Annotated in this window: 52 protein-coding genes, 2 tRNA genes and 1 pseudogene (2 of these 55 cut by a window edge); 28 read left to right on the plus strand and 27 right to left on the minus strand. The window is 57.8% G+C overall.

Going from position 1 to position 57,671, the window contains the following annotated elements; translation table 11 throughout:
* A protein-coding gene (locus QRN55_RS12045) for an MDR family MFS transporter (protein ID WP_284776869.1) crosses the window boundary here: on the minus strand, positions 1-1,241 show its 5' portion. The gene continues 286 nt to the left of window position 1, outside the view; the window shows 1,241 of its 1,527 coding nt (coding positions 1-1,241); its start codon is at positions 1,239-1,241; its stop codon lies beyond the left edge, outside the window.
* 187 nt (positions 1,242-1,428) lie between these two features.
* On the opposite strand from QRN55_RS12045, the gene QRN55_RS12050 reads away from it, so the two are divergent.
* Positions 1,429-1,890: a MarR family winged helix-turn-helix transcriptional regulator gene (locus tag QRN55_RS12050; protein ID WP_502871323.1), complete on the plus strand. Its 462-nt coding sequence runs from the start codon at positions 1,429-1,431 to the stop codon at positions 1,888-1,890.
* Positions 1,891-1,904: 14 nt separating this feature from the next.
* On the opposite strand, the gene QRN55_RS12055 is transcribed toward QRN55_RS12050, so the two are convergent.
* Entirely contained in the window at positions 1,905-3,374 is a 1,470-nt protein-coding gene (locus QRN55_RS12055; protein ID WP_284776871.1) for a sensor domain-containing protein, read from the minus strand.
* 326 nt (positions 3,375-3,700) lie between these two features.
* On the opposite strand from QRN55_RS12055, the gene QRN55_RS12060 reads away from it, so the two are divergent.
* Positions 3,701-4,360 carry a glutathione S-transferase family protein gene (locus QRN55_RS12060; protein ID WP_284776872.1) on the plus strand — a complete coding sequence of 220 codons (660 nt, stop codon included), beginning with the start codon at positions 3,701-3,703 and terminating at the stop codon, positions 4,358-4,360.
* Between the two features lie 3 nt (positions 4,361-4,363).
* Here the strand turns inward: QRN55_RS12060 and QRN55_RS12065 are convergent, their stop codons facing one another.
* A complete protein-coding gene (locus QRN55_RS12065; protein ID WP_284776873.1) occupies positions 4,364-5,368 on the minus strand; it encodes an asparaginase in 1,005 nt (334 codons plus the stop codon).
* A gap of 73 nt (positions 5,369-5,441) precedes the next feature.
* On the opposite strand from QRN55_RS12065, the gene QRN55_RS12070 reads away from it, so the two are divergent.
* Positions 5,442-6,221, plus strand: a complete 780-nt coding sequence (locus QRN55_RS12070; protein ID WP_284776874.1) for a DUF3750 domain-containing protein — start codon at positions 5,442-5,444, stop codon at positions 6,219-6,221.
* A gap of 12 nt (positions 6,222-6,233) precedes the next feature.
* On the opposite strand, the gene QRN55_RS12075 is transcribed toward QRN55_RS12070, so the two are convergent.
* Positions 6,234-7,577, minus strand: a complete 1,344-nt coding sequence (locus tag QRN55_RS12075) for a chloride channel protein (RefSeq protein WP_284776875.1) — start codon at positions 7,575-7,577, stop codon at positions 6,234-6,236.
* A gap of 150 nt (positions 7,578-7,727) precedes the next feature.
* Here QRN55_RS12075 and QRN55_RS12080 point away from each other — a divergent pair, with 150 nt between their 5' ends.
* A complete protein-coding gene (locus QRN55_RS12080; RefSeq protein ID WP_284776876.1) occupies positions 7,728-8,012 on the plus strand; it encodes a YlcI/YnfO family protein in 285 nt (94 codons plus the stop codon).
* The gene (locus QRN55_RS12085) at positions 8,009-8,308 is read left to right on the plus strand and encodes a type II toxin-antitoxin system RelE/ParE family toxin (protein ID WP_284776877.1); all 300 of its coding nucleotides are present in this window, start codon (positions 8,009-8,011) and stop codon (positions 8,306-8,308) included. The genes QRN55_RS12080 and QRN55_RS12085 overlap by 4 nt, the downstream gene beginning before the upstream one ends.
* Positions 8,309-8,311: 3 nt before the next feature.
* Here QRN55_RS12085 and betA read toward each other — a convergent pair whose 3' ends face one another.
* The 3 genes from betA to betI all read right to left on the minus strand — a co-directional run bounded on the left by betA (position 8,312) and on the right by betI (position 12,358).
* Positions 8,312-9,964: a choline dehydrogenase gene (gene betA, locus QRN55_RS12090; RefSeq protein WP_284776878.1), complete on the minus strand. Its 1,653-nt coding sequence runs from the start codon at positions 9,962-9,964 to the stop codon at positions 8,312-8,314.
* 287 nt (positions 9,965-10,251) lie between these two features.
* Positions 10,252-11,715 (minus strand): betaine-aldehyde dehydrogenase, encoded by a 1,464-nt coding sequence (betB, locus tag QRN55_RS12095; protein ID WP_284777170.1) that lies wholly within the window; start codon positions 11,713-11,715, stop codon positions 10,252-10,254.
* Positions 11,716-11,731: 16 nt separating this feature from the next.
* Positions 11,732-12,358, minus strand: a complete 627-nt coding sequence (betI, locus tag QRN55_RS12100) for a transcriptional regulator BetI (protein ID WP_284776879.1) — start codon at positions 12,356-12,358, stop codon at positions 11,732-11,734.
* 463 nt (positions 12,359-12,821) lie between these two features.
* On the opposite strand from betI, the gene QRN55_RS12105 reads away from it, so the two are divergent.
* From QRN55_RS12105 to QRN55_RS12115, 3 genes are all read left to right on the plus strand, one after another.
* A complete protein-coding gene (locus tag QRN55_RS12105; RefSeq protein WP_112498379.1) occupies positions 12,822-13,064 on the plus strand; it encodes a ribbon-helix-helix domain-containing protein in 243 nt (80 codons plus the stop codon).
* 166 nt (positions 13,065-13,230) lie between these two features.
* Positions 13,231-15,036 carry a GGDEF domain-containing protein gene (locus tag QRN55_RS12110; protein ID WP_284776880.1) on the plus strand — a complete coding sequence of 602 codons (1,806 nt, stop codon included), beginning with the start codon at positions 13,231-13,233 and terminating at the stop codon, positions 15,034-15,036.
* A gap of 146 nt (positions 15,037-15,182) precedes the next feature.
* Entirely contained in the window at positions 15,183-16,187 is a 1,005-nt protein-coding gene (locus QRN55_RS12115; protein WP_284776881.1) for an NAD(P)H-quinone oxidoreductase, read from the plus strand.
* 40 nt (positions 16,188-16,227) lie between these two features.
* Here the strand turns inward: QRN55_RS12115 and QRN55_RS12120 are convergent, their stop codons facing one another.
* From QRN55_RS12120 to QRN55_RS12145, 6 genes are all read right to left on the minus strand, one after another.
* A complete protein-coding gene (locus QRN55_RS12120) occupies positions 16,228-16,653 on the minus strand; it encodes a hypothetical protein (RefSeq protein WP_284776882.1) in 426 nt (141 codons plus the stop codon).
* Positions 16,650-16,904, minus strand: a complete 255-nt coding sequence (locus tag QRN55_RS12125; RefSeq protein ID WP_112498377.1) for a hypothetical protein — start codon at positions 16,902-16,904, stop codon at positions 16,650-16,652. Before QRN55_RS12125 ends, QRN55_RS12120 begins: the two co-directional genes overlap by 4 nt.
* A 333-nt stretch (positions 16,905-17,237) precedes the next feature.
* Positions 17,238-18,275, minus strand: coding sequence for a sulfate/molybdate ABC transporter ATP-binding protein (locus QRN55_RS12130; protein WP_284776883.1), 1,038 nt, complete (start codon positions 18,273-18,275; stop codon positions 17,238-17,240).
* An 11-nt stretch (positions 18,276-18,286) separates the two neighbouring features.
* Positions 18,287-19,162 (minus strand): sulfate ABC transporter permease subunit CysW, encoded by an 876-nt coding sequence (cysW, locus tag QRN55_RS12135; RefSeq protein ID WP_233122778.1) that lies wholly within the window; start codon positions 19,160-19,162, stop codon positions 18,287-18,289.
* A complete protein-coding gene (cysT, locus tag QRN55_RS12140) occupies positions 19,155-20,012 on the minus strand; it encodes a sulfate ABC transporter permease subunit CysT (RefSeq protein ID WP_112498374.1) in 858 nt (285 codons plus the stop codon). The genes cysW and cysT overlap by 8 nt, the downstream gene beginning before the upstream one ends.
* Positions 20,013-20,146: 134 nt before the next feature.
* Entirely contained in the window at positions 20,147-21,172 is a 1,026-nt protein-coding gene (locus QRN55_RS12145; protein ID WP_284776884.1) for a sulfate ABC transporter substrate-binding protein, read from the minus strand.
* Positions 21,173-21,717: 545 nt separating this feature from the next.
* Here QRN55_RS12145 and QRN55_RS12150 point away from each other — a divergent pair.
* The 5 genes from QRN55_RS12150 (at position 21,718) to QRN55_RS12170 (ending at position 27,184) form a co-directional block, all read left to right on the plus strand.
* Entirely contained in the window at positions 21,718-22,488 is a 771-nt protein-coding gene (locus tag QRN55_RS12150; protein ID WP_284776885.1) for a phosphoadenylyl-sulfate reductase, read from the plus strand.
* 30 nt (positions 22,489-22,518) lie between these two features.
* The gene (gene cysD / locus QRN55_RS12155; protein ID WP_284776886.1) at positions 22,519-23,472 is read left to right on the plus strand and encodes a sulfate adenylyltransferase subunit CysD; all 954 of its coding nucleotides are present in this window, start codon (positions 22,519-22,521) and stop codon (positions 23,470-23,472) included.
* Positions 23,472-24,947 carry a sulfate adenylyltransferase subunit CysN gene (cysN, locus tag QRN55_RS12160; RefSeq protein ID WP_284776887.1) on the plus strand — a complete coding sequence of 492 codons (1,476 nt, stop codon included), beginning with the start codon at positions 23,472-23,474 and terminating at the stop codon, positions 24,945-24,947. The genes cysD and cysN overlap by 1 nt, the downstream gene beginning before the upstream one ends.
* Positions 24,948-25,171: 224 nt before the next feature.
* Positions 25,172-26,689 (plus strand): CDP-glycerol glycerophosphotransferase family protein, encoded by a 1,518-nt coding sequence (locus tag QRN55_RS12165; protein ID WP_284776888.1) that lies wholly within the window; start codon positions 25,172-25,174, stop codon positions 26,687-26,689.
* A gap of 99 nt (positions 26,690-26,788) precedes the next feature.
* Complete coding sequence (locus tag QRN55_RS12170; protein ID WP_284776889.1) at positions 26,789-27,184, plus strand: FAD synthase family protein; 396 nt, start codon at positions 26,789-26,791, stop codon at positions 27,182-27,184.
* A 309-nt stretch (positions 27,185-27,493) separates the two neighbouring features.
* On the opposite strand, the gene QRN55_RS12175 is transcribed toward QRN55_RS12170, so the two are convergent.
* Positions 27,494-28,543 carry a LacI family DNA-binding transcriptional regulator gene (locus QRN55_RS12175; protein ID WP_284776890.1) on the minus strand — a complete coding sequence of 350 codons (1,050 nt, stop codon included), beginning with the start codon at positions 28,541-28,543 and terminating at the stop codon, positions 27,494-27,496.
* Positions 28,544-28,860: 317 nt separating this feature from the next.
* Positions 28,861-28,937, minus strand: a tRNA-Pro gene (locus QRN55_RS12180).
* Positions 28,938-29,174: 237 nt separating this feature from the next.
* Between QRN55_RS12180 and QRN55_RS12185 the strand changes: the two genes are divergently transcribed.
* From QRN55_RS12185 to QRN55_RS12195, 3 genes are all read left to right on the plus strand, one after another.
* A complete protein-coding gene (locus tag QRN55_RS12185) occupies positions 29,175-29,585 on the plus strand; it encodes a cupredoxin domain-containing protein (RefSeq protein WP_112498366.1) in 411 nt (136 codons plus the stop codon).
* Between the two features lie 464 nt (positions 29,586-30,049).
* Positions 30,050-31,699, plus strand: coding sequence for a malate dehydrogenase (quinone) (mqo, locus tag QRN55_RS12190; protein WP_284777171.1), 1,650 nt, complete (start codon positions 30,050-30,052; stop codon positions 31,697-31,699).
* 234 nt (positions 31,700-31,933) lie between these two features.
* Positions 31,934-32,542 carry a YcxB family protein gene (locus tag QRN55_RS12195; RefSeq protein WP_284776891.1) on the plus strand — a complete coding sequence of 203 codons (609 nt, stop codon included), beginning with the start codon at positions 31,934-31,936 and terminating at the stop codon, positions 32,540-32,542.
* A 78-nt stretch (positions 32,543-32,620) separates the two neighbouring features.
* On the opposite strand, the gene QRN55_RS12200 is transcribed toward QRN55_RS12195, so the two are convergent.
* A tRNA-Gln gene (locus tag QRN55_RS12200) sits at positions 32,621-32,695 on the minus strand.
* A 173-nt stretch (positions 32,696-32,868) separates the two neighbouring features.
* On the opposite strand from QRN55_RS12200, the gene QRN55_RS12205 reads away from it, so the two are divergent.
* The 3 genes from QRN55_RS12205 to QRN55_RS12215 are packed head-to-tail and all read left to right on the plus strand — an operon-like array spanning position 32,869 to position 34,541.
* The gene (locus QRN55_RS12205; protein ID WP_112498364.1) at positions 32,869-33,165 is read left to right on the plus strand and encodes a cupin domain-containing protein; all 297 of its coding nucleotides are present in this window, start codon (positions 32,869-32,871) and stop codon (positions 33,163-33,165) included.
* Positions 33,166-33,175: 10 nt separating this feature from the next.
* Positions 33,176-34,084 carry an MBL fold metallo-hydrolase gene (locus tag QRN55_RS12210; protein WP_284776892.1) on the plus strand — a complete coding sequence of 303 codons (909 nt, stop codon included), beginning with the start codon at positions 33,176-33,178 and terminating at the stop codon, positions 34,082-34,084.
* A gap of 10 nt (positions 34,085-34,094) precedes the next feature.
* Positions 34,095-34,541, plus strand: a complete 447-nt coding sequence (locus QRN55_RS12215) for a thiol-disulfide oxidoreductase DCC family protein (protein ID WP_284776893.1) — start codon at positions 34,095-34,097, stop codon at positions 34,539-34,541.
* 6 nt (positions 34,542-34,547) lie between these two features.
* Here the strand turns inward: QRN55_RS12215 and QRN55_RS12220 are convergent, their stop codons facing one another.
* Positions 34,548-35,468 carry a DUF1499 domain-containing protein gene (locus QRN55_RS12220; protein ID WP_284776894.1) on the minus strand — a complete coding sequence of 307 codons (921 nt, stop codon included), beginning with the start codon at positions 35,466-35,468 and terminating at the stop codon, positions 34,548-34,550.
* Positions 35,469-35,770: 302 nt separating this feature from the next.
* On the opposite strand from QRN55_RS12220, the gene QRN55_RS12225 reads away from it, so the two are divergent.
* A complete protein-coding gene (locus QRN55_RS12225) occupies positions 35,771-36,040 on the plus strand; it encodes a hypothetical protein (RefSeq protein ID WP_111840650.1) in 270 nt (89 codons plus the stop codon).
* Here QRN55_RS12225 and ppdK read toward each other — a convergent pair.
* From ppdK to QRN55_RS12250, 5 genes are all read right to left on the minus strand, one after another.
* A complete protein-coding gene (gene ppdK / locus QRN55_RS12230; RefSeq protein ID WP_284776895.1) occupies positions 36,037-38,763 on the minus strand; it encodes a pyruvate, phosphate dikinase in 2,727 nt (908 codons plus the stop codon). The two genes, QRN55_RS12225 and ppdK, sit on opposite strands and share 4 nt — an antisense overlap.
* 207 nt (positions 38,764-38,970) lie before the next feature.
* Positions 38,971-40,872, minus strand: coding sequence for a HAMP domain-containing methyl-accepting chemotaxis protein (locus tag QRN55_RS12235; protein ID WP_284776896.1), 1,902 nt, complete (start codon positions 40,870-40,872; stop codon positions 38,971-38,973).
* 365 nt (positions 40,873-41,237) lie between these two features.
* Entirely contained in the window at positions 41,238-44,702 is a 3,465-nt protein-coding gene (smc, locus tag QRN55_RS12240; RefSeq protein ID WP_284776897.1) for a chromosome segregation protein SMC, read from the minus strand.
* Between the two features lie 72 nt (positions 44,703-44,774).
* A complete protein-coding gene (locus QRN55_RS12245; RefSeq protein WP_284776898.1) occupies positions 44,775-45,455 on the minus strand; it encodes a DsbA family protein in 681 nt (226 codons plus the stop codon).
* Positions 45,456-45,592: 137 nt separating this feature from the next.
* A complete protein-coding gene (locus tag QRN55_RS12250) occupies positions 45,593-46,102 on the minus strand; it encodes a DUF721 domain-containing protein (RefSeq protein ID WP_284776899.1) in 510 nt (169 codons plus the stop codon).
* 80 nt (positions 46,103-46,182) lie between these two features.
* Here QRN55_RS12250 and mutY point away from each other — a divergent pair, with 80 nt between their 5' ends.
* Complete coding sequence (mutY, locus tag QRN55_RS12255; protein ID WP_284776900.1) at positions 46,183-47,283, plus strand: A/G-specific adenine glycosylase; 1,101 nt, start codon at positions 46,183-46,185, stop codon at positions 47,281-47,283.
* On the plus strand, positions 47,283-47,894 hold the full coding sequence (locus QRN55_RS12260; protein WP_284776901.1) for an HAD family hydrolase: 612 nt from the start codon (positions 47,283-47,285) through the stop codon (positions 47,892-47,894). The genes mutY and QRN55_RS12260 overlap by 1 nt, the downstream gene beginning before the upstream one ends.
* Before the next feature lie 409 nt (positions 47,895-48,303).
* Here QRN55_RS12260 and QRN55_RS12265 read toward each other — a convergent pair whose 3' ends face one another.
* Positions 48,304-49,449, minus strand: a complete 1,146-nt coding sequence (locus QRN55_RS12265; protein WP_111840642.1) for a site-specific DNA-methyltransferase — start codon at positions 49,447-49,449, stop codon at positions 48,304-48,306.
* Positions 49,450-49,781: 332 nt separating this feature from the next.
* On the opposite strand from QRN55_RS12265, the gene QRN55_RS12270 reads away from it, so the two are divergent.
* Positions 49,782-50,867, plus strand: coding sequence for a hypothetical protein (locus tag QRN55_RS12270; RefSeq protein ID WP_284776902.1), 1,086 nt, complete (start codon positions 49,782-49,784; stop codon positions 50,865-50,867).
* Here QRN55_RS12270 and QRN55_RS12275 read toward each other — a convergent pair.
* From QRN55_RS12275 to QRN55_RS12285, 3 genes are all read right to left on the minus strand, one after another.
* Complete coding sequence (locus tag QRN55_RS12275; RefSeq protein WP_284776903.1) at positions 50,857-51,291, minus strand: DUF1284 domain-containing protein; 435 nt, start codon at positions 51,289-51,291, stop codon at positions 50,857-50,859. The genes QRN55_RS12270 and QRN55_RS12275 overlap by 11 nt on opposite strands.
* On the minus strand, positions 51,288-51,866 hold the full coding sequence (locus QRN55_RS12280; protein ID WP_284776904.1) for a biotin transporter BioY: 579 nt from the start codon (positions 51,864-51,866) through the stop codon (positions 51,288-51,290). The genes QRN55_RS12275 and QRN55_RS12280 overlap by 4 nt, the downstream gene beginning before the upstream one ends.
* A gap of 182 nt (positions 51,867-52,048) precedes the next feature.
* On the minus strand, positions 52,049-52,729 hold the full coding sequence (locus tag QRN55_RS12285; RefSeq protein WP_284776905.1) for a GntR family transcriptional regulator: 681 nt from the start codon (positions 52,727-52,729) through the stop codon (positions 52,049-52,051).
* Positions 52,730-52,873: 144 nt separating this feature from the next.
* On the opposite strand from QRN55_RS12285, the gene QRN55_RS12290 reads away from it, so the two are divergent.
* The 3 genes and pseudogenes from QRN55_RS12290 to QRN55_RS12300 all read left to right on the plus strand — a co-directional run bounded on the left by QRN55_RS12290 (position 52,874) and on the right by QRN55_RS12300 (position 54,219).
* Positions 52,874-53,563 (plus strand): HAD-IA family hydrolase, encoded by a 690-nt coding sequence (locus tag QRN55_RS12290; protein WP_112498349.1) that lies wholly within the window; start codon positions 52,874-52,876, stop codon positions 53,561-53,563.
* Positions 53,564-53,634: 71 nt separating this feature from the next.
* Positions 53,635-53,926 (plus strand): annotated as a pseudogene (locus QRN55_RS12295) (BrnT family toxin).
* Positions 53,905-54,219, plus strand: coding sequence for a BrnA antitoxin family protein (locus tag QRN55_RS12300; protein ID WP_284776906.1), 315 nt, complete (start codon positions 53,905-53,907; stop codon positions 54,217-54,219). Before QRN55_RS12295 ends, QRN55_RS12300 begins: the two are co-directional and overlap by 22 nt.
* Before the next feature lie 23 nt (positions 54,220-54,242).
* On the opposite strand, the gene QRN55_RS12305 is transcribed toward QRN55_RS12300, so the two are convergent.
* On the minus strand, positions 54,243-54,785 hold the full coding sequence (locus tag QRN55_RS12305) for a PilZ domain-containing protein (RefSeq protein WP_350225188.1): 543 nt from the start codon (positions 54,783-54,785) through the stop codon (positions 54,243-54,245).
* Between the two features lie 258 nt (positions 54,786-55,043).
* Here QRN55_RS12305 and thrC point away from each other — a divergent pair, with 258 nt between their 5' ends.
* The gene (gene thrC, locus QRN55_RS12310) at positions 55,044-56,444 is read left to right on the plus strand and encodes a threonine synthase (RefSeq protein ID WP_284776909.1); all 1,401 of its coding nucleotides are present in this window, start codon (positions 55,044-55,046) and stop codon (positions 56,442-56,444) included.
* A gap of 16 nt (positions 56,445-56,460) precedes the next feature.
* Positions 56,461-57,671 carry the 5' portion of a M16 family metallopeptidase gene (locus QRN55_RS12315; protein WP_111840633.1) on the plus strand. The gene runs 88 nt beyond the window's last position, so the window shows 1,211 of its 1,299 coding nt (coding positions 1-1,211); the start codon lies at positions 56,461-56,463; its stop codon lies off the right edge, out of view.

Below are 57,671 nucleotides of genomic sequence, written 5' to 3' on the forward strand. Positions count from 1 at the left end.
GCGCCACCCATGCGGGTCAGCGACACCGCGCCGCTGGCCGCACCGATATCCGCCCTAGGCGCCGAGTTCTGCACCGCAATGATCGGTGCCTGCTGACCAAGACCAACACCGAGGCCCTGCGCAAACATGATGATGGCGATGATGAACAGTGGTGAGCCCGCATGCATCTGCGAAAGCGACAGCATGGCAACCACACCGATGCTGAGGCTGATGACGGAGAATATCTTGTAGCTACCGGTGATCGAGATCAGACGGCCTGCCGTCAAAGACCCCATGACGATGCCGCCGGTGATGGCGATGAAGAACAGACCCGCAGACGATGGAGAGAGGCCCGTCGTCGTTTGCAGGAACAGCGCGTAATAGTTGACCATGCCGATGCCAAGACCGCCGCTGACCAGCGAAATGACCATGAACAGCGGAAAGGTGCTGTCCTTGAACAGCCGCAGCGGCACCACGGGTTCCGGCGCACGGCGCTCCACCTGCACCCACAGATAGGCGGTAACAGTGGCAAAGGCGACGATGCAGAGACTTTTCCAGGCGAAGATCGAACCGAAGAGCTGGGAACTATCGGCCCACAGCACGACGCTGGAAATCGTCAGAGCCAGAAGCACGGCGCCGAGATAATCGATCTTCGGCTGACGTTCCGGGCGACGGTAAGGCAGAAGGAAAGCGAGGCCCGTCAGCACTATGACACCGATGGGCAGGTTGATGAGGAAGATCGAGCGCCAGCCGAAGAGATCGCTCATCGTGCCGCCGAGGATTGGCCCGACGCTGCCTGACGCCATGATGACGAGGCTAGAATAGCTCTGGTAACGCGCCCTCTCCCGTGCCTCGAACAGATCGGCGTTGACGGAGAAGATCGACACCATGATGCCGCCGCCGCCGAGACCTTGCAGAACGCGCGCGGCAATCAGAGAATCCATCGACCATGCCAGCCCGCAGGCCAGCGAGCCCAGCGTAAAGATGACGATCGCGGCCATCATGACGTATTTGCGCCCGAAGAGATCGCCCAATTTGCCATAGACAGGCATGACGGCGCTGGTCGCCAAGAGATAGGCAGAGCCGATCCAGCCGAATCGCTCCAGCGCGCCAAACTCACCCACGATCGTCGGCAAAGCCGTCGATACGATCTGGTTGTCGAGCGTCGCCATGAACATGGCCAACATCAGAAAAGAGAACACAACAAGCCTGCGACGGCGATCCGTTACGAGGGGCGCCACAGGCGTAACGGACATATCCATGGAAAGGTCTCACGCTTGATGGACAATTTATGTGCCTTTCGCATATATATGTCAATGGCACATTTCTGTGTCTGTGCTATGGTGCGTGAAAGTTTTCAGGGGAATTGCGGATATGAACGAGCACGCATCACTATCGAAAGAGTGTGAAAACACCGATCGCGATGACGTGCTGGATATCAGCCACACTATGACGCGTATGCGGCTGATGATCGGGCGGCGCGTGATTGGCCGCATGGCCATCGCCAAGCTTGCCCCCGGGCTGGAGCTTTCGCATATCGATGTGCTTGATATCGTCAACCGCGCCGAAGGCTCGTCCACAGTGGGTGCCATTGCCGATGCCATGCGTCTCGACCCGTCGCGCGGCAGCCGCGTGGTGACGGAAATGGTCAGCAGAGGGCTTTTGAAACGGGAGGCGTCCCAGGAAGACGGACGCCGCAGCGTCATCGACATCACGCCGCTCGGCCACAGCATTCTGGCGGAAATGCGCAGCGCCAAGATCAGTATCATCCGCGACGTCGTCAGCGACTGGCCGCAACAGGACGTTGCAGACTTCTCGCGTCTGTTCGACCGTTTCATCGGACGTTTCGAAAAACGCCTTGCGCCGGATGCAGTCGCGCTGATGTCGACACCTAAGCCGGACGACGCATAACGGCTGGTACGATCTCAGATGCCGCTGCCTGCGGACTGATCGGAAACGCGCACGCTGTTGCGCCCGTCTTTCTTCGCCGCATACATGGCGGCATCGGCTTTCGCCAGCAGCGCTTCCGGCGTATCGCCATCGCAGGGATAGAAGGCCGTGCCGGACGAGCAGGTGACGGAGAGACAGCCCTGCGTCAACTCAATCGGCTCTGCGGCGCGTTGGCGTATGGCTTCCAGACGCCGCAGGATGCCCTCTTCGTCATGCTTTGGGTTGCTGAAAATGATAGCGAACTCATCACCACCCAGACGCACCGCGATGTCTGACGCCCTGATGCAGCTTGAAATGCGGTCCGCCAGGTTGCGCAGGACCGCATCGCCCACGGCATGGCCGTGCGTATCGTTGATCTGCTTGAAATTATCGAGATCGATATAGGTGATCGCCACCAGCCGGTTTTCGCGCTTAGCCTCGTGGATGGCGCGGCTGAACTGGGTCCAGAACAGGTTTCTGTTGTAGAGCCCGGTCAGCGGGTCGTGATGCGCCATGAAGTGCGCGCGCTCTTCGGCACGGCGCTGGTCTATGGCAATACCCGCGATGTTGGTCGCCATGTCGATGATTTCGATTTCGAGTGGGGAAGGCTTGCGCACAGTGCCGGAATAGAGAGCGAAGGTGCCCAGCAACACACCGCCATTGCCGATGATGGGCGTGGACCAGCAGGAGCGCAGGCCGTGGCGCATTGCAGCTTCGGCGAAGTTTTTCCAAAGCGGATCGTGATAAGTGTCGCTGACATAGACCGCCTCGCGACGCCATGCCGCCGTGCCGCAGGAACCGACATCCGGGCCGATCTCCACCCCGTCGATCACCGACGTATAGGTCTTGTGCAAAGAGGGTGCCGATGCGGTGCGCAAGCGGTTCTGCTCCACGAAAAGAATGGAGCCGGACAGGTTGTCGAGAATATTTTCAACAGTGCCGACGATGGCGTCAAGAACGGTGCCGAGTGGCTCTCCGTGAACGATCATTTCCAGAAGCGAGGCATGGCTGCGCCGCAGCGTTTCCTGCCACTTGGCCGCCGTGATGTTTCGGGAAATCCCTGCGATACCAATGATTTCGCCCTGCTCGTTGCGCATGGGGATGCGTGTTCCCGAAAACCAGCGCACCTGCCCGTCCTGGGTGCCCACGCGCTCTTCGGCCTCATAGATCCCGACACCCGTCGTCAGGATACGCTGGTCGATCTCGTCCAGCCGCCGCGCCACATCGTAGGGCGCCATATCATAGATCGTCAGCCTGCGACCGCGAATGTGATCTGGAGGATGACCGAGTGACGCCAGCGCAGCTGCGTTCATATAGGTATAATATCCGGCGGCATCCTTCAGGAATACCATCTCCGGTATATTATCCAGCAGATAGGCCAGGCGTACGTCCAACAAGCCATTCGTGAGGAACGCATCCTTCACTTCCACCATGTCGAACGATCGAGCGCTATTTTCGTCCCGCATTACGCAAGAGCCTCATACTGCCGAGCTTTTCCATACCTTGTTGATCTTGCAACCGAAACCATACTTTTCGACCTGGTACAGCGGATATCACCATAGAGCATAATAACTTATGCTCAATTAATATAAGCTATAACACCCAATATATATCTTGAATATATTCACGAGTTAACAATAACAAAGCTACAGAGCTGATAAATTGAATTGATGGAAAATGCAATTCAAGGATGCGTTAGATAGTCAAAAAATATTGGCACTGTGACATTCCCGCTTTTGTTTTGCGCGCGGCGGCAATAGGCTCGCCACCAACACATCTGAGGGGACATGGAATGCTGACGATCTATGGGGTCTATCGCTCTCGCGCAACGCGCACATTGTGGCTGGCGGGCGAACTGGGACTGGAGTTCAAACATGTGCCGGTTATTCAGGCACGCCGTCTCAGCGATCCGCTCGCTGCCGATGCGCCTGTCAACACGCTGACGCCATCCTATCTTGCGGTCAATCCCATGGGCACCATTCCCTGCATCGATGATGACGGCATGGTCCTTTACGAATCCATGGCCATCAATCTCTATCTGGCGCGCAAGCATGGAACGGCGCTTGCGCCAGCGGATCTCAACGAAGACGCACAGATGATGCAATGGTCGTTCTTCGCCGCGACCGAAATTGAGACCAATGCGCTGAAGATTTCTTCGACCGCAGCGGAAGGACTTGCAAGCACTGACGCCGGTCAGGCCGTTATCGAGGTTGCAGCCCGCATGCTGCGCCGCCCGTTCAAGGTTCTCGAACAGCATCTGTCCGGCAGCGATTATCTGGTCGGCAACCGTTTCAGCGTGGCGGATATCAATGCCGCAGAAGTGGTGCGATACGCCCAGGCGCATGGGCCGCTGTTCGAAGCCAACCCCGCAGTCACCGCCTGGCTGGAACGCTGCCAGGCGCGATCGGCCTTCAAGGGCATGTGGGATGCGCGCACCGCCGAGCCCGCCTAACGCTTAAGCCACGGCTTCCGTCACCCTGATATCGCCGACATGGATGCCGTTCCAGTTTTTCATGGAACGGTTTGCCATGGCCAGAAGTGTTTGGCGCTCCGAGCTATCCTTGTCGAAGTGTCGCGCCAGCAGCGCTGCAATCATCGCTTCGGCAGCACGTGTGGTGCCATCTTCGCACTTCACCGCCATGGCGATGCCCTGTTGCGGCAAAGCTGCGACGAACACGCCTTCCGCTCCAGTCTTGGCGAAAATCTGGCCAGGTGCGAGTTCCATCAGCCGCGTGCAGGTGCGGCCCGTGCCGGCCACATAAAACGGCTCCGCCATGCAGGCGTCGATCAGACGGCGGGAGGCTTTGGCGCGGCCTGCATCCAACCCCTGCCCCGTCGCCATTCTGGCAAAGCCATGGGCCAGTCCCTTTAGCGGCACCGCATAGGTCGGGATGGAGCAGCCATCGACACCGCAATTGTCATGACCCAGCATGGCACCGGTGAGGCTTTCCATCGTCGCGCGTATCTCGACTTGGAGGGGATGGTCGTAACCGACATAGCCCTTCGTCTCCATGCCTGAATGGACGCAGGTGCAGACGAAGCCGGAATGTTTGCCGGAGCAATTGTTGTGAAGCGCCGTGGGCTTATCCATCGTGCGGGCCTGATGGATGATCGTCTTCTGGTCGGAAGACCAGTGCGCGCCGCATTCCAGTGTGTCGACGTCCCTGCCCGCCTTTGCCAGCATGGCGGCAGCAAGCTGCGCATTGGCGTCTTCACCCGAATGTGAGGCGCAGGCGAAGGCCAGTTCACGGTTGCCAAAACCATAGGCATCCGCAGCCCCGCTTTCGATGAGTGGCAGCGCCTGCATCGCCTTGCAGGCGGAGCGCGGAAACACACCACCTTCCACATCGCCAGCGGAAAACACGACGGAGCCGTCACCATCCACCACCACGGCCATGCCGCGATGGCGGCTTTCGACGAGATTTCCTCTGGTGACTTCGACGGTAACGGGGTTGTGCATGGGTCCGGCCTCAAAAAATACGAAATTGAGATTGTTCTATCCAACTTCTCTTATTGATGCACGAGGCCCATCGTTGAAAGTTGCCAAACGTTTGCTGCTTGCCATTCTCATCATCTATCTCTTGCCCGCACTGGCCTCGGCTGGCCTGTGGGCCATGAAGGAACATCCGACCGGCTATCGCAATGCGCGCTGGTCCTCCGCCGGTATTTTGCCGCAGGCACCCGCCGACAAGCCCGCCGCCATCTACGTCTATTCCGCCATGACCGGAGGCTTCAAAGGCTCGATCGCCAGCCACGCCTGGATCGTGATGAAGCCGCAGGGCGCGGACAGCTACGAGCGCTATGACAAGGTCGGTTGGGGCAACCCCATTCGCCGCAACGCCTATGCTCCTGATGCCTATTGGTACTCCAACATGCCGCGACTGGTGGTGGAACTGCATGGCGAAGAGGCCGAAAAGCTGATCCCGAAAGTGCAGCAGGCCATTGCCGACTATCCCTATGGCAAGGCGGGCGGATATCATATTTATCCCGGCCCCAACTCCAACACCTTCGTCGCCCACGTGCTGCGCAGCGTGCCGGAACTCGGCGTTGTTCTGCCGCCGGATGCCGTGGGTCGCGATTACCTGCCCAATGGCGAGTTCATGCACGTCGCCGACGACTGGAAGGATGTAAGCCTTTCGCTTGGCGGTTTCTTCGGTATCTCGGCAGGTGCCAGAAGCGGCTTCGAAGTCAACTTCTTAGGCCTCGTTGCGGGCATCGACGTGATGAACCCCGGCATCAAAATTCCCGGGCTCGGTTATTTCGGCGTCAACTCTTTCGAGCCTGCCCCCGAGAGACCGCCGACCAGCGCCTGACGCCAGTACTCGTCAATGGTCCGGCGCATGCTCCGCGCGCCGTGAGCGAATGACGTTGGCGACGAACACCCGCGCCATGCCGTGATAAAACTGTTCCGGCATAATGATGCGCGAAGCCAGATAGCCGATCATGGACGCTGCCATGATGGGGATCATGCAGCGGTGATTTCCCGTCATTTCGAGAATGATGACAAATGTCGTCATAGGTGCCTGCGTGACGCCGGAAAAATATCCAGCCATGCCGAGAATGGCACCGAGGCCAATGCTGGCGCCGATCATATCCGCAACCGTGCTGCCAAGCGCGGTGCCGACCGAGAGCGAAGGCGCGAAAAAACCGCCGGGGATGCCGGAGAGCATAGCGAGGAATGTGGCCAGCAGTTTTTCGATGAAGAAGATGGCAGGAGCAGCGTGGCCTTCAATGGCGGCGCGGGCCTGTTCGTAACCCGTACCATAGGTCGTGCCGCCCGAGACGATACCGATAATGGCGGACAGCAGGCCGCAGGTTGCGGCAACGATCAACAGGCGCTTCAGCGGCAGCACGTGGCTCCAGCGGCGAATGCGCGCCATGATTTTGACCGCTGTTGAACTGAACAGCGCACCCAGCACGCCTCCGAGAAGACCGCAAATCAACACCAGCAGCCAATCGATGGCAGAGGTCGCCATCATGGCACTCGTGCCGAAATAATTGTAGCTGCCGACGAGCCCGATCGATGACAGACCAGCGAGAATGACGGCTGTCAGCACGATGCCGTTGGTGCGGGTTTCGTAGGCTTTGCCCATCTCCTCGATAGCAAAGACGATACCGGCCAAAGGCGTGTTGAAAGCGGCGGCGATGCCCGCGGCAGAACCTGCAAGAATAAGACCTCTGGCCTGCGCCATGCCGCCCCAGCGTGCGGCCTGAAGCATGATCGAGGCTCCTACCTGTACAGTCGGGCCTTCACGACCAATCGAGGCCCCGGAAAGGAGACCCGCGACCGTGAGCACGATCTTGCCGAAGGCAAGCTTCAGCGAGAGAAGACGGGATCGATCTTCATCGTTATGAAAGTGACGCGCCGCAATGGCCTGCGGAATACCGCTGCCCTGCGCATTGGGAAAAAATGAAAAAGCAAGCCAGGTGCACAGCATGAACCCCAAGGGGCTGATCACCAAAGGCAACAGATACGTATATTGTCCGGACGAGACCGCCGCAGAAAAAAGATGCTGGGCATGGTCTGCCAAGATCGCAAACACGACGCTGATGACACCGACGGCCAGCGCACCCAGCCAGAACACGGCCCGCGGCTTCCAGATGCGCCACGATCCCCAGACGACACGAGTACGACGCAGCATTTTCAGCTTTTTGGACTTGGCAGGCATGATGATCCAGACATTTTGAGGTGGGAATTTGACACGTGTCAGGAGAGCCCCGTTATCGACCCGTCCGGCATCGATTTCAACCGCATCTTTGACAATTGGCTAGAAAAGGAGCAGGATCACGCATCGCAATTGCAATGCGGGGTATTGCCCATGAGTCGAACCTTAAAAACTGCCACGTTGCCTTCCCTACGCGTTGAGCCGGAATTTCGCGACAAGGCGGAAAGCGTTTTAAACGAAGGCGAGACGCTCTCCGCTTTCATGGAAGCAGCGGTTCGCAAGCAGGTGGAAATTCGCAAATCGCAGGCGGAGTTTATTGCGCGAGGGATTGCGTCATTGGAAGAATCACAACGGACAGGAATTTATTATTCAGCAGATGAAGTTCATGCGGAACTGCGGACAATGCTTGCAGCTAAAAAGGCAGAGCTTGGCCGTTGAGTTTCAATCTTCGATACACGATTTCCGCCAGAGACGACATTACGCGGCTCTATCAATTTCTTCTGGAAAAAGATTTTTCCACAGCGGAAAAAGCCATCGATAAAATCATCAATACCATAGAGAATCTCAAGGAATTTCCTTTTGCGACGCGTAAAACCATTGGCGACAACGCGCGACGCCGAGAACTTTTGATACCTTTTGGCTCGGCAGGCTATATTGCCCTTATCGAAATCGAGGACGCAGAGACCGTCACCATCCTCGCAATCCGCCACCAGCGCGAAGATGATTACCACTGACCTCTATCGGTCGCTCACTGCTGCACGTGGGTTGACCCACGGTTCCTGATTGGAGCGCGGAAGCGGCTGTCTGCCCAGAATATGATCCGCCGCCTTCTCGCCCGTCATGATCGAAGGGCCGTTGAGGTTGCCGTAGGTCACATGCGGGAAGATCGAGCTGTCGGCGACGCGTAAGGCCTCCACGCCGATCACACGGCATTCGGGATCGACCACCGCCATCGGGTCATCTCGGTCGCCCATTCGGCACGTGCCGCAGGGGTGGTAGGCGCTTTCCAGATGCTCGCGCAGGAAAGCGTCGATGGCGTCGTCCGACTGCACGCCCTCGCCCGGCTGGATTTCCGGACCGCGATAGTCATCGAATGCCTTCTGGCTGAAGATATCGCGCGTCAGGCGAACGCAATGGCGGAATTTTTCCCAGTCTTCGGCGTGGCTCATATAGTTGAAGCGGATGACCGGATCGTCCTTCGGATCGGACGAGCGCAGCGTGACATTGCCGCGCGATTTCGACAGGTTGAAGCCGACATGGACTTGAAAACCATGGCTTTTCGCCGCCGCCTTGCCATCATAGGAAATGGCGACGGGCAGGAAATGGAACTGGATATCCGGCTGCTTCAGACCGGGTTCAGACCGCAGGAAGGCGCAGGCCTCGAACTGGTTGGAGGCACCCAGACCGCCCTTCGTCACCAGCCATTGCGCACCGGCGACACCCTGCCAGAACCATGGCAGCCATGAATACAGCGACACCGGCTTGGTGGAGACCTGCTGGAAATAGAACTCCATGTGGTCCTGAAGATTGGCACCTACCCCGGGACGGTCGACCTTCACCTCGATGCCCATATCCTGCAAATGCTGGGCAGGGCCGATGCCAGAGAGCATCAGCAGCTTGGGAGAATTGAAGGATGAGGCCGCGACGATGACCTCGCGGGTGGCGCGCACGGTTTCCACTCTGCCCCGACGTTCGATCTCGACGCCTGTGGCGCGACCGTTTTCGATAACGATCTTGCGCGCAAAACCCTGCACCAGCGTCACGTTTCCGCGTTTCAAGGCGGGCCGCAGATAGGCATTGGCGGCGGACCAGCGGCGGCCATTGTGGATGGTCTGCTCCATCAGGCCGAAACCCTCCTGTTTGGAGCCGTTATAGTCATCGGTTAGTTCGAAACCGGCCTGCGAACCGGCTTTGACGAAAGCATGAAAGAGCGGGTTTTTGACCGGCCCGCGCTGCACATGAAGCGGTCCATCGGTTCCGCGCCAGCCCTCTTCGCCGCCATGGCTGGTTTCCATGCGCTTGAAGTAAGGCAGCACATCCGCATAGGCCCAACCCTGCGCACCCAGCTCTTCCCAGCGGTTGAAATCCTCCGCGTGGCCGCGAACATAGACGAGACCGTTGATGGAGGATGAGCCCCCCAGCACCTTGCCGCGCGGCGCGGTGATGCGCCGGTTGTTGAGGTTCGGTTCGGGCTCCGAGTAATACCCCCAATTGTAACGCTTCATGCTCATCGGCCATGCGAGTGCTGCGGGCATCTGGATGAAGGGGCCGAAATCCGAACCGCCTGCCTCGATGACGAGGACGGAATACTTGCCGTCTTCCGAAAGGCGATAGGCCATGGCAGAGCCTGCGGAACCCGAACCGACGATAACGAAATCTGCGTTTTGCATTGTGGTTGCTCTTTGCTGTGGCCACCTCGTCCTTCGAGGCCCGTTTCACGGGCACCTCAGGATGAGGTGGAGAGACGTTGTGTTATTTCGTAAAAAACATGCGCTGCTTTCGATGCCTCAGGGACTTAGGGACTTAGGGCTGCTTCACCAGCCTTCGCCCTCTCGGTGGTCCCCGTGGTCGGAAACGCCTACTCTCATCCTCATCCTGAGGCGCCCGTGAAACGGGCCTCGAAGGACGAGGATGAGCCCCTGATCCCCTACCCCTTTTAGCGGCGGTGCCTACCCAATCAATACGGCGCCTCGACCTTACCCGTCGCCACATAAACCGTCTTCAATTCACTATAATGACTAAGCGCAGCCGCTGAATTCTCTCGCCCGAACCCTGACTGTTTCGACCCACCAAACGGCATCTCCACAGGACACAAATTATACGTGTTGATCCACAACGTCCCCGCCTCCAGCTGGTCCACCACCCGGTGAGCGCGGTTGATGTCGGCGGTGAAGACGCCGCCTGCGAGTCCGAATTCGGTGGCGTTGGCGCGGGCGATGACCTCGTCTTCGTTATCGAAATCCAGCACGCACATCACAGGCCCGAAGATTTCCTCGCGTGCGATGGTCATACCGTCCGTTACATCGGCAAACACGGTGGGCTGCACGTAAGCGCCCTCGCCCGCCACATGATTGGGAATGCCGCCGCCGGTGATGAGTGTGGCGCCCTCGGCTTTGCCCTTTTCGATGTGGGCCAACACCTTTTCCTGCTGGGCTTTGGACACCAGCGGGCCGATCTGCGTTGCCTCGTCCATCGGGTCTCCGATTACCATCGCATCGGTGCGGGATTTGAGGTTTTCGAGAAACCGCTGTTTTGCGCCGCGCTGGACGAACACGCGGGTGCCATTGGAGCAGACCTGGCCGGACGAGTAGAAATTGCCGAGCATCGCCCCGCCGACAGCACTTTCGATATCGGCATCATCGAACACGATCAGCGGCGACTTGCCGCCGAGTTCCATGGTGACGTGCTTCAGATGACCGGCAGCGGCAGCGGCCACCTTGCGACCCGTGGGAACCGAACCCGTCAGCGAGACCTTGGCGACATCGGGGTGGTTGACCAGCAGCGGGCCAGTGTCCCGGTCGCCCTGAATGACGTTGAAGAGGCCCTTGGGAAGCCCGGCTTCTATCAGAATTTCCGCGATTTTGAGTGCGCCCAGCGGCGTGTTTTCCGACGGTTTGAAGACCATGGCGTTGCCAGCCACCAGCGCCGGTGCGGCCTTCCAGCAGGCGATCTGCTGCGGGTAGTTCCACGCGCCGATGCCGACGCAGACACCGAGCGGCACGCGCTTGGTATAGGCGAAGTCACCGCCCAATGGAATGTAATCGCCGTTCAGCGCAGACGGTGCGATGCCGCCGAAGAACTCGAAGCTGTCGGCGCCGGAGGTCGGGTCAGCAACGATGGTTTCCTGAATGGGCTTGCCGGTATCCAGCGTTTCCAGTTCCGAGAGTTCGCGGTTACGCTCGCGCATAATATCCGCCGCTCTTCGCAGGATGCGCCCGCGTGCGGTGGGGCTCATCGCCGCCCACTCCTTCTGCGCCTTCTTGGCGGAAGCGATTGCGCGCTCCACGATGGCAGGTGTGGCGGCATGCAGCCTTGCCACGACTTCGCCGGTCGCGGGATAGATGCTTTCGAATACGGTGCCCGCAGTGTCTTCGACATAGTCGCCATCGATGAAATGCGAGGCTTTGGGCTGGGCTTTCAATGTCATCTAAAGGTCCTCAGAGAATGCGGATGGACGGCTTGCCTTCGCGAGAAGGAGCGTCGGAAAAGGGTTTGAGCTGGGTGTCGAAATAATTTTCGACCAGTGCGGGGGCCGCAGAAAGACCGAGCGGGGCCGCTTGAAGGCTGTGTCTGATATAGAGACCGTCGATCAGCGCTGCCGCCCCTTCGGCAATCCGCGCCGCATCATCCGGCGGGCAGAGGCGGTTGAGGCTGTCCATGATATTGGAGCGCAGGCGGCGGGTATAGGCAATCAGCAGGCGGCGCATCTCTTCAGAGCGCTGCGCCTCGACATAGAATGCAAGCCATGCGGCAACCGTTTCATTGGTAAACTGGTCGCTCTGGAACGAGACGCGGACGATGGCGCTCAGCCTGGCTCGCGGGCCGGACGCCTGCCCGAGGGCGGTAATCGCATCCCGGCGAAGCGCGCGCAGCAGGCTGCGAATGGTTTCCAGAAGAAGCTGTTGCTTGCTGCCAAAATAATGGTGCGCCAAAGCCGCCGACACACCCGCCTCGCGGGCGATATCCGACATGGTGACGTTGAGCGAACCGTTCTGGCCGATGGCTCGCAGAGCGGCATCCATCAGCGCCTTTTTGCGCAGCGGCTCCATTCCAAGTTTCGGCATAGCAGTCTCCTTTGCGCGGCAATTTATTATTGATTGACTGATCAATCAACAACAAATGCGACACGTAAATGTGTGACGTGCGTCATTCCCAGCCCTGCAAAAGGTTTTGCCGACTGCTGCGAATATGATAGGGTTGCCCCAACTGGCACAGGAAAGGTCGCAGGCATGACCGAGTGCATTCGCTTACCAAACGACAACCACCGCTCGCAGCAGAACAAAGTCTGCGAGGCGTCAGGTTACGCGGTTGCTTTTATTGCCAGCAGCCCATTTCATGAAACGAAGTTTCGTCTGGAACCTTAACCGAAGGCGGGCGTTCCTTCCCGCGCGCATGACGTATGTGCTAATATAATAACCACTTAAATCCGCTCACAAATGGCCTGGAGCGGGTGGTTAAATCGGCCAGGGACGGTGAGGCTTCGACATGATCGTTGAAGGACGAACCGCCAACATAGGGAGAGACACGATGCCAATGGTAACTGTATCCATTTCCCCAGAGCAGGCAGCCAAGATGCGTGAAGCCGTCGACAGCGGTGATTACGCTTCGGGAAGCGAAGTCGTGCGTGCCGCATTGCGTTTATGGGTCGAAACAGCGGGTCGTGATGGTGGCTCCCAACGAAGAGGTGCTTCTGGTGCCTCGTCAAACGGCGAACATCTTAATGTCGCGGAACTCTACGCCGCACACTCGCTGAAAAGACGTCACGCCTAAGCAATTGAGACGATTGCGTTAAAACTGTTTTAGCACGTCACATTGGCGTCACAAAACCTTCAAGAAAGCTTCACGAACGGGAAAGCTTTTGTTGAGGAGTTTACGGCACGCTCACCATCAAAAAGCGCCCCTACGATCAGTCGGGGTGTGGTGGTGGAGAAAAAACATGCAGTCGACGGCGATCGACCCTGATGTCATACGGCGGTTTGCCAGCGGGCAGATGGCGTCTATGGCCAAACTCGTTTTAGAAACTGCATTCCAACCCATCGTCGAAGCCACCACCGGAACCGTCTTCGGTTACGAATCGCTGATGCGCGGTTTCGACCGCATCGGCTTTTCAAACCCTCTCGAATTGCTCGATCATGTCGAAGCGGATGGCCAACTGGTTGCCGTTGAGCAAATGCTGGCAGGCCGTGCGCTGGCGAAATTCTCCACCCTGCCGGAATTTTCCTCTGCCACGCTGTTTCTCAATCTCGATGTCCGGCTCATTCCGCATGGCGATGCCATTCTGGACAAGCTGCTGGAGCATCTGGCGAAGGCCTCCATACCGCCCTCCTCCATCTGTTTCGAACTGTCAGAACGGTTCGACAATACCACCGTGCCGGAATTCAGCGCGCTGATTGCTCGCATGCGCAAGGAAGGCTTCAAACTGGCCATCGATGACTTCGGCGTGGGCCATGGTGAGATGAAGCTGCTGTGCGACTATCCCGTCGATTACCTCAAGATCGACCGCTATTTCATCGATGGTGTAGACCGCAATCCACGCAAGCGCCATCTGGTCAAGAACATCGTCAATATCGCGCATGTTCTGGGCGTTCGGGTCATTGCCGAGGGTATCGAGACCGAAGCCGAGTTTCTGGCATGCCGGGAACATGGCGTGGATCTGGTACAGGGCTGGTTCATCTCGCGCCCCACCACTTTCGTCAGCGAATTGCAGCCCTCATTCCCGCATCTCCAGCATCTGGGAGAAGTCCGTCGCAGCAGCCAGACGCTGGACGAAATTCTCATTCGCCGTCAGATCGAGCGGTTGCCGACAGTGTTTGAAAACGACACGATCGACAGCGTATTCGAACTGTTCCGTCGCAACCCCGCGCAGGCCTTCTTTCCCGTTCTCAACGCCAATGGCGAGCCGCGGGGCGTGATCAACGAGCACCATCTGAAGGAATACATCTACCAGCCCTTCGGTCGTGACCTGTTGAAGAACAAGGTCTATGAGCGGACGATTTCGCATTTCGTAGATGGTGCGCCCATCGTCGGGCTGGATGCGGATGCCGACCAGTTGATGAATGTCTTTGCCAATACCGGCGGCAGCGCCTGCGTGATTTTGACTGAAAACATGCGCTATATCGGTGTCGTCTCGGCAGCATCGCTGATCAAGGTCATCAATGAAAAGCAGCTGAAACTGGCGCAGGAGCAGAACCCGCTAACCGCACTGCCCGGCAACCGCGCCATCAGCAACTTCATCGACCATAGTTGCAGCGACAGCGATGATGACCGATTCTTCTGCTACTGCGACTTCGATAACTTCAAGCCCTTCAACGACAAATACGGCTTCCACGTCGGTGACCACTCGATCACGCTGTTTTCGGCATTGATGAAGCGCTACTTCTTCTCCGGGGACTGCTTCCTCGGCCATATCGGCGGTGATGACTTCTTCATCGGCGTGCGTGACTGGTCGAAAGAGGAGGTAACCGAAATCCTCGAGCGGTTGCTCAGCGACTTCCACGATGACGTGATCGACCTCTATTCTGACGAAGACCGTGCGGCTGGCGTCATCACTGGTCACGACCGTTTTGGCAACGAGCGGGAATTTGCCCTGCTGCGCTGTTCCATTGGCGTGGTGCAACTGCCCAAGGGCTTGATCATCGGCAACCCGGAGCGCATCAGCAGCGAGATCGCCGCCATCAAGAAGGCCGCCAAGGAGAGCGACTCCGGTCTGGTGATCCGCACTTTCGGCGTGACAACCCGATAATTTTGCGGGCGAGTCCAGGGACGGGTAAAACAGTGCACAGTCGCCCATAAATCCGCGTTTTCATCTCTCGCGGCATTACGCCTCCTTTTATTAGCCTCGCCGCTGACCTAAGTTCAGGTCATTGAAAAAATCGAGGAGGCCGCCCCATGACTTTGCCCACGACCATGCGATTTGTTGATCTGCCGAGCTTCGGCGCGCCCGAGGTAATGACCTTCGCAACGGGTCCGCTTCCCTCCCCCAAGGCAGGTGAAATTCTGGTGAAGGTCGCAGCAGCGGGTATCAACCGGCCAGACGTGGCGCAGCGGCAGGGCCATTATCCGGCCCCGAAGGATGCGAGTCCCGTTCTTGGCCTGGAGATTGCGGGCGAAGTGGCCGCATTGGGTGATGGTGTTACCGACTACAGACTTGGCGATCAGGTCTGCGGATTGGCCAACGGCGGCGGTTATGCAGAATATTGCGTCCTGCCTGCGGGCCAGGCCCTGCCCTTCCCCAAGGGTTATGACGCGGTGAAAGCGGCGGCTGTGCCGGAAACCTTCTTCACCGTCTGGGCCAATCTGTTTCAGATGGCAGGCCTGACCGAAGGCGAGAGCGTGCTGATCCACGGTGGCACCAGCGGCATCGGCACGACGGCGATCCAGCTCGCCAAGGCGTTCGGCGCGGAGGTCTACGCCACCGCCGGTTCGAAGGAAAAATGCGACGCCTGCGAAAAGCTCGGTGCAAAGCGCGCGATCAATTACCGCGACGAGGATTTCGCCGAGGTCATCAAGGCAGAAACGGGCGGCAAGGGTGTCGATGTCATTCTGGACATGATCGGCGCATCCTATTTCGAGAAGAACCTGTCCTCTCTCGCCAAGGACGGCTGTCTGTCGATCATCGCCTTTCTGGGCGGCAACATCGCCGAAAAAGTCGATCTGCGTCCCATCATGGTCAAACGCCTCACAGTCACCGGCTCCACCATGCGCCCCCGCACCGCAGACGAGAAGCGTGCTATTCGCGATGAACTGGTGGGGGAAGTCTGGCCGCTCTTGGAGGCCGGCACCATCGCGCCTGTTATTCACGATGTGATCGATTTTGATCATGTTGCGGATGGGCATAGGTTGATGGAAAGCAGCAGCCACATCGGGAAGATTGTGATGCGGGTTGCTGGATAGCTCTATGTAAACGGCGTGTGAGGTATCGTATTGCTTTGTCTTACCGTTTCGTCTGCACCACACGCCGTTGTGTCATTAAATCTACCAGCCGGTCTCGCACCTGTTCAAAAAAGTCCTTTGGCATGATGCCATAGTCAAACCGCGACGGGTTATCTGGACGGAGACGAAGATGATTTCCCGGCCAATCGAACGTGTTGAGTTCGTTGACCCGTACCCAGTTTACATCCTCGTCTAGACCTATGGCTTTGCAGATATCGGGAGGAATCATTATCGACATATCCTCCTCACCCAGTTCGGGTGGAGAGTGAGTTATGGGTACAACGGCAGCTTGTCCTTTTTTCGATGAATAAAGGACAAGCGCACAGGGCCTGTTTTTACCGCTGTCGGTCAGACCCCCGATATAGTCTGAATGCCATAGATAATTATAACGAACGACGAGACCTTGAACCGGAACAGGATAGATCACTCTGATATTTCGCCCCAGCGAGCATTTCTGATCGCCTCGATCAATTCATCGTCGGCATCCTCTATTCGGATCACCTGTCGCTCACGCTTTTTAAGCTCGTTGAAATGCTCAAGTTCTTTCGCACTAATGTAAGCGCCCACAACGCGGTCATGCGAAGTGACCTCGATAACACCAATATTGTGGACCTCATCCCTATATTTTCCGAAGCTACGGGAGAAAGCGGTTGCAGGTACCTGAAGAGCACGGACCATGAGTAGGCCTCCCCGAATGGACAACACACGTTTACGCAAAATACGTAATTTACGCTTCGTTGTAAATACGCGTGATACCAGATCAGACCCTTGCAATCCCCACGAATCGTATTACCTTCTTCTTATGTTCAACGTAGCGAAAGGAAGGTGATCCAATGTCTAGTGAGATTTCGGTCTTGGTGCGTGACAGTGGAAAGGATTTGATTTTGACGAGGCAGCCCTCGGCTTGATCCGCCTTCCAACGGGACGTTGATAAACGTTTCCAGGTCTGTAACAACGACCAAACTCATGGAAGGGCCGCCACAAGCGGCCCTTTTCCTTTGTCCGCTTTTCCTACTTTTGGAAGACTTTCCAGCGGGTTGGGCGGAAGCGGAGTTCGTTGCCGACGGCGACCGAGGCGTCGAGCGGGACTTCGATTTCCAGATGGTAGGGCTCGTGCCCGTTGTTGGCGATGTCGATTTCGGCGATGCGGGTGCCTGCGAGGCGACGGCAGGTGGTGACTTTGCCGTAGAGCGCGTCCTGCTCACCAGTCAGCACCACATCCTCAGGACGGAAGAACAGGTCTCCCTCGCCGTCATTGGCCTCTCTGATGCCAATGCTTTCCCCTTGAAACAGCACGTGACCATCGCGGATTGCCACTGGCAAGTTGGAGGACTCGCCTATGAAGGAGAAGACGAAGGGCGAGTTCGGCGTATCGTAGACATCATCCGCAGTACCGACCTGCTCAATCTTACCCTGGCTCATGACGACGACGCGATCGGCCAGTTCCAGCGCTTCTTCCTGATCATGCGTCACGAAAACAGTCGTGTGGCCGGTGCGGTCGTGAAACTCGCGCAGCCAGCGGCGAAGTTCTTTGCGCACTTTGGCATCCAGCGCGCCGAAGGGCTCATCAAGAAGCAGCACGCGCGGCTCGATGGCGACGGCACGGGCGAGCGCCACACGCTGACGCTGACCGCCGGAAAGCTGGTTGGGGTAGCGCTTCTCAAGCCCCTGAAGATGGACCATATCCAGAAGCTCCGACACGCGCTTGCGGATATCAGTCTTCGCAGGGCGGTTGGCTGACGGGCGAACCTTGAGGCCGAAACCAATATTATCGGCCACCGTCATATGGCGAAACAGAGCATAGTGCTGGAAGACGAAGCCGACATTGCGCTCCTGCACGGAACGGTGCGAGGCGTCTTCGTCACCGAAGAAAATCTGGCCATTGGTTGGCTGCTCCAGACCGGCGATGAGGCGCAGCAGCGTCGTTTTACCAGACCCCGAGGGCCCGAGCAGCGCGATCAGCTCACCGGAGCGGATGTCGAGCGATACGTCGTTCAGCGCCGGGAAGCGATCGAACTGCTTGGTGATGCCGGAAACTTTCACTTCCATGGATATGCCCTTCAATGCTTGCCGGCGGCGTTGCCCGCGCCAAAGCGTATTTCAAGAATGGTTTTGAGAACGAGGGTGACGAGTGCCAAGCCAGCAAGCAATGTCGCCACGGCAAAGGCCGCGCCGATATTGTACTCGTTGTAGAGGATTTCGACGTGTAGCGGCATGGTGTTGGTTTCGCCACGGATATGGCCTGACACCACCGAGACGGCGCCGAACTCGCCCATGGCGCGGGCATTGCACAGCAGCACGCCGTAGAGCAGGCCCCATTTGATATTGGGCAGCGTGACGAACCAGAAGGTCTGCCAGCCAGAGGCACCAAGCGAAATCGCCGCCTCCTCATCACCCGTTCCCTGATCCTGCATCAGCGGGATCAATTCACGGGCGACGAAGGGGAACGTCACGAAGATGGTGGCCAGTACGATGCCCGGCACGGCGAAGAGGATTTCGATGCCATAGCTTTTCAGGAACGGCCCCAGCACGCTGTGCGATGAAAACAGGATGACATAGACGAGACCTGAGATAACCGGCGAAATCGAAAATGGCAGATCGATCAGGGTGATCAGGAACGCCTTGCCCTTGAATTCGAATTTGGCAATGGACCATGCAGCCGCGATGCCGAAGACGAGGTTGAGCGGCACGGAGATGGCCGCCACGAGCAATGTCAGGCGAATGGCCGACAGGGCGTCCTGCTCGACAATCGCTTCCCAGAAAGAACCGATGCCCTTGCGGAATGCTTCCACAAAGACCGCGACCAGCGGCAGCACGAGAAACAGCGCGAGAAACAGAAAAGCGAGACCGATCAGCACGATGCGGGCGGGCAAGGCCTCGCTGGCGGGATCGCGGAACGGCTTGGTGGATGGAAGGCTGCGCGCATTATCAGGCATAACCGTACCTCTTGCGGCTCCAGGCCTGAATGAGATTGATGACGAAGAGCATGGCAAAGGAGATGATCAGCATGATGGTAGCAATGCCGGTGGCTGCCGCATAATTGAACTCCTCCAGCCGGATGACGATCAGAAGCGGCGCGATCTCAGAGACATAGGGAATGTTGCCGGCAATGAAGATGACCGAGCCATATTCCCCAACCCCACGCGCAAATGCCAGGGAAAAGCCTGTGAGGATGGCAGGTAGCAGGCTTGGCAGCAGAATCCGGGTTATCGTCTGGAAACGATTGGCACCCAGCGTCGCTGCAACCTCTTCCACCTGACGGTCGATTTCTTCCATGACCGGCTGCACCGTGCGCACCACGAAGGGCAGCCCGATGAAGATCAGCGCAATGACGATGCCCGTGGGCGTGAACGCGATCTTGATGCCGAAGGGCTCGAACAGGGCACCCACCCAGCCGCGATTGGAATAGAGCGCGGTCAGCGCAATACCGGCGACGGCTGTCGGCAGCGCGAACGGCAAATCCACGATGGCATCCACGAAGCGGCGACCGGGAAAGCGGTAACGCACCAATACCCAGGCGATCAGCACGCCAAAGATGGCGTTGACAAACGCGGCTAGAAACGCGGTGGTGAACGAGATGCGCAGCGCATTCAGCGTACGGCTATCGGTGGCAATCGCGAAAAAATCTGCGAAACCGAGTTTTGCGGTGGACCAGACCAGACCGGCCAACGGAATAAGGATGATCAGAAAAAGATAGGTGATGGTGTAACCCAGCGTCAGGCCAAATCCAGGCAAGACGCTCGACTGACGCCACTTCCACTTAGCGGGCGATGGGGTATTGCTCATCAAGGCTCCGGGTAAATTGAAAGGCGGCAGCGACCGTCTTTCTATGCGCCATCGACCGGCTTGCGGCCGGTCGATCTTGTCTCCGATCCGAACAGGAAGCTGAGGCGACCTGTTCGGTGTGCTCCATCATCCGCTTACTTGGCGGGCTTGTAAATCTGGTCGAAGATGCCGCCATCGCCAAAATGTTCAGGCTGCGCCTTGGCCCAACCGCCGAACTGCGGATCGTCGATGGTGACGAGCTTGATGTCGGGCAGCTGCTTGAGGAGATCCTTGGAAACGACGGAAGGATTCGATGGGCGATAGAAGTGCTTGGCAGCGATATTCTGGCCTTCGTCCGAATAGAGGTACTGAAGGTAAGCCTCGGCGGTCTTGCGGGTGCCCTTGGCATCGACATTGGCGTCCACGACGGCGACCGGCGGTTCTGCCAGGATGGAAATCGGCGGAACGATGATATCGAAGGCGTCCGTGCCGAATTCTTCACCGGCCAGATAGGCCTCGTTTTCCCAGGCCAGCAGCACGTCACCGATCTGGCGCTGTGCAAAGGTGACAGTGGAGCCGCGAGCACCCGTATCCAGCACTGGAGCGCGCTTGTAGAGTTCACCGACATAGGCCTTGATCTTGTCCTGATCGCCCTTGTACTCCTCGTTGGCCCATGCCCAGGCCGCGAGGTAATTCCAGCGCGCACCGCCCGATGTCTTTGGGTTTGGCGTCACGATCTGGATATCGCCCTTCACGAGATCACCCCAGTTGTGGATGCCCTTCGGGTTGCCCTTGCGGACCAGAAACACGATTGTGGATGTGTAGGGAGATGAATTGTGCGGAAGACGTGTGCGCCAGTCTTCCTTGATCTTGCCGCTGTTCTTGACGATGGCGTCGATATCGCTTTGAAGGGCCAGTGTCACGACGTCTGCTTCCAGACCATCGATCACCGAACGGGCCTGCTTGCCCGAGCCGCCGTGGGATTGCTGGATGGTGACATCCTCGCCCGTATCGGCTTTCCATTTTTTCGCGAAGGCTTCGTTGAAGTCCTTGTAGAGTTCGCGCGTCGGGTCGTAGGACACATTGAGAAGTTTCGTCTGCGCCGAGGCCGTTGCGACTGCACCCAGAGTAAATGACAGGCTCAGCGCAATTGCGCTCAGGCTGGAAAGAAATTTGGACATTGATACCCTCCTAGATGCTCTGGGCCTAAGACTACTTGTTCAGCCCCGCTGGTCAATCAGGTGCAATTCAATCGCAAAAGTGTTTCCCTTGGCCTTGCCTGCACGACAACAAACACGCCGCCCCGCCCGCAAAACACGCAATAAGACATGGGCCAAACCCATGACCTACGCAAAACCAGTTCGCATTTTCACCACAATTGACACCGTGAAAACCAAAATTTTATCGCGACCGGAATGTTTTTCTGCGGTTAGGGGCCTCCTCCCGGCACGGGCACTCTGCTCAAACGCGCCACTGGTCATAACCGCCAGCAGTATAGTCTATAAAAATTACAGAAAATATCGCGAATAGGACTTGCATTTTGCTGGCAAAACGATTTTATGCAGCGGCATAATTGCGGATTACTGTGCCTTTGGGAGGCTTTTGCGCATATTCAGCGTGAGCGAGAGATATTTGCTCCACTCGGGCAGACACAAGCATAGCCATTCCTGTCAAAAGCTGCGGATTTCGGGGATATTTCGAACAGTAAAGTTCGGAACCCAGTGGAATGACTCTCAACACCCCGCCGCATGATATTTCCAGCCACGATGTTGCATCTTTGGATGAGACGCTTGCCAAGCTCGATCTGGCCGGACGTCTGAGTTTCATTGCAGGTCTGGGTGGTCGCGCCGTGTTTACCACAAGCCTCGGCATCGAAGATCAGGTCATCACAGCCGCTATCGGCACACACCGTTTGCCGGTTGAGGTCTCCACGCTGGAGACGGGGCGGCTTTTTGCCGAGACTGTCGAATTGATCGGCGAGACCGAAGAGCGTTACGATATCGCGATCAAGCGTTTCACCCCCGCTCAGGACGATATAGACGCGTTTGCCGCAAAATACGGCCTCAACGGCTTTTACGACAGCGTCGAGGCCCGTCATGCCTGCTGTCATGTGCGCAAACTGGTGCCACTCGCAAAGGCACTGGAAGGCGCAAGTTTCTGGATCACGGGTCTTCGCCGTGGCCAGTCCGGCAACCGGGCGACGACGCCCTTTGCCGAGTTCGATTCCGAGCGCAATCTGATCAAGGTCAATCCTCTCGCGGATTGGGATATCGATGTGATCAAGGCGCATGTTCTTGCGGAAAACATTCCCGTCAATCCTCTCCACGCCCGCGGGTATCCCTCCATCGGCTGCGAGCCGTGTACCCGTGCCATCAAGCCCGGCGAGCCAGAACGCGCCGGTCGATGGTGGTGGGAAAATGACGAGAAGCGCGAATGCGGCCTGCACGTGGCCGAGGCGACCCAAGCCTCCCCTGTTACAACCGCCTCACAAAGATAGTTGAAAATCAGTAGATTGCCGGAGTTTAAAATGTCCAACGCAGTTCCGGAAACGGAAGGCAGCAATGTCAGCAGCCCCAAACAGCCGCTTGATCCACATCTGAAAGCCCTTGAAAACGAAGCCATCCATATCTTCCGCGAAGTCGCTGCGGAATTCGACAATCCCGTGATGCTCTATTCCATCGGCAAGGATTCGTCCGTGCTGTTGCACCTGGCGCGCAAGGCGTTCTTCCCGGGCGGTATCCCCTTCCCGCTTCTGCATGTCAACACCGGCTGGAAGTTCAAGGAGATGATCGAGTTCCGTGACAATATCGTCAAGGAATACGATCTCGACCTCATCTCCTACACCAACCCGCGTGGCGCGAGCGAAAACGTGACGCCGTTTACCCACGGCTCGGCGCTCTATACCGATATCATGAAGACTGAAGCGCTGCGGCAGGCACTGGACGCTGGCAAGTACGATGCCGCCTTTGGTGGTGCACGCCGTGATGAGGAAGCCAGCCGCGCCAAGGAGCGCATCTATTCCTTCCGCACGCCCGACCATAAATGGGACCCGCGCAACCAGCGCCCGGAACTGTGGAACATCTACAACGGCATGGTGCGTCAGGGTGAAAGCGTGCGCGCCTTCCCGATGTCCAACTGGACCGAGGTCGATGTCTGGCGCTACATTCAGGCGGAAAACATTCCACTCGTGCCGCTCTATTACGCCGCGGAGCGCCCTTACGTCGAGCGCGACGGCATGATGATCCTGGCCGAAGACGAGCGTCTAGAGCTACTGCCCGGTGAAGAAATCCAGCACGGCATGATCCGCTTCCGTACACTCGGCTGCTTCCCGCTCACGGGTGCGATCAACTCTGAGGCGACGACGCTGGACGAGGTGATTTCCGAGCTTGAGATCGCCACCGTTTCCGAACGACAGGGCCGCGCCATCGACCGCGACCAGTCCGGCTCCATGGAAAAGAAAAAGCGCGAGGGCTATTTCTGATGACCCAGAATGCAAACGCACAATCCGCCACCATTCTGCCTTTCGTCGAGCCCGCCAAAGCCGTGCGCGATACCCGCCCTTTGCGCCTCATCACCTGCGGCAGCGTCGATGACGGCAAATCCACGCTGATCGGCCGCCTGCTGTGGGACACCAAGGCGGTCAAGGAAGATCAGGCCGCCACGCTTCACCGCGACAGCGGCAAGCAGAACGATCTCGGCCTGCCCGATTTCGCGCTGCTGCTGGATGGTCTTCAGGCAGAGCGCGAACAGGGCATCACCATCGATGTCGCCTATCGCTATTTCGCCACCGACAAGCGCGCCTTCATCGTTGCCGACACGCCCGGCCATGAGCAGTACACCCGCAACATGGCCACCGGCGCATCGACTGCCGATCTCGCCGTTCTGCTGGTCGACGCCCGCACCGGCATTCTCGAACAGACCCGCCGCCATGCGACGATTGCTGCGCTGATGGGCATTCGCCAGTTCGTTCTGGCCGTCAACAAGATCGACCTGACCGATTACGACAAGGCCGGTTTCGAGCTGATCGCCCATGATTTCAGAGAATTTGCGCTTTCGCTCGGTATCAAGCAGATCACGTCGATCCCCATGTCGGCACTGAAGGGCGAGAACGTCGTTCTCTCCGGCAAGCCTTCCATGCCGTGGTATGAAGGCCCGACACTGGCCGAAACGCTGGAGCTGGCAACTGCTCGCTCCACGCAGACCGGTGGCTTCCGCCTCCCCGTACAGCGCGTGTCGCGTCCCGGCGAAAGCTTCCGTGGATATCAGGGCACGGTGGCCGGTGGCGCTGTGAAGCCAGGTGATTCCGTCGTCATCCTGCCATCGGGCATGGTGGCCAACGTCAAACAGATCGTCACCTTCGATCTCGTCCGCAACGCGGCGGTTTCTGGCGATGCCATAACGCTGGTTCTCGACCGGCAGGTGGACGTCTCGCGTGGTGACATGATCGTGTCTATTGAAGCGCAGCCGCAGACCGGTCACGCCTTCGATGCGCAGATCGTGGCGCTCCAGCCCGGCGGCATAGAACCCGGCAAACGCTACTGGCTGAAAAGCGGCAGCCGCCGCCAGCGCGTCAGCGTGCAACCGGTCACGCAGTTGGACCTGAAAAACGGTCAGTGGCTGGCCCACACCGACACGCTGGCCATGAACGCCATCGGCAAGGTCCGCCTTTCCTTCGATGAAACGGCGATTTTCGACCCTTACGAACAGAACCGCTCCACCGGCTCGTTCATACTGATCGACCCCGACACCAACAACACGGTCGCAGGCGGGATGATCCTCGGCAAACGCAGCGAAACGGGCAAGATCGCCCAGGGCGAACGCGTTCTCCTTTCGCTTCCGGCCGATCTGGCCGAAGCCATCCTCGCCAGCGAGCTGCTCTCCAGCCGCCGCGACGAAATCGACATCCGCCGCACCAGTGCGGTAACCGCCGCTCGCGTTCTGGACGAACTCGACTGAGGTCCGGGCAGAAACAACCGAAAAAGGCGCTGGTGAAACCCGGCGCCTTTTTTGTTTGGGGGTCTTTAACCCAAGGTTTGCATCCAGACGTCAACATCGGCAGCTGCCGCGCAAGCCCCACTACAGTTCAGCAATGTATGTCCGCAGTTAATTTATTCTCTGTGTAAACCCGTGCACGCACCAATCTGACAGCCGGAATTCGCAGTAAACTCGGAACAGGTTCTATGGACGCCTCAATCTCTGTGCAATTGACTGACCGACTTGACTCTGTTGCCGCGAAAATCGACGAAATGAGCATGAGGCTGGATGCCTTGATGCAAAACAATGAAACTCATGGCGAAATCCAAATTGAAGTCGTGAAGTTGCTGCAACACATGCAGCAGACGCAGTTGGAACTGGACGGCAAAGTCGACGAGTTATCCAACGCCGTAACGACCGCTGCTGACGGAAGTATTCGTAGCGACCTATCGAAAATCGGCCTCGCAGTCGTGCATGATAGCAGGCAGAAAACACTCGATATCGCGTCTCTAAAGCAAAGCGCGAATCTGACCCTGCGCGAGCAGACGCGCGGAGTTTTTCCGATCCGAACCGTATTCCTCATCCAGTCCATACCCATGTGGGATGCACTTTCAGATGTTTATGATGCCATGGTTGCCGATGATCGGTTCGATCCGATCATCATCTCCATCCATGTCGGCACTCTGGGGCGCAACATTTACGAGGGTGAAGATAAGGTGAGTAGCGCCTTTTCAGAACAGGGCATTCCCCACCTTCGCTTTAATATGGACGATTCCTATGCCGCGCTGGATATTCTCAAAGCATTGAGACCCGCCGTCATATTCCGCCAACAGCAGTGGGATATGGGTGTTCAGCCTGCATTCCGCACACACGAACTGACCTTCAGCCGCCTTTGCCTTGTTCCCTATGCGCTCAATCTGGCGGCATCTTTGGGTGATCCTGTGGTTACCGATGTTTCGGCCTTTGGCTTTGATCAAACCTATCACCGAGCGGCTTGGCGTGTTTTTTGCGAAACACCGATCACTCAAAATTATTTTCGTTCATTCGCCCACTCTGACCCAGAGAAATTTGTTCTGAGCGGCTATCCGAAATTTGATCGCCTGCTCAGCGAAAGCGAAACGCCGTCCTGGCCGATTTCTCATCCAGACCGCCGGAACTTCAGAATTATCTGGGCTCCGCACTATTCGGTTGGAAAGGGTGGAGGCCTCGGGTTCGGGGTATTTGATCGCATATGGGAATCGATGCTGTCTTGGGCGAGACAGAGCCCGGATATCGACTTCGTCATGAAGCCGCACCCGGCTCTTTTCGGAGCTATGCTGACTCCCGAGGCGCAGACGGTCATCAGGAAGGCATGGACGGATTTACCGAACTGTGCGTTTTCAGAGGAACAATATGGCTCCCTTTTTGCGGCGTCTGACCTTATGATATCAGACGGCCTTTCCTTCCTTGCGGAATATCCTCTCTTCAACAAGCCATTGATCTTCTTCGATTCTGGCAACCATGTTGAGTTCAATGATCTCGGTAAGCTGGCAGAAGCGGCCTCTCGACGGGTCACGACGTTTGATCAGCTGAAACAGGCCGCAATCGAATACAAAGACGGAAAAGCCTGGGAGTTCGAGCAAGAGCGAAAAACACTTCAGGACAACATTCTCCCCAATCGTGGGAAAGCATCTGCCGCTATTCTTGAGGCAATCGCCGAGGGGATTAAAGAGGGCGCTCGCTGAAGCCGCACATCTTATTTTGCGTCTGGTTTTCGAACGGCGCGATCATAGCGAATTGACGAAAGATACGCTCGGTAACGGTATTTTTGATGAGGTACTGAAATGAAGAAAATTATCACTTTTGGCACGTTCGACGTCTTGCACATCGGCCATATCCGAATTCTTCAAAGAGCGCGGGCATTGGGCGATTATCTTGTTGTAGGCGTTTCGACCGACGCCCTCAATTACTCAAAAAAGCAAAAAAGCCCGATTTACAATGAAAATGAACGGCTTGAAATTATCAGCGCTATTATTGGTGTGGATGAAGTATTTCTGGAGCACTCACTCGAATTGAAAGAACAATACGTTACAGAGCATGCTGCCGATGTTTTGGTGATGGGTGACGACTGGGCTGGACGGTTTGATTACCTAAGTCACATATGTGAAGTCGTATATTTGCCTCGGACAGATGGCGTATCAACCACGTCTACCCTTGAGGAAATTCGTCGTTACGCATGACGCCTCTGTCGTTGATTGATGCTTCTAGGGAAGGCATGCACAGGACAGAGATTTTGCGCTGAAGCAAACACAAAAACGGCAAAGCTGAGCTAATTTAAGCTCAGCTTTGCCAGTTTACGCTGAAATCAAAATACAAACATCCAGAGCAGAACGACCACCACCAGCGGCACACCCATTGCCCACAAAACCATTCCTTTTAGCATAATATTCTCCTTTTCACATGTGTATCTAACGCGATATCCCGGCGAATAGTTCCGTGGAGGAATGACCTTGCGCGTATGAGAATATGCAAAAGTATGGAGTTAGCGGTTAGGCCAATGCTGCGGCGCGGGTGCGCCGTGTCGTTTCGCGCACCACGAGTTCGAAGCCAAGGTCCCAGGTGCGTTCGTGGACAACGCCGCCTTCGCCCAGCGTAATCACGATATCTGCAGCCTTATAGCCGATGTCGAAGCGGGGAACGCGGACGGTCGTCAGCGGTGGCTCGGTCGAGACGGCATATTCCAGATCGTTGAAGCCGCAAATGCCGAAATCTTCGGGCACCCGTATACCCAGACGCTGGCACTCGAAGATGACGCCCAGAGCAAGGTCGTCGCTGTGGCACACTACGCCATCGACATCGGGATGCGCTTCGATGAAGCGGCGGATCATTCGGGAGCCGAGATGAATGCTGGGCGGGGCATCCTGCCAGATGATCAGCTTCTCATCGAACAGACCGGCCTGTTGCATGACCTCGCAATAACCGGATTGGCGCAAACGAATTCTGATGTCGTGGCCGCAGCCCAGCATGGCGATGCGCCGGTACCCTTGCGACAACATGTGCCGCGTCGCGACCATGGCCGCCTGCTTGTGATTGATACCGACGGCGATACCATCCATCTTGAGCGAGGCATCGATGGTCTGCACCACGGGACAGCCCGCTTCCTGCGCCATGGTGTTCAGGTTCTCAAGCCGTTCCGTGCCCGCTACGATGACGCCCGCGGGGCTGTGCGCAGCAAACGCCCGCAACTGCCGCACCTCTTCTTCCGGGTCATAATGGCTGTTGGAATACTGAATTCGATAATCCGTTCCCCTGATGCGCGCCTCGATGCCATTGAGCACGGCGCTGACGGCGGGGTGGGAGAGCGACGGCAGGAGGACACCGATGAAATTGCTGGTACCTCTGGCCAAGGCCCTGGCATGCAGATCGGGAACATAGCCCATCTTGTCCACCGCACCGAGAATCTGGTCGCGCAAGGTCTCCGATACCTTCTCAGGCTCGCGCAATGCGCGTGACACCGTGATTGCGCTGACGCCGATTTCGCGGGCCACGTCCTGCAAGGTAACTTTGATCGCGGTTTTCCGTTTACGACGGTGGGACATCCATGAACCTTGGCTTGTGGGCGTGGGCGAGGACTAAACTAAAACGTTGCAGCACGGAATATTTGTCAAGAAAGCCGATATTTTCAAATACAGTGGTTTCTTATATACGTCACCGTCCATCCGCGACACGTCAACAGATTTGGCGAAAAAAGCGGCGGAAACGCACCTTAGCCCAAAAATAGTCTCGATAACAATCGTCTCGCGGCTAAAACCTGCACGTGAATACGCACTGTTCCAGACTGGAATTGACGAAGATCAAGAAGGCAGGAGGAAAGGCTTAGCTGCACCGTGCGGCGAATGTCGGAAATAGACAATTCTGGTCGGAGTGAGAGGATTCGAACCTCCGACCCCGTCGTCCCGAACGACGTGCGCTACCAGACTGCGCTACACTCCGCGACCATCAGCGCTGCTATAAACCAGCCCATTATCTTCGACAAGCGTGCCATGTGTAATTTTTGTGACGGCTATTGAGCCCCGGTTCGAGCCCTCTCGCGCGGGTCAAAAACGTTACAAAAAAGCAATTGTGGCGAAAAATATTCGATTGCGTGTCCGCCGCCCCTGCCGCGTCGCCACAAATCTGCTAGGGGACATCATCTCCCATTTCTGGATACGGCATAAAAAGGAAATCTCAATGCGTTTTCGTAGCGTGACATTGGCAGGGTTGGCAATGGCCCTGTCCGCCTGCACCACAACAGGCCCTTCGCTCTCGCCCAAAAGTGCGGTCGAAACGCGTTGGGTTGGCCAGTCGGCTGGCGTCTTCTTTGCCAAGTTCGGCCCGCCGCTGAGCGATGTCGACACCGGCTCCACGACGACATTCAACTGGCGCGGCGGTTACAAGACTGCGAAAATTCCGGCCAAGTTCGAAGAAGGCAAGGACGGCAAACGCGGTCGCCAGACGGCCTCTGCCCGCACGTCCTACCTCTCCTGCACCGTGCAGATCGTCGTCGATAGCGACTACAAAATCCGCTCTATCCGTACGGTTTCGGATCGTCCCGGCGTCAACGGCCCAAGCTACTGCGCCGAGTTCCTCGCAGCCGATTAAGACCTGCCGAATATCGACCCATGAGCCCGCCCGGACCATCCGAGGCGGGCTTTTTTTTGATCTGACGTTTGTTTGCTCACACCACCGCGCATAGCTCAAATTGACGGCGCACATCAGATATGCGCACAGCGCATTCCTGCTTATTCAACCGATTAGTATTTGCTATAGCTGATGAGTTTCAAAGGCGCATCATGCTGCTTTACAGCCGCTATGACGCGGAAAAATAAGGCAAAATGTCGCAGCTTGATCTTTGATGCGCTATGTTTCGCGGCTTTTCTGCGACTGCCTTGTGGCGGGTCTCCGTACCAAATACGGCACCTGCCCCTTCCGGCCACGAGTTGTCTTACAGACTTTTGTGCGTTATTGCGCCGCACAAATTGAAAATCATCAATAATTTAGGACAAGACGTGACCAAAGATATCAAGGGCAACGGCCTTACCACCGGATTTTCTCAGGATTTTACCATGAATCGTCGCCAGGTGCTGGGCACGGCGCTGGCGGGCCTTGCGGCTGCCGCGGTTCCCGGCGCACCGGCGCTTGCGCAGGCGGCGGATAAAAAGGTCGATGTGTTGCTGATCGGCGGCGGCATTATGAGCGCGACGCTCGGCGTGTGGCTGCATGAGCTGGAACCGACATGGTCCATCGAGATGCTCGAGCGTCTGGACGCCGTAGCAATGGAAAGCTCCAACGGCTGGAACAATGCCGGCACAGGGCATTCGGCACTCGCAGAACTGAATTACACGCCGGAGACCGCCAATGGCGGCATCGATATCTCGAAGGCTGTCGAAATCAACGAGTCCTTCCAGATTTCGCGCCAGTTCTGGGCCTGGCAGGTACGCAATGGCGTGTTGAAAAACCCGCGCTCCTTCATCAACCACACCCCGCATATGAGCTTCGTGTGGGGCGACGAGAACATTTCCTATCTGGAAAAGCGTTACGAGGCGCTGAAGGCCAGCCCGCTTTTCGCAGGCATGCAATATTCCACGGACCCTGAGCAGATCAAGAAATGGGTGCCGTTGATGATGGAAGGGCGCGATCCCAACCAGAAAATCGGCGCGACATGGTCTCCGCTGGGCACAGACATGGAATTCGGCGAAATCACCCGCCAGTTCGTCGCCCATCTGAAGAGCCAAGAGAATTTCAACCTTCAGGTTTCCAGCGAAGTCGATGGTATTGAGCGCAATGCTGACGGCACATGGCGCGTGAGCTACAGCAATTCGAAAGACGACAGCAGCCACACTGTGGATGCGAAGTTCGTCTTCGTCGGCGCTGGTGGCGGCGCGCTGCACCTGTTGCAGATGTCCGGCATTCCCGAAGGCGACGATTATGCAGGCTTCCCCGTGGGCGGTTCGTTCCTCGTCAACGAAAACCCCGACGTGACCATGCTGCATCTGGCCAAGGCCTATGGCAAGGCATCGGTCGGCTCTCCGCCCATGTCGGTTCCGCATCTGGACACGCGCGTCATCGGCGGCAAGCGGGTTGTTCTGTTCGGACCTTTCGCAACCTTCTCGACGAAGTTCCTGAAGGAAGGTTCCTACTTCGACCTCCTGACCTCCACGACGCTCAGCAATGCGTGGCCGATGGTCAGCGTCGGCATCGACGAATATCCGCTGGTCGAATATCTCGCAGGCCAGCTGATGCTCTCCGACGACGACCGCTTTGCAGCACTTCAGGAGTATTTCCCCAATGCAAAGCAGGGTGAATGGCGTCTGTGGCAGGCTGGCCAGCGCGTGCAGATCATCAAACGCGATGACGAAAAGGGCGGCGTGTTGAAGCTCGGCACCGAGATCGTCAGTGCCAAGGACGGCAGCATCGCAGCCCTGCTCGGCGCCTCCCCGGGCGCCTCCACCGCAGCGCCGATCATGCTCAACGTGCTGGAAAAGGTCTTCAAGGAAAAGGTCGCTTCCCCCGAATGGCAGACCAAAATCCGCCAGATCGTTCCAAGCTACGGCACGAAGCTGAACGCCGACCCGGAAAAGGTCATGCAGGAATGGGCCTATACGAGCGAACACCTGCAACTGCCAACACCGCCGCAGATTGATATGAGCGCGGTTAGCGCAGCCCCGGGCGCAACGACCGAGCCCGGCGTCAAGCGGCCAGACATGGCACTCTGACAACCGACTTTGGCGCACATCAACGCCAGTCGAAATTTTTGAATACAAGGGCATGTCTGTAGGCGTGCCCTTGTCGTTTGTGGCATCTAGACGTGACGCAATCTTTGCTTGCATCCACAATTTACAGATGGCAAAAATGACTCTTGCGAGGTCAAATATTCAATAAGTACCGGCTTATTGCCAAGGTCAGCAATGGCGGTATCTATGAACCGATCCAATGCAAAGGAAGATCAAATGACCAAGTCGACCGTTCCTTCTATTTGGCGTAGATCGACGAGACCTTCCTTCAAAAAGCAGTTTGAACTCAGCGTCGAAGACCACATGGCGGTTCGCTATGCCCGCACTGAATCCTTGCCCTTTGGCCGCTTTGCCGGGTTTATCACTCTCTGTACGCTTTTTACCGGTTTCATATTTGCGTTTGACTGGTGGAAGAGCGGGAACCGTTTAACAGCTGTGGCGATCGTCATAGGTGCTATCGCTTCAGGCCCAGCCCTTGCCTGGTTGCTTTACGGCTTTTTCCGCGCGCAGTTCCGCGGGTTTTGGAAGGGTTTTCTCGAAGCACGGGAGGCTGTCAATGTCCCAATGGAAATGACGGTCGATACCAACGGGGTCTCCATTCTTATTCGGCAACAAACATGGATTTGTCCGTGGGAGAGTCTCTATAGCGTTGAGGAAGACGCAGAGCGTTACTATTTCTGGACCTCGAAAACTCAGGCTCACGTTTTACCGAAGCGAATATTCGACGAAACCGAAGCCCAGGAACTCGATATCGCCTTGCGAAAGTGGTGGGGCACTGAGCCCATATCTCCGCCTCGCCTAGCGGGCGTCAAATTTGAGACTTAAGAAGCTTTGTGCGAAATCATCCATTGCCTGACAGAAGCAAGGCGACATTGCTGTGCAATGGGTGCCGTTTTTAAAAAATGGCTGGGGCGCCAGGATTCGAACCTGGGAATGCCGGTACCAAAAACCGGTGCCTTACCGCTTGGCGACGCCCCAACAGGGCAGATGGGCAAAGCGCCACTGCCTGAACCGGGCCTGATTAGCAAAGCGCAATGGCAGCGGCAATCATTAAGTTGAGGGAGGGACGATATTTCTTGTGGGTCGGCCAGAAGCTTCATGTTACGTGAGGATACAACCTTTGTTTCAGAGCTTTTCAGGTCAATCTGTTCATGAGCAAATATAGTGCCCGCCCGCCTGCCATTCCCACGACGCTGGTCGATGATGCCGTTGTCAGGATCATTCGCTGGGACTTTGAGCCCGGTGCTGCAACCGGCCACCATACGCATGGTCTTGGCTATGTCGTCGTGCCGATGACCGACTGCCAGTTTCTGATCGAAGACGAGACGGGAAGTCGACAGGTGGATGTGGCGAAGGGGGCAGCCTATCGGCGCGATGCCGGTATTTCGCATAATGTCGTCAATGGCGGCAGCGCACCGATGTCGTTCATCGAGATCGAATACAAGTAAGGCGACCGGCATGGCAGACCCGAATTTCAACCGTGATTTCGAGCCTGCCTATGGCCTCGCCGTGCCGGTGGCTCAGGACGTGCAACGTCTTACCGTCAACAATCCCTCCCCCTTCACCTTTCACGGCACGAATAGCTACATCGTCGGCAAGGATTCTGTGGCCGTAATAGATCCCGGCCCGGCAGACGATGCGCATTTTCAGGCCTTGATGACGGCGCTCGAGGGCCGCGAGGTCACACATATCTTCGTCAGCCATACGCATCGCGATCACTCCCCGCTTGCTGCGCGTTTGCGTGAAGCGACCGGGGCGCTGACCGTTGCAGAAGGGCCGCATCGCGCTGCACGTCCGCTGCATGCAGGCGAGCTCAACCCTTTTGCGGAAAGCTCCGATACGGATTTCGTGCCTGATGTGACGCTGGCGGATGGCGAAGGCATTTCCGGCGATGGCTGGACGCTGACGGCGCTGCACACGCCGGGCCATACGACCAATCACGCCGCCTTTGCGCTGGAAGGACGTGGTATCGTGTTTTCGGCAGACCACGTCATGGCGTGGGCCACGACCATCGTTGCTCCGCCGGATGGGGCCATGAGCGATTACATGGCCTCGCTGGACAAGCTTCTCAAACGCGATGACAGGCTGTTCCTGCCCGGCCATGGCGGCCCGGTGACCGAACCCAACGCCTTCATGCGTGGTCTTCGTGCCCACCGGCGCATGCGCGAAAAAGCCGTGCTCGCCCGCATCAAGGCGGGTGACAGGGCGATCGCGGACATGGTGAAGGTCATCTACCGCAGTACGGATGTGCGCCTGCACGGCGCTGCCGCGCTATCCGTTCTGGCGCATATTGAAGACCTGATCGAAAAAGGCGAGGTACAGACCGACGGCCCGCCTTCGCTGGGCGGTGTTTATCTGCCGACATAGGAGCGAGAAAATGGCTACGGCTTACAGCTACCGCGACGATCCGTCGGTTCCGGATTTTCCTGATGACAAGCCACTTATCGTTTTTGACGACGATTGCGGATTTTGCTCTCGGGATATCAACTTCGTTCTACGGCACGATAAGAAAAGGGTGTTTCGCTTCACGCCTGCGCAATTTGAACTCGGCACCGCGTTGATGCGCCACTACGGCTATCGAACCGACAACTACGAAACCAGTCTGCTGATTGAAAACGGGATTGCCTATCCCCGCTCCGATGGTGTTTTGCGCGTGCTTCAGCTTTTGGGCGGGGCTGTCAGCCTCTTGGCACTTTTGCGCTTCTTGCCGCGCAGTCTTCGAGACTGGGTTTATGATCTTGTCGCCCGCAACCGAATGAAAATTGCCGGACGAAGTAAAGCTTGCCGGATACCGACGGATGACGAACGCAGTCGTTTCCTCTGATCTCGTTCAATTATCGTTCAAACCCTGCATTTCCGCGTCCAGCGCGTCGAGATAGGCTTCGGCCATCTCGGCGCCGACACCCAGATCGTGGGGACCATAGCGGGAGGCGATGCGGACGTCGACGAGGGTGGTTTCGGTGTCTTCGCGCAGGCGAATGAGGATATCGTAGCGCAGACCCGAGATGAGGGTGCGCATTTCGCCCTGCAACAGCACCACGCCGCTGCCATTGAAGAAGGTCGGGGCCGGTGCATCGAGCGGTCTGGCCAAGGGCACGGGAACGTTCGTCGGCAGTTCTTCGACAGGCGTGTCGTTTGCGCCTTCGGTCTGATCCTGCGGTGGTACGCCGGGCTGCACGTCCGGTAGCGAGCCTATGAGGCCGTCGGTGTGGGCGATGCGGATGTGCTGCGCCTTTGCCACCTTGCGTGCAGCCGTATAGACGCGGTCGATGGCACCTTCATAGCGATGACCGGCAAGGCTGGGATAGGCGGCCAGCTGCACGTCGCGCTCGGCCTTGGAAACGGTGGGCGGGCGGGGCAACCATTGCTGGTTGGCTTTGGGAATGGAGAGCCAGTTCGGCGCATCCGTGACATCGGTCGAGACATCGTAAAGCGGTGGTTTCTGCCAATAGAGAAACGTCGCGAAACCCACCGCTCCGAGCGGTAGTGCTGCCAGAGCAAGCGCTGCCAGAGACCACATGCCACCCTTTGCACCAGAGACCCACAGGCGCAACAGGCCGATCATGGCGAGCACGAGAGCTGCGACCGCGATTGCCGCTGACAACAGGGCGAGCGAGATGAAATCAGGTGTGGTCAAGGGCCCGAAACGGTGCAAGGGCGCGGCGATGAGAAACAGGACGAGCGAAGACAGCCCGAGATATCGGGAAAGATAGGCCGCATAGGATACGGGCCGAACGAAACGAACAGTCATAAAGCGGCACCCGGATGCGCATGTGCCGTCGAATACGTTTCGCCTCACATGCTGTCGTCTTGCTGAAAGCCACCCCGCGCGAACAGCAGCGTTCGCGGGAATCGCCCGATATCACGTCATAATGTGTTTCCGGGCCGAAGGGAATCCGTTTGGGCGCTGGGTGCCCGGTCTACCACAGTTTTGCGTGATCTGTTTCGCCCACGCAACCTTTGCCAGACGCCGGACTTTTCTACGGAAGAAAACAGTCGTATCAGTGTGCCAAACGGATCGAGCGGCAGGCCGACATTAAAGGAGTTATCACCATGCGTGTTTCCATCGTCCTAGGCGCACTTGGCGTTGCCATGGCGCTCTCGTCCTGCCAGACGCTGAGCCCGGAGGAACGGCGCGCACGTGACGAGACGACTTGCCGGGGCTATGGCTTCCGCCCCAATACGGACCAGATGGCCGGATGCCTGCTGGATCTGGACCTCGACCGCCGCGCCGATGCGCGTGCTTGGCAAGCACAATCCAGCCGCGACATGTTCTATCGCCCTGTCGTGGTGGAACGCCGTATCATCGTGCAGAACCGTTAGACCTTCGCCGGAATGGCCCGGAAGGCCACGACCTTCGACACGGTTTCGGTGTCACGCTTTTGCGCCATGGAGAGCGTTGCCTGCGCCGCAGATAGCCGCGCAATCGGCACGCGGAAGGGCGAGCAGGACACGTAGTCCAGACCCGCATCCTCACAGAAGTGGATCGACGCAGGATCGCCACCATGTTCGCCGCAAATGCCCAGCTTCAATTCTGGCCGCGTCTGGCGTCCGCGATCTGCCGCGATGCGGATGAGTTCTCCGACGCCATCGAAATCCAGTGAGACGAAGGGGTCTCGCTCGATAATGCCTTTGCGCTGATAGGTCTCGATGAAGCGGGCGGCATCATCGCGGGAAATGCCGAATGTCGTCTGTGTCAGGTCGTTGGTGCCGAAGGAGAAGAACTCGGCGGCCTCGGCGATGACATGGGCACGCAGTGCGGCGCGCGGTAACTCGATCATGGTTCCGGTGAGGTACTCCAATGTCACGCCGGTTTCCTGCGCCACGGCTGCGGCCACGCGGTCGATGACGGCGCGGACATAGTCCAGCTCCGAGCGAAGACCGACCAGCGGCACCATGATCTCAGGCACGACGGGTGCGCCGGTCTGGCGTGCGGCTTCGACGGCAGCTTCGAAAATGGCGCGAGCCTGCATTTCAGCAATTTCAGGATAGGAAATCGCCAGGCGGCAACCTCGATGGCCGAGCATGGGGTTGAACTCGTGCAATGCATCCAGCCGTTGCCGGAACAGCGTCTGCGACATGCCCATGGCAGCCGCGACCTCCACGATCTCGCCATCGGTCTTGGGCAGGAATTCGTGCAAGGGTGGGTCGAGCAGGCGGATCGTCACCGGCAGGCCGTGCATGATGGAAAACAGGTCTGTGAAATCCTGCCGCTGCATGGGCAGCAACTGGTCAAGTGCTGCCCGCCTGCCCTCTTCGTGTTCAGCCAGGATCATTTCCCGCATCACCTGAATGCGGTCACCCTCGAAGAACATGTGTTCGGTACGGCACAGGCCGATGCCTTCGGCACCGAAGGCACGGGCGGCGCGGGCATCGGCAGGCGTATCGGCATTGGTGCGCACCGTCATGCGGCGGGTGGCGTCTGCCCATTGCATCAGCTTGGCGAAATCGCCTGACAGTTCTGGCTGCGTCATCGGCACTTCGCCCTTCATCACGCGGCCGGACGACCCGTCGATGGTGATGACATCGCCCCGTCTCAGCATGCAGCCAACGCCGATCAGCACATTGTTACGCACATCGACCCGCATGGAGCCTGCGCCGGAGACGCAGGGAATGCCCATGCCGCGAGCGACAACCGCCGCATGGCTGGTCATGCCGCCGCGCGTGGTCAGGATGCCTTCGGCGGCATGCATGCCGTGAATGTCTTCCGGGCTGGTTTCCATGCGCACGAGAATGACGCGTCGCCCTTCGGCTTTCGCCGCAACGGCCTCATCGGAGCTGAAGACGATTTCGCCGGATGCAGCACCGGGCGAGGCCGGAAGGCCGGAGCCGATGATGGGGCGCTCGATGGAGGGATCGATGGTCGGGTGCAGCAACTGATCGAGCGACGAGGGCTCGATGCGGCAGATGGCTTCATCGGTGGTAACGAGACCTTCGGCCACCATGTCAACGGCGATCTTCATCGCCGCCTTGGTGGTGCGCTTGCCAGCACGGGTTTGCAACATCCACAATTTACCGCGCTCTATGGTGAATTCCATATCCTGCATGTCGCGGTAATGGCCTTCCAGCCGTCCGCAAATCTGCATGAATTCAGCAAATGCCTCCGGCATCAGCTTTTCCATAGACGGCTTGTCGGAGCCGGAGTTTATGCGCGCCTCTTCGGTGATGGATTGCGGCGTGCGGATGCCCGCGACCACATCTTCACCCTGCGCGTTGACGAGGAATTCGCCGTACAGCTCTTTTTCGCCTGTGGAGGGATTGCGGGTGAAGGCAACGCCAGTCGCGGACGTAGAGCCGAGATTGCCGAAGACCATGGCCTGCACGTTGACGGCTGTGCCCCAATCGCCCGGAATATTGTGCAGTTGTCGGTAGGTGACGGCGCGGGTGTTCATCCAGCTGGCAAAGACGGCACCGATGGCACCCCACAATTGCACCTGCGTGTCCTGCGGAAAGGGCTCGCCAAGTTCGTCTTCGATCAGGCCGTTATAGAGCGAGACGATGTGCTGCCACTCATCCGCCGACAGTTCGGTATCGTACTCATATCCAAGACGACCCTTCTCATCCTCTAGAATTTCTTCGAAGATTTCGTGGTCGAGGCCCATCACCACATCGGCATACATCTGGATGAAGCGGCGGTAGCTATCCCAGGCAAAGCGGGCGTCACCCGAATCGCTAGCTAGCGCCTGCACCGTCTCGTCATTGAGGCCGAGGTTGAGGACGGTGTCCATCATGCCGGGCATGGAGGCGCGCGCGCCGGAGCGAATGGAGAGAAGAAGCGGTTGCGAGCCGGAGCCGAAGGTGCGACCGGTAATGGCTTCCATGCCGGAAATGCCGCTGGTGACCTGCAATTTCAACTCTTCAGGCAGACAGCGACCGCCCTGATGGTAGCGCGCACAGGCTTCGCTGATGATGGTCAGGCCGGGGGGAACAGGCAGGCCGAGGCTCGCCATTTCGGCAAGGTTTGCGCCCTTGCCGCCCAATATGGCGATATCGCTCGCACGCCCCTCAGCGATCCCATCGCCAAAGGTATAGACCCACTTTTTCATTCTACGCTCTCCACCCAGAAGCGTTCTTGTTTTTCAACCCTTTACAGCATTGTCATAGTGTTGGAAACGCCAGTCTTGGCAGGTTGCCACCGCAGTGCAGCATAAATACGGCGCAGGCGCCAGCGCTCATCATAAAAAACCGCCCGCGACGAGCGCGGGCGGTGTGAAACATGATCTTATCGGGTCAGGTCATTCAAGCCTTTCGGCTTAAAACTCTTCCCAATCGGACTTCACAGCGGCATTGCCGTTGAAGGCGGAGGCAACCTTGCGGCCAAGCGCGCGGGCTGGAGAGGGAGCCGGACGCTGCGCCTGCGTCGCCTGGCGCGGTGCTTCGTAACCGCCACCCAGTCTGAACTGGCCCAGCAATTGGTTGAGCGAAGCGGCTTCGCGGGCAAGGCCGTGGCTGGCCGCCGTCTGCTCTTCCACCATGGCGGCGTTCTTCTGGGTGTCCTGATCCATCTGGTTCACAGCCGTGTTGATTTGCTGCAAGCCGGAAGACTGCTCCTGCGCACCATCGACAATCGCCACAACGTGACGGTTGATTTCCTGCACCTCGGCAACGATGGTTTCGAGAGCACGACCGGTCTCGCCCACCAACTGCACACCCTGCTGGACCTGACCGTTCGACGTGGTGATCAGTGCCTTGATGTCCTTGGCAGCATTGGCAGAGCGCTGTGCCAGTTCGCGCACTTCCTGAGCCACGACCGCAAAGCCCTTGCCGGCTTCACCGGCACGTGCCGCTTCAACACCGGCGTTGAGCGCCAGAAGGTTGGTCTGGAAAGCAATCTCATCGATGACGCTGATGATGTTGGAAATCTCAGACGACGACTTTTCGATCTGCTCCATGGCAATCACGGCCTTGCGAACGACATTGCCAGACTGTTCGGCACCGGTGCGGGCCTTGGACACCAGCTGACCGGCTTCCTGTGCACGCTTCGTGCTGTCCTTCACCGTCGTGGTGATCTGCTCGAGGGCTGCTGCGGTTTCTTCTACCGATGCAGCCTGCTGTTCGGTGCGCTTGGCCAGATCGTCGGCAGCGGCGCGGATTTCATTGGCACCGGCGTCGATACCACGGGCGTTGTCGGCAACGCGGTTCAGTGCAGACTGCAGCTTTTCAGCGGACGAGTTGAAGTTGGCGCGCACCACGTCAAGGTGATCTACAAAAGGCTGACTGATGCGGTAGGACACATCGCCATCGGCAAGACGCGACAGCGCATCGGCAAGGTTATCCACGGCAAAGCTGGTGTCTGCTGCTTCCTTGGCCTTCTGTTCTTCGCGGGCAATGCGTTCCTTCTCGGACAGGCTGCGATTGGCATCGGCTTCCTGTTCGAGACGAGCGCGCTCGATGGCATTGTTGCGGAAGATGACGACGTTCTGCGCCATCTTGCCGATCTCGTCCTTGCGATCCGCGCCGGGAATTTCCAGATCGACATTGCCGGATGCGAGCGACGACATGGAGCCCGTCATACGCTGAATGGGCTTGATGACGCCACGGATGACGATGAGCACGCAAACAACCGCCAGCGCCAAAGCAATGGCACCGAGAATGGCCAAGGTGTGGACGATGAAGGATTTGAGGTCTTCACCGGCAACCATGCCGTCCTTGGCTGCGGTCAACTGGATATCTATGAGTTTCGAGACGGACTCGCCCAGGGGATCGATGATCGAATAGAGCTGACCATCGGCGAAATTGCCGATCTCCTCCAGATTACCGGCCTGCAACAGCGTGATGATGCCCTGGATTTTCTGATCCGCCGATTGGCGCATGCTCTGAAATTCATCGGCGAGGCGCTTCTCATCAACTGTCAGATAGGTGGCGGTATAATCCCTCCAGGACTTGTCGATGTTCTGCATCGCGCCACGGATGTTCTGGATACCCTGGTCGACGGTCAGGGAGCCGCCACTGACCTTATGAACCGTATCCACGATCTTGACTGCATAATCATCCGAAATGGATTTGAGCTGTGCCATGGGTATCACGCGGTCGGCGACAACGCTGCGCAGCAGCCTTGCTTCTTCATTCAGCGCGTAAAACGAAAAGACCGACGTCACCGCAAGTATTGCGACGAGGAAGAATATGCAGGACAGAAGTTTTGACCGAATAGACATGAAGATCCTCTTGAACGACGCATTTTCGCGACAATCGGACCGAGCCGAATAATGTCTGGCGATGTATGGAATGCGCGATCAAAGAGTGATCTCGAAGAATTAATTAGATATGAAGCATATCCTTTATGCTAATAATTTAATCAGTTTGCGCGCAGAATGATCAGAACTACTCGTTCACAAGAAAAAATACCAATCAAGAGATGTGTAATAATTATGCAGACGTCGCTGGTGCGCCAACTTTCAAGAGAGACTATAAGGCAGCACATCGCCAGGATGGATAAATAGTCACACTTTACGTTACGGAAGCTGCGGCATTCTGGCGTTTATTTTTACGAAATCGCAAAAATAAATCGATGATATCAACGTCAAACGGTCTCGATCAGCCGTTCCGCCATCTGCAAATCGACTGATACCAGCTGCGAGACGCCCTGCTCGGCCATGGTGACGCCGAAGAGGCGGTCCATGCGGGCCATGGTGATGGGGTTGTGGGTGATGATGACGAAGCGGGTTTCGGTGGAGGCCACCATCTCGTCCATCAGGTTGCAGTAACGCTCGACATTGTGGTCATCCAGCGGTGCGTCCACTTCGTCCAGCACGCAGATGGGCGCAGGGTTGGTGAGGAAGACGGCGAAGATCAGCGCCATGGCGGTCAGCGCCTGCTCACCGCCTGACAGCAATGTCATCGTCTGCGGCTTCTTGCCGGGCGGGCGGGCGAGAATTTCGAGGCCCGCTTCCAGCGGATCGTCGGATTCGATCAGTTGCAATTCCGCCGTGCCGCCGCCGAACAGGTGGGTGAACAACCGCTGGAATTGCGTGTTGACGATATCGAAGGCGGCAACCAGTCGCTCGCGACCCTCGCGGTTGAGATTGTGGATACCCGCGCGCAGCTTGCGCACCGCATCAATGATGTCGTCGCGTTCCTTGATCAGCGCCGCCAGCTTTTCGGAAAGCTCGGCCTGCTCCTCATCGGCGCGCAGGTTGACGGCACCCAGCCGTTCCCGCTCGATTTTCAGCCGGTCCAGATCGCGCTCGACATCGCGTATTTCGGGCATCGGCGCATCGACCGCCAGGCCCGTCAGGCGGAAGGCCATGTGAGGCTCGACGTTCAGCGCTTCGCGGATGCGATGTTCACCTTCCTGACGCTTCTCGCGGGCCGACACGAGGCGCTCTTCGGCGCGGCCACGTTTTTCGCGAGCTTCCGCCAATGCTGACAGTGCGATGGCGGCTGCGCGGTCCGCCTCGCGTTGCAGGTTTTCCGCTTCAACCAGCTGATCCGCAGCGGCCCGCCGGGCTTCCTCGGTCTTTTGCAGTTGTGTCAAGAGATCGCGGCGCTTCTCATCGAATTCTTCCGGCGCGATGTCGAGTTCGGCAAGCTCTTCACGGGCTTCGTCTTCGCGTTCCCGCAGCGTAGCAATATGGCCGCTGGCGGAGGCGGCACGGCCCTGCCACGTGGCGCGTTCCTGCGCGATGGCGTTGATGCGGCGCTGGCGTGCCTCGGCCTCACGGTTCAGGCCTTCATGTTTCGCCCGGGCTTCGGCCACAAGGCTGCGGTCGGTTGCGACTTCCAACTGGCTTTCGCGCAGACGCAGATCGAGATCGGAGAGATCGGCAGCATCTTCCAGCTCGATGCGGGCATTTTCTTCCTGAACCGCGATGTCTTCGATCTGGCCGCTGATCTGGTTGATCGCTTCGGAAACGATATCGCGACGGCGCAGCAGATCACCGGAGGCGCGCTCGGCAATGGACAGTGCATCTCGGGCTTCGACCAGTTGACGGGATACAAGGCGGCTGCGCTCCCGCGCATTGGCAAGCTGGCTTTCGACAAGTCGAATCTCATCGGCGCTGGCGGCAAGCTGTTCTTCGGCTTCCTCCAAAGCGTAACGTGCCTCTTCGACTTCACCTTGCAGCTCGGCAAGGCGGTTTTTCTGGGCAAGCCGCAGGGCTGCATTACCGGGCGCATCGGCACTGGTGATGTGGCCATCCCAGCGAAACAGCGCGCCGTCTTTTGTCACGAGACGCTGACCGGGTTTCAGCGCAGGCATCAGACGTCTGGCCTCATCAGGGCTTGAGACGATGCCTGTCTGGCGCAGCGTGCGTTTCAGCGCATCCGGTCCTGCGACATGCGCAAGCAACGACGCCACGCCGTCGGGCAGCGCTGGGTCTGCCTCACCTTCGCCGTTTGCGGTCCAATAGGCCGGAGCGGCGGGGTCGAGCGGGCTTTCGAGATCATCGCCCAAGGCAGCACCGAGGGCTGCTTCAAAGCCGCGATCCACCTTCAACTCTTCCGCCACCGGCGTGAAAGAGCCTGAAACGGCACCGGCGGCCAGCATCTTTGAAATTGTGCGCGCTTCGGTTTCCAGCGCGTTGAGACGGTTGCGCGCCATATCCAACGGTCCACGCGCCAGCGCCTCCGCAGACCGCGCGTCTGCCACAGCCGATTCCGCCTCATCCACGACGATCAAGGCGTCTTCGACGGCGATTTCGGCGGCTTCTACACTTTCGCGCTTTTCCGAAGGGTCCGGAAGGCCGGAGAGTTTCTCATCGATGTTTTCGATTTCGGCAGCGGCGTCCGAGGCTTGACGGTCCAGCCGTGCCTTCCGGTCAGCCAGATCGCGGATGGTGCGCTCCAGTTGGGTCCGGTTGGCGGAGGCTTCGGCGCGTTCTGCGGTGAGGCTTGCGAAAACACGTTCGCTCTCGGCCAGCTTTGCGGCGGCTTCTTCGAAAGCTTCGCGGGTTTCTTCCGAGTAACGACCGGAGTCGGACAGAATTTCGAGGATTTCGGCTTCTTCGGAATCCAGACGCGCCAGAATTTCGGCATTGTCGGAGACCATGCGTTCTTCACGCTCGATATCCTCGCCCAGTTGCGCAAGGCGACGGGCAAGCTCGTCACGGCGGCGCAGGATGCGGTTGGTTTCCTCATCCAGTTGGGTGCGAGCAATTTGCAGGCGTTGCAAGGCGGCGGCGACCTTGGCTTCATTTTCACGCAGTTCCGGCAGCTTGAAGCTGGCAAGGCCTTGCGCCTTGGCCGCTTCCATCTGTGCCTGCGCTTTTTCGGCCACCAGATTGGTCGCCTGATTGAGCGCGCTTTCCGCCTCGCCTTCAGCCTGCTTGGCGTCCACCCAGCGGATGTGCAGCAAGGTTGCCTCGCGAGCGCGGATATCCGCCGACAGCATCTTGAAGCGGTTGGCCTGTCGCGCCTGCCGTTTCAGGCTTTCTATCTGGCTTTCCAGTTGCGCCGTGACGTCTTCCAGACGCTCCAGATTGGCTTCGGCAGCGCGCAGGCGCAATTCTGCTTCATGCCTGCGCGAATGCAGGCCGGAGATGCCTGCCGCCTCTTCCAGAAGCTGGCGGCGCGCCTGCGGTTTGGCGTTGATGAGTTCGCCAATGCGCCCCTGCCCGACCATGGAGGGCGAGCGTGCGCCAGTGGAGGCATCGGCAAACAGAAGCTGGACGTCCTTGGCGCGGGCTTCCTTGCCATTGATGCGATAGACCGAGCCGTTTTCGCGCTCGATGCGGCGGGTGACCTGAATTTCATCGGCGTCGTTGAAGGCGGCGGGTGCGGTGCGGTCGGAATTGTCGAGATAGAGGCCGACTTCGGCGGTGTTGCGGGCCGGACGATTACCGGAACCGGAAAAAATCACATCATCCATGCCGGATGCGCGCATATTCTTGTAAGAGTTTTCGCCCATCACCCAGCGAAGCGCTTCGACAAGGTTGGACTTGCCGCAGCCATTGGGGCCGACGACGCCTGTCAGCCCAGGCTCGATGATGAACTCGGAGGGCTCGACGAAGGACTTGAAGCCGAGCAGGCGCAGCTTGTTGAACTTCATGCTGCGGCCCTGCGGTCATAAAAAACGGACGCACGGATATATCCGTCGCCCGTTTTTGTGCGGTAACGTCTTTTAGAGAAGGCTGTCGACGAGAGCCGACATATTTTCCACAGACATGTCTCCAGCGTAGCGCTTTCCGTTGATGATGAAGGTCGGGGTCGAGTTGACGCCGAACTCCGTCGCACCGCGTTGCATCGTTGCGTTCACATCATCCAGAAGTTTCTGGTTCGTCAAGCAGGCCTCGAATGTCTCCTGTGAAAAACCGGCCAGTTTCGACATTTGCAGCAGGGCAGCGCGTGCATCCTGCGCAGTTGCCCATGTCTGCTGCTGTTTGAACAGCATCGAGACGAACGGGTAATACTGCTGTTCAGGCGCGCAACGGGCCAGCATGAAGGCAGCGGCAGCGCGCGGATCGAACGGGAATTCGCGGATGATGAAGTACACCTTGCCGGTGTCGATATACTTCTTCTTGATTTCTTCGAACGTCGTGTTGTGGAAATGCGCGCAGTGCGGGCATGTCATCGACATATATTCGACGATCTTGACAGGTGCATTCGCATCACCCAGCGCGCGGTCAGGCAGCGGGCCTGGCTTGAGAACGGCGGCCATGTCCACGTTGCCGGATGATTCGGGCAGATCCTGCGCAAGCGCCGCGTTGGGCATCAGGGCAAAAGGAATGGATGCGGCGACGGCTGCAAGGGCAGCACCGCCCAGAAGGCTGCGACGGGTGATATTGAATTCAGGAAAATGCATCAAGCACCTATGTGTGAAAGACTGGAATCGTCTGCAATTGCGATATCGCGGCCACATGTTCAGAACAAGCGGCCATTTCTTTTCTTCTTGTCAAAGAATTGTGACCAGTCAAGGACAGTCTTGACCTAAAGACTGCTTCAAATCGTCCGACCTGCTTTTCGCTTCTGCAAAACAGCAGTTCCCAGACGCTCAACCGCCTTGCGCAAGGCCTCGCTTTCGATGCCCTCCATCATGCCTTCCAGCCGCTTTGCGGCATCACCACGCAGCGGTTGCGGTTTGGGGCGACGGTTCAACGTTTGAGAGACCGGCTTCTGCACGATCCTGATCTGGCGCACGGCGGGGAAGCCGAAGAAACCATTGATGCGGGCAATCAATTCGCCCTGCGCATGGGTGAGAAACAGCGCGCGCGCGCCTTCGCAGGCGATGGTCAGAATGCCGGGCTGATACCCGCCACGATCCGGCCCCTCGTCACGGCGCGGCCATGTGATCTTTTCCGGGCGGGTGCAATCGGCAAAATCCACGCCGGCGATTTCATCCCAAGAGCCGAGCAGCGACGTGCTGATTCCGGCGCGTTTTGCTAGAACCGGATCGATGATGCCGTTTGCGATTTCGGCAATCTGGATAACGCCTTTGCGGGGCTTTTTCATTTTCACCTCGTCAACTCGCGGCTTGATCGGCGCAAGCGGATGAACCAAGTATAGGCGCAATACGAGGACCACAGCAAACCATGCTTCATAAAATCGACAATCCTGTTTATGCGGGCATGCTGCTGGCATGGTACGATAGGCACCACCGCGACCTGCCATGGCGCACATCACCACCGATGACCGCAAAGGGTTTGCGGGCCAATCCTTACCACGTCTGGCTATCGGAGGTCATGTTGCAACAGACCACCGTCCAGGCGGTGAAACCTTACTTTGCCAAGTTTCTGGCACTATGGCCGAAGGTCGAGGATCTGGCTGCAGCACCCAGCGAAGACGTGATGGCCGCATGGGCGGGGCTTGGTTATTATGCCCGCGCCCGCAATTTGAAGAAATGCGCCGAAGCGGTTGCCGATGAGCATGGCGGCGTGTTTCCCGACACCGAAGAGGGCTTGAAGAGCTTGCCCGGCATCGGCGACTATACGGCAGCAGCCATCGCGGCCATCGCCTTCAACCGGCAGTCGGCTGTACTGGATGGCAATGTGGAGCGGGTGATTTCCCGCCTGTTTTGCATCGACGCCCCCCTGCCCGGTTCCAAGGGTGTGATGCGGGCAAAGGTGGCGGAGATTACGCCTGCTGACCGTCCCGGTGATTTTGCTCAGGCGATGATGGACCTCGGCGCGACCATCTGCACACCGAAGCGACCGGCCTGCGCGCTCTGTCCGTTCAACAGCCACTGTCTGGCGCTGGCGCAGGATGAGCCGGAGCGTTTTCCGGTGAAAGCCGCCAAGAAGGAGAAGCCGGTGCGCGTCGGTGCCGCATTCGTAGCGGTGAACGACAAAGGCGAAATCCTGCTGCGTCGCCGGATCGAAACTGGCCTGCTCGGCGGAATGACGGAGGTGCCGACCACGGCTTGGACGGCACGGATTGATGGCGGTACCGACACCGACCATGCGCCGTTCGATGCGGATTGGGAGGCAACTGGTACGATCGTCCATGTCTTCACCCATTTCGAGCTTCGGCTTTCCATTTTCCGCGCCAAGGTTTCCGGCAGCGTGAAACCGGGCGCTAATGACGAATGGTGGGAACCGGTCACAAATCTTGATGCGCAGGCCCTGCCGACGGTGATGAAAAAAGTGATCGCGCAGGCTATTCCTCTCGCATTCGATAAAAGCAGGAAAAATTGATGACCAAGATCAATCACATCGTTTTCGATATCGGCAAGGTTCTGATCCATTACGACCCGAACATTCCCTACAGCCGCATCATTACCGATGACAAAGAGCGGGCATGGTTCTTCGAGAATGTGTGCACGCACGAATGGAACCTGGAGCAGGATCGGGGCCGCACATGGGAAGAGGCCGAGGCGTTGCTTTTAGAGACTTACCCTGACCACGAAAAGACGATCCGCGCCTTTCGTCTGCACTGGCACGAAATGGTGTCGCACTCCTATGACGATTCGGTCGACATTCTGAAAGGTCTGATCGATTCAGGTTATGACGTGACCATGCTGACCAATTTCGCCTCCGACACGTTTCGGGAAGCACAGAAGATGTACCCCTTCCTGACCCTGTCACGCGGCGTGACCGTGTCGGGCGATGTCGGCCTGATCAAACCCGATGTGGCGATTTACGAATTGCACGCGCGGACGTTTGGGCTCGACCCTGCCAGCAGCATTTTCATCGACGACTCGTTCCCCAATGTGGAAGGGGCGAAGGCTGCCGGATGGCAGGCGGTGCATTTTACCGGTGCTGAAAAATTGAAAGCCGATCTGGCCGCATACGGCATCGACATCTGAGCTGAGAATGTCTGGTGCAGGCGAAAATGGCGGTCTTCTACCTGCACCAGTCCGGCCGCAAGCGGCCAGATTTGTCAAATCTCGTAATCGGGAACGTTGCCGTCTTTCTTATTCCCGGATCTGACCTTCACGAACATCATGTCTGACGTTCGGCTAGACCCGTTGGCGGCTTGCTTGTGGCTCCCTTGGACACACTAGCTAGAGAGCCATACTTGCTCCAGGCTTGCCATGCAATTGATATATTTAAGAAAATTCTGTTATGATTAATAACGAATACGGAGAGGCCCGACGTTCAGGGAACGCCGGGCCTCTCCTACTCTTCACCCGGGACTGAAGGTACTAAAACCGGGCGAAGTCTGTGGGGCGGCAAGACCGCCTACTGTTGGCAAGGGCAAAGCGGTGGATCGCTTTATCCCGCCTTTGCCATTTCATTGCGGATCAGTGTTCTCAGATCATCGATGGGCTTCAAGGCCTCACCGTCCTCATAGTGCCAGAAGGTCCAGCCGTTGCAGGCGTCCAACCCTTGCACCGTCGCACCGAGGCGGTGAATGGAGCCTGCGGTACCGGCGGAAGCTACGGTGCCATCGGCACGGATGATGGCGCTGTAACGGCGTTTCGCATCCGTCAGAACCTGACCGGGGCGAACCAGACCACTTTCGAGCAACACGTTGAAGGCAACGCGTGGTTCGGCCTTCTTGCCGGTCATCACGGTCAGTTCCGCCTTGCCGAGCGGCTCGACAGCGGCGATACGCGCCGAGGCGGCATCGATATAGTCCTGTTCACGCTCGATGCCGACGAAGTGGCGACCCAGACGCTTTGCCACCGCACCCGTTGTGCCGGAGCCGAAGAACGGGTCCAACACGACATCACCGGGCTTTGTGGATGCCATGATGACGCGGGCCAGCAGGGCTTCCGGTTTCTGGGTCGGGTGGACCTTCTTGCCGTCATCGCCCTTCAGGCGCTCTCCGCCGCTGCAAATCGGAAATAGCCAGTCTGAGCGCATCTGCACATCGTCGTTGGATGCCTTCATGGCTTCGTAATTGAATGTGTAGCTCTTGGCCTTGGCATCGCGGCTGGCCCAGATCATGGTTTCATGGGCGTTCTGGAACCGGCGACCCTTGAAGTTCGGCATCGGGTTGGTCTTGCGCCAGACGATGTCGTTCAGAATCCAGAAATTCATGTCCTGAAGAATGGAGCCGACGCGGTAGATGTTATGGTAGGAGCCTATAACCCAGATGGTGCCATTGGGCTTCAAAACGCGGCGGCAGGCAAGCAGCCAAGCGCGAGTAAAGGCATCGTATGCTTCGAAGGATGCAAACTGGTCCCAGTCGTTGTCGACAGCATCAACAACAGACTGATCCGGGCGGTGGAGCGCGCCGCCCAGTTGAAGGTTATATGGTGGATCGGCAAAAATTGCATCAACGGATTGACTGGGAAGTGCTTCAAGCGCGGCCACGCAATCACCCTTGATGATGCTGTCCTTCCAGGCATCGCTATCACCTGCAAGGTCAAAACCGGCACGCCGAAAATCGGCCAGCGGAAACACTGATGCCATAGGTACTCGCTCCATACGCTTACTCGACTGAACTGATCCTTATGGTTACCGAAGTTGGTTATCAAAGACTGAACGCGTGATGCAAAATCACGCTAAGTGCGTAAAAAAATACGCAAACTGCCTTTGTGTGAGGAGCCGAACGAAACGTTGGCCCCTCGCATCGATTGTCTGATGGCGGAAAGCAATGTCGGGGGCATTTACCATTCTAACCACAATCAGTGGCGCACAATGGAACCAGTTGCATCTTTTAACGTTGTGATTTCGGAATTTTGCGCGCCATCTGTGTGATGGAGCCGAAAGGCATGGGTAAGGGCTGCAGGGGTAATTTCAGAATGCGCATTTCTCTCGTTATCGTATCGACACTTTTTGCCAGCGCTGCGTTTGCGCAAACCGCCACGCCTCCGGTTCCCAAGCCGCCGATCAATGTGCGCACCGATGCCGTGCTGGTGAAGGGCGGACCTTCGTTGGGCAATAGCGACAAGGTGCGTTGGGATTTCTATAAAGTGGATAGCGCAGGCGGACGCAGCGATGAGAATGTCGGCGGCGCATACGACGCGACGTTTGAGGAAAAGATTCCAGTCGGCAAATACATCGCCGTGGCAGGCTTGGGAAACATCCGTCGCGAGATACCTGTCGAGGTGAAGGATGGATCCGTTGCCGAAGTGAAGGCGGATTTCAACGCGGCTCAATTGACCGTCGTTCCCAAGCGCAGCCCTGACAGCAAGGACGCTGAGCCGCAGGCCCGTGTCGAAGTCAAGCAGGGCGCCGAATTCAGCGACAGCATCTATGGTGCCAAACAGATTTACGTCCCCGCCGGACAGTTGACGCTGGAGGGCCGCATCGGCCCCGCGCGCGCCGATGACACGGTCACTGTCAAGGCTGGCGACATCGTCAGTCACGACCTGATCATCCCGAGCGGCGTTGTGATTGCCAATGCCGTCTACAAGGATGGTGGCCGTGCGGTCGAGACCGACAACATCCGCTTCGAAACGGTTTCGCATGCCGAGACACTGGATGGCACGCGTGACACGCTGACGGGCACTTATGGCGTAGGCAAGATGATGCAGATGCCTGCTGGTGACTTCGTCATGCGGGCGCGGCTTGGAAAGGTCAGCGCCGAGATACCTTTCTCGGTCACGGCAGGACAGCGGACGAATGTCACCGTCAATCTGAATGCAGGCGTTCTGGCCGTTACGGCACCGGATGCCCAGCGTATCGACATTGTCGAAACAACCAAGGATTTGCAGGGCACGCAGAAGGAAATTTCCGGTCGCTACGGCACCACCCATCAGGAAACCCTGCATCCCGGCGACTACTCTGTCAAAATCACCTATGACGACAAGACCAACCGTGAGCCCAAGGAGCTGACCGCCACGGTGAAAGCTGCAGAGCGCACCGAGCTGAACATCACGGATTGAGCGGCGGCGCAATCCTGACACCGCAATAATTGGAAGCCGCGACCTCGTTACAGAGATCGGCCCATTCGCATGCTGAACAGGCTGTGCGCACGGAACCATCGCGGAAGCCTGATCGAAGCTTCTTCATGAAGGACTCGTCAGGCGTGACGTGCGTGTGCACAGCCACCGCTTCATCCAGCAAATGTGCGATAGACACCAATGCTTTCTGATCGCGTATCACAACGCTCTGGCTGAAGCAGTGTGCATCAGGGTCCGCCAGCAGCGGCGCACAGATGTCATCGGGGCCAGAAACGATCTCGATCTCCTCACCAGCATTCAGCCGCGCAGCGACACGGTCATAATTGACCGTGAAGCCGGGCGTGTAGCCCTTGCCGACATAGGTCAGCATGCACAGCAGGTGATGGGCTCTGAGGCGAACCGTCACCGGGCGCTTCTGCCGCGCGATGCAATGAGTTTCAGTGCCGCCGCAGCCAGCGCCGACTTTAGGACAGCGCCGAGTATAAAGGGTGCAACACCGCCAACCCAGGCCGCCTCTGAACCGATCAGGCCCGCAAGCCAGGCCCAGCCAAGCGCAAGGCACAGGACATTCGCGCACAGATGCAGCAGGAACGCGGCAACCGGGCGATCACCATCCGCACCTTTTTCGGTGAGAAGCCCAACCAGCGCAGCCATGACCGGAAAGGCCACGAGGTAGCCTGCCGTCGGGCCCACGAACGGCGCAAGACCAGATGCCGCGCCTGCCAGAACGGGCAGTCCGAGCATGGCCTCACCCAGCCACGCGAGCACCGTCAATGTGCCAAGACGCCAGCCGTAGAGAGCGCCGATCATCGTAACCGCAAATGTCTGCATTGTGATGGGCACTGGCACCATGGGGACCTCAATCTTGGATGCGAGCGCCAGGATCATCGTTCCTGCCACAAGAAACAGAGCCTGCTGAACGTATGATCTGGATGACAGGCCAAGGAAGCCGGTGGTTGCGGTGGGCACTTGAATGGACATGATATCCTCCTGAATTTCAATTATAGATAATTTGAAAGAACAGAGAGATATGTATCGCTAAAAGACCGACTAAAGGAAGCTTTGGACGAAATTTCGATGCAGAGACGCGCACTCCATGTGGATAGAGTCGAAATTAATTCATAATTCTCATAGATTTATAGCGATATAAAATTATCTATAATTTATCCGACGATCGCGAAGGCATCTCGAGTGGAGCCCGTCGGCGTGCGAATTGCGGTGCGCCCGATCCACTGAACATGACCGGCAAGAATACGCACGGCTTCCTCATCGCGCTTGCCGCGAAGCGCATCGATGATGGCGCGGTGGTCGGTGTCGGTGCGCCTCTCCCACCCTGCCCGCCACGCCGAAAACAGAAAGCGGGCACTGGCGGCATGAAGTCCGTCGATGGCCTCCATCAGGCGCGGCATGGCGCACGGCGCCGTAATCAGGCGGTGAAAGCGGCGGTTCGCCTCCTCCCACTGCCGCACATCCATGGCCCTGTCTCCCGCCAGCGTTGCCGCCTCGGCCTCATCAAGAACAGCGGCAGTCAGATTAGGGATGGCGTGACGCAGGGCCAGCACCTCCAGCGCCGCACGCATCTCCGCCACCTCCTGCACATCCGGCAAGCCGAAATCGGCAACGCGAACACCCCGACGTGGAATGCTGACCGCAAGCCCCTGCGCCTCCAGCCGACGAAATGCTTCGCGCACGGGCACATGCGACGCGCCAAACTCTTCAGCCACATGGTCCTGCCGCAGCCGGGCACCGGGCGCGAGCTCGCCGCGCACGATGCGGTCCGCAAGCGTGCGGCTGATTTTGGTGGCGATGGTATCGTCCGGCTTGCTTTTTTGAGGTTTGGCCATGCACTCCCATAAAATGCCGTGACCGGATTGTCGAGGAAGCGCCGTGTCTTGCAGGGCACGTTTGCATCGGCATCGGTTGAGCTTGCGACCCACATGGGCTAAAAGCGCCCAAATCTTCCCGCCCCAAATCGTTAAGGAGAGCCCATGAGCGGCTTCGACCTCATTATTTTCGACTGCGACGGCGTTCTCGTCGATTCCGAAATCATCGCCGCCCAGGTCGAATCGCGCCTGCTGACCGATGCTGGCTACCCGATTTCCACCGAGGAAATGGGCGAGCGCTTCTCTGGCATGACGTGGAAAAACATCCTCCTCGATATCGAGCGTGAAGCCAGCATTCCGCTCTCAGCCTCGCTGCTGGAAAAGTCGGAAAAGCTTCTGGACGCCCGGCTCGAACGGGACGTGAAGGTCATCGACGGCGTCAAGCTGGCGCTTTCCCGCCTGACGACGCCGCGCTGCATCTGCTCGAACTCATCCAGCCATCGCCTGGATATGATGCTGACCAAAGTCGGCCTCAAACCCTATTTCGAGGGCCATATCTATTCCGCTAAGGATCTCGGCCCTGATCGCGTCAAGCCGAAGCCCGACATCTTCCTGCATGGCGCTAAGCAGTTCAATGTCTCACCCGACCGCGTCGTCGTCGTCGAAGATTCCGTCCACGGCGTCAACGGCGCCCGCGCAGCCGGAATGCGCGTCATCGGCTTCACCGGCGCATCGCACACCTACCCAAGCCATGCGGATCGCTTGACGGATGCGGGTGCGGAAACGGTGATTGCGCGTATGCAGGATTTGCCCGCGACAATCGAGGCTTTGGCTGAGTGGGGCGGCGTGGCGTAAGTTGCCAGGCAGACAATTTTGTGATCTGGATAGCTGCATTGCTTTTTCAATAAATGTAGTTACATTATTTCATGAAGATTTTCTGGGATGAGCCAAAGCGGCTTGCCAATATCGAGAAGCATGGCCTCGATTTTGCAGATATTGGCGAGTTTGCTTGGGAAAGCGCTCTTTTCGAAGAAAGCCTTGCCGGAGATTTTGGTAGTCGTCGTTTCAAGGCATTGGGATATTTTCGTGACGGGACTGCCGCTGTCATCTTCTGTCATCTTCGCCAGTCTGGGATCAGAAGCGATATCCATTATTAGCTTCAGACAAGCCAGCGAGCAGGAAAGAAGGAGACTACCATGGCCAAGACTTCGAACTTGACGTTTCAGGAAGGGCGTGGCTACAGCCGAGCCGACTGGGATGCGGTCGACTTTCCTGAAATGACCGAAAAGGAATTAAACCGCCTGCGGCCCGCAGTTGAGGTTCTACCACCAGAACTCTTAAAAGCTATCGATGATCTTCGCACGCCACGTGGACGCCCCACGCTGGAAAATCCAAAAAAACAGATCACATTGCGGCTGGACGAAGACGTGATTACGCGATTTCGCCAAAGTGGAAAAGGCTGGCAAGGCAGAATGAATGAAGCCCTGCGCAAGGCCGCAGGGCTGTCATAACGTCAGCGTTCAAAAGACTAGCCTTACCCCCGACGGCCCTTCTTCGTGCCTGCCTTGGCAGCACCTTCATCAAACGAAATAAACACATTCGTCTGGCGTGATGCGCCGCCGGGGGCGTTGGGGATGGCGACGTTGGGGTTGTTGAAGATGAACTGGGTGCCGGATGGGCCTGCGGGGACATCCACCGGGAAATTGGTGACCTGCGAGAAGATTTCGCCATCGCCGTCTTTCACGGTGACGCGGATGGGCAGGTTGACGCGGCCGGGCTTGGAGAGCGGGCCGGGAACGAGGCGGCCCTGGGCCAACACGTTTACGGTCAGCGTCGCATCGCTCATGCTGCAAGAGCGTGTGGTATCGGAAAGAGACGCCTGATAGACGAGCTTCGTCTGATCGTCCTTAGCACCACCGGCATAGACCCGTTTGACGGCGTTATTATCGAGAATGGTGATGGTGGGGCAATTGGCCTGCACGACCGGCGCCACGGCCTGCGCAGCCGGTGGCTTGACCGCCATGGCGTCCGACGGATTGGAAGAGTTGCAACCAGCAAGCACGGCAAGAACCGACATCGCGGCGGACAAACGCAAAATATTCCCTGTCACTTTGTTCAACCCTTCAAAAACTATCCCGATACAGGACCGCAGAACCCGTTTAATGGCCTTTCATGCCCGTCGGCGATGGTCTATAGCAGCGACGCTGGAGAAAATCGATTGGTTGCGTTCGGATTTGGCCGAATTTTGCAAAATGCTTTCGACAGGGCCGAACAGGCACCTCCGGCGGATGAGTGACTGACGACATTTGCCTGAAAGACGACAAGGGACCATCTCGTGGAATATGTTTCGACCAGGGGCAGCGCCCCATCGCTGGGTTTTTCCGACGCGCTTCTGGCGGGTCTGGCACGTGACGGCGGACTTTATGTCCCGCGCAAATGGCCGACCATGTCGAAAAAGGAAATTCGCGCGCTGCGTGGCAAATCCTATCAGGAAGTCGCATTCGAAGTTCTCTATCGCTTCACCGGCGGCGAAATTCCCGCAGACACTTTCCGTGCGATGATCGACGATGCTTACGCGACCTTCCGTCATCCTGCAGTTGCACCGCTGGTGCAGACCGGGCCGAATTCCTATATTCTTGAGCTGTTCCACGGCACGACGCTGGCGTTCAAGGACGTGGCGATGCAGCTTATCGCACGGCTGATGGACTATGTGCTGACGCAGCGCGACGAACGCGCAACCATCGTCGGCGCGACATCGGGCGATACAGGTGGCGCGGCCATCGATGCCTTCGCAGGCCGCGATCGCACCGACATCTTCATCCTCTTCCCCCATGGCAAGGTATCGCCTGTACAGCAACGCCAGATGACGAGTTCGACTGCGTCCAACGTGCACGCCATCGCCGTCAACGGAAATTTCGACGATTGCCAGAACCTCGTCAAAGAGATGTTCAACGACGTGAAATTCCGCGACGGCGTCAAGCTGTCGGGCGTCAACTCCATCAACTGGGCGCGCATCATGGCGCAGGTGGTCTATTACTTCACCGCATCCCTTTCGCTGGGCGGGCCGGACCGGAAGATTTCGTTTACGGTGCCGACGGGTAATTTCGGCGATATTTTCGCGGGTTACGTCGCCAAGCAGATGGGCCTGCCCATCGACAAGCTGGTGATTGCCACCAATGACAACGACATTCTGGCCCGCACGCTGAAGACCGGTCGCTACGAGATGCGCGGCGTGCACGCCACGACATCGCCTTCGATGGATATACAGATTTCGTCCAACTTCGAACGCTTGCTGTTTGAAGCCAATGACCGTGACCCTTCCGCCGTCAAACGCTCCATGGACGGGCTGAAGCAATCGGGTGCTTTCGACATTTCCGACAAGGCGATGAAGTTCATCAAACGGGATTTCCGTGCAGGCCGCGCCACTGAAAAGCAGGTAGCCGACACCATCCGCGAGACGCTGGAAAAGACCGGGTACCTCCTGGACCCGCACACGGCAACTGCCGTCTACGTGGCTAAAAAGCATGAGAAATCAAGCGCGCCGATGGTCACCTTGTCCACTGCGCATCCAGCGAAATTTCCAGCTGCTGTAAAATCCGCTTGCGAAATCGATCCTGCGCTTCCACTATGGCTTGCTGATCTTATGAACCGGGAGGAGCGTTTCGACATTCTGGATGCTGAGCTGGACGCCGTGGAAACTTTCATCGGCACACATGCTCGCGCCAAGAGTGAGTAGCGCGGAAAGACTGAATATGAGTGTAAATGTGACCCGGCTAGCCTCCGGGTTGACCGTTGTTACCGAAAGAATGCCACACCTCGAAAGCGTCGCTCTTGGGGTGTGGATCAAATCCGGCTCCCGCAACGAGACCGATGACGAGCATGGCATCGCGCATCTTCTCGAACATATGGCCTTCAAGGGCACGGCACGGCGCACAGCGCGCCAGATTGCCGAGGAAATCGAGAATGTGGGCGGCGAAGTCAACGCTGCCACATCGACCGAAACGACATCCTATTACGCACGTGTCCTCAAGGACCACGTACCGCTCGCGGTGGATATCCTCGCCGATATCCTGACCGAATCCGCCTTCGAAGAAGCGGAACTGGAACGTGAAAAGAACGTCATCCTGCAGGAAATCGGCGCTGCGACCGACACTCCCGACGACGTCATCTTCGACAATTTCTCCGGTGTCGCCTACCGCGACCAGACCATTGGCCGCCCAATCCTCGGCACGCCTGAAACGGTCCAATCCTTCACCACAGGCCAGATTCGCCACTATCTGGCGCGCAATTACACGACGGACCGTATTTTCGTGGTGGCCGCCGGTGCGGTCGATCATGAAAGTTTCGTCAAGCAGGTCGAGCAACGCTTCGCAGGCCTGCCGCAACTGCCTGTCGCCACGCCTGTCATGGAAAAAGCCATCTACACCGGTGGCGAAATCCGCGAAACGCGCGACCTCATGGATGCGCAAGTGCTTCTCGGTTTCGAGGGCAAAGCATACCACGCCCGCGATTTCTACTGTTCGCAAATTCTTGCCAATATTCTGGGCGGCGGCATGTCTTCGCGGCTGTTTCAGGAAGTGCGCGAGTATCGCGGCCTGTGCTACTCGGTCTACGCCTTCCATTGGGGCTTTTCCGACACGGGCATTTTCGGCATTCACGCGGCAACCGGCAGCAGCGATCTGCCGGAACTGGTGCCCGTCATCATAGACGAGCTTCGAAAGTCCTCGCAGACCATCCATCAGGAAGAAATTGACCGCGCCCGCGCCCAAATTCGCGCGCAGTTGTTGATGGGTCAGGAAAGCCCTGCAGCGCGTGCGGGACAGATGGCGCGCCAAATGATGCTTTATGGTCGCCCGATTCCCAATGACGAGATGATGCAGCGTCTGGGGGATATTACCCCGCAGCGTTTGACTGATCTTGCGGGACGGCTGTTTTTCGATACAGTTCCCACCTTGTCCGCCAT

This window comes from Agrobacterium sp. lyk4-40-TYG-31 (assembly GCF_030209855.1).
Classification (GTDB): domain Bacteria; phylum Pseudomonadota; class Alphaproteobacteria; order Rhizobiales; family Rhizobiaceae; genus Agrobacterium; species Agrobacterium vaccinii.

Bases quoted from the DNA above. Each gene is read 5' to 3' on its own strand.
- QRN55_RS12290 (WP_112498349.1), top strand. From the start codon at position 52,874: ATGAGCGGCTTCGACCTCATTATTTTCGACTGCGACGGCGTTCTCGTC.
- QRN55_RS12060 (WP_284776872.1), top strand. From the start codon at position 3,701: ATGCTGACGATCTATGGGGTCTATCGCTCTCGCGCAACGCGCACATTG.
- QRN55_RS12115 (WP_284776881.1), top strand. From the start codon at position 15,183: ATGACTTTGCCCACGACCATGCGATTTGTTGATCTGCCGAGCTTCGGC.
- cysW (WP_233122778.1), bottom strand. From the start codon at position 19,162: ATGCCTGATAATGCGCGCAGCCTTCCATCCACCAAGCCGTTCCGCGAT.
- QRN55_RS12125 (WP_112498377.1), bottom strand. From the start codon at position 16,904: ATGGTCCGTGCTCTTCAGGTACCTGCAACCGCTTTCTCCCGTAGCTTC.
- mutY (WP_284776900.1), top strand. From the start codon at position 46,183: ATGCTTCATAAAATCGACAATCCTGTTTATGCGGGCATGCTGCTGGCA.
- QRN55_RS12050 (WP_502871323.1), top strand. From the start codon at position 1,429: ATGACGCGTATGCGGCTGATGATCGGGCGGCGCGTGATTGGCCGCATG.
- QRN55_RS12235 (WP_284776896.1), bottom strand. From the start codon at position 40,872: ATGTCTATTCGGTCAAAACTTCTGTCCTGCATATTCTTCCTCGTCGCA.
- QRN55_RS12210 (WP_284776892.1), top strand. From the start codon at position 33,176: ATGGCAGACCCGAATTTCAACCGTGATTTCGAGCCTGCCTATGGCCTC.
- smc (WP_284776897.1), bottom strand. From the start codon at position 44,702: ATGAAGTTCAACAAGCTGCGCCTGCTCGGCTTCAAGTCCTTCGTCGAG.
- cysN (WP_284776887.1), top strand. From the start codon at position 23,472: ATGACCCAGAATGCAAACGCACAATCCGCCACCATTCTGCCTTTCGTC.
- QRN55_RS12285 (WP_284776905.1), bottom strand. From the start codon at position 52,729: ATGGCCAAACCTCAAAAAAGCAAGCCGGACGATACCATCGCCACCAAA.
- QRN55_RS12195 (WP_284776891.1), top strand. From the start codon at position 31,934: ATGACCAAGTCGACCGTTCCTTCTATTTGGCGTAGATCGACGAGACCT.
- QRN55_RS12205 (WP_112498364.1), top strand. From the start codon at position 32,869: ATGAGCAAATATAGTGCCCGCCCGCCTGCCATTCCCACGACGCTGGTC.
- QRN55_RS12145 (WP_284776884.1), bottom strand. From the start codon at position 21,172: ATGTCCAAATTTCTTTCCAGCCTGAGCGCAATTGCGCTGAGCCTGTCA.
- ppdK (WP_284776895.1), bottom strand. From the start codon at position 38,763: ATGAAAAAGTGGGTCTATACCTTTGGCGATGGGATCGCTGAGGGGCGT.
- mqo (WP_284777171.1), top strand. From the start codon at position 30,050: ATGAATCGTCGCCAGGTGCTGGGCACGGCGCTGGCGGGCCTTGCGGCT.
- QRN55_RS12185 (WP_112498366.1), top strand. From the start codon at position 29,175: ATGCGTTTTCGTAGCGTGACATTGGCAGGGTTGGCAATGGCCCTGTCC.
- QRN55_RS12130 (WP_284776883.1), bottom strand. From the start codon at position 18,275: ATGGAAGTGAAAGTTTCCGGCATCACCAAGCAGTTCGATCGCTTCCCG.
- QRN55_RS12250 (WP_284776899.1), bottom strand. From the start codon at position 46,102: ATGAAAAAGCCCCGCAAAGGCGTTATCCAGATTGCCGAAATCGCAAAC.
- QRN55_RS12170 (WP_284776889.1), top strand. From the start codon at position 26,789: ATGAAGAAAATTATCACTTTTGGCACGTTCGACGTCTTGCACATCGGC.
- QRN55_RS12175 (WP_284776890.1), bottom strand. From the start codon at position 28,543: ATGTCCCACCGTCGTAAACGGAAAACCGCGATCAAAGTTACCTTGCAG.
- QRN55_RS12280 (WP_284776904.1), bottom strand. From the start codon at position 51,866: ATGTCCATTCAAGTGCCCACCGCAACCACCGGCTTCCTTGGCCTGTCA.
- QRN55_RS12055 (WP_284776871.1), bottom strand. From the start codon at position 3,374: ATGCGGGACGAAAATAGCGCTCGATCGTTCGACATGGTGGAAGTGAAG.
- cysD (WP_284776886.1), top strand. From the start codon at position 22,519: ATGTCCAACGCAGTTCCGGAAACGGAAGGCAGCAATGTCAGCAGCCCC.
- QRN55_RS12220 (WP_284776894.1), bottom strand. From the start codon at position 35,468: ATGACTGTTCGTTTCGTTCGGCCCGTATCCTATGCGGCCTATCTTTCC.
- cysT (WP_112498374.1), bottom strand. From the start codon at position 20,012: ATGAGCAATACCCCATCGCCCGCTAAGTGGAAGTGGCGTCAGTCGAGC.
- QRN55_RS12265 (WP_111840642.1), bottom strand. From the start codon at position 49,449: ATGGCATCAGTGTTTCCGCTGGCCGATTTTCGGCGTGCCGGTTTTGAC.
- QRN55_RS12110 (WP_284776880.1), top strand. From the start codon at position 13,231: ATGCAGTCGACGGCGATCGACCCTGATGTCATACGGCGGTTTGCCAGC.
- QRN55_RS12305 (WP_350225188.1), bottom strand. From the start codon at position 54,785: ATGTCGGTTCTTGCCGTGCTTGCTGGTTGCAACTCTTCCAATCCGTCG.
- QRN55_RS12105 (WP_112498379.1), top strand. From the start codon at position 12,822: ATGCCAATGGTAACTGTATCCATTTCCCCAGAGCAGGCAGCCAAGATG.
- betI (WP_284776879.1), bottom strand. From the start codon at position 12,358: ATGCCGAAACTTGGAATGGAGCCGCTGCGCAAAAAGGCGCTGATGGAT.
- QRN55_RS12270 (WP_284776902.1), top strand. From the start codon at position 49,782: ATGCGCATTTCTCTCGTTATCGTATCGACACTTTTTGCCAGCGCTGCG.
- QRN55_RS12165 (WP_284776888.1), top strand. From the start codon at position 25,172: ATGGACGCCTCAATCTCTGTGCAATTGACTGACCGACTTGACTCTGTT.
- QRN55_RS12150 (WP_284776885.1), top strand. From the start codon at position 21,718: ATGACTCTCAACACCCCGCCGCATGATATTTCCAGCCACGATGTTGCA.
- QRN55_RS12300 (WP_284776906.1), top strand. From the start codon at position 53,905: ATGGCCAAGACTTCGAACTTGACGTTTCAGGAAGGGCGTGGCTACAGC.
- betA (WP_284776878.1), bottom strand. From the start codon at position 9,964: ATGCAAAACGCAGATTTCGTTATCGTCGGTTCGGGTTCCGCAGGCTCT.
- QRN55_RS12065 (WP_284776873.1), bottom strand. From the start codon at position 5,368: ATGCACAACCCCGTTACCGTCGAAGTCACCAGAGGAAATCTCGTCGAA.
- QRN55_RS12080 (WP_284776876.1), top strand. From the start codon at position 7,728: ATGAGTCGAACCTTAAAAACTGCCACGTTGCCTTCCCTACGCGTTGAG.
- QRN55_RS12225 (WP_111840650.1), top strand. From the start codon at position 35,771: ATGCGTGTTTCCATCGTCCTAGGCGCACTTGGCGTTGCCATGGCGCTC.
- QRN55_RS12215 (WP_284776893.1), top strand. From the start codon at position 34,095: ATGGCTACGGCTTACAGCTACCGCGACGATCCGTCGGTTCCGGATTTT.
- QRN55_RS12245 (WP_284776898.1), bottom strand. From the start codon at position 45,455: ATGCATTTTCCTGAATTCAATATCACCCGTCGCAGCCTTCTGGGCGGT.
- QRN55_RS12075 (WP_284776875.1), bottom strand. From the start codon at position 7,577: ATGCCTGCCAAGTCCAAAAAGCTGAAAATGCTGCGTCGTACTCGTGTC.
- QRN55_RS12260 (WP_284776901.1), top strand. From the start codon at position 47,283: ATGACCAAGATCAATCACATCGTTTTCGATATCGGCAAGGTTCTGATC.